The 57,671-nt window shown below is 37.6% G+C and carries 45 protein-coding genes (1 of these 45 running past the window's edge); 23 read left to right on the top strand and 22 right to left on the bottom strand.

What is annotated here, in order from left to right:
* Positions 1 to 564: 564 nt before the first annotated feature.
* The 4 genes from PVV66_RS04155 to PVV66_RS04170 all read right to left on the bottom strand — a co-directional run bounded on the left by PVV66_RS04155 (position 565) and on the right by PVV66_RS04170 (position 5,662).
* Positions 565 to 1,350, bottom strand: coding sequence for a DUF1499 domain-containing protein (locus PVV66_RS04155; RefSeq protein WP_273717654.1), 786 nt, complete (start codon positions 1,348 to 1,350; stop codon positions 565 to 567).
* A 1,015-nt stretch (positions 1,351 to 2,365) separates the two neighbouring features.
* Entirely contained in the window at positions 2,366 to 2,905 is a 540-nt protein-coding gene (locus PVV66_RS04160; RefSeq protein ID WP_273717653.1) for a hypothetical protein, read from the bottom strand.
* The gene (locus tag PVV66_RS04165) at positions 2,898 to 3,494 is read right to left on the bottom strand and encodes a DUF1214 domain-containing protein (RefSeq protein WP_273717652.1); all 597 of its coding nucleotides are present in this window, start codon (positions 3,492 to 3,494) and stop codon (positions 2,898 to 2,900) included. Before PVV66_RS04165 ends, PVV66_RS04160 begins: the two co-directional genes overlap by 8 nt.
* 17 nt (positions 3,495 to 3,511) lie before the next feature.
* Positions 3,512 to 5,662, bottom strand: coding sequence for a transglycosylase domain-containing protein (locus PVV66_RS04170; RefSeq protein WP_273717651.1), 2,151 nt, complete (start codon positions 5,660 to 5,662; stop codon positions 3,512 to 3,514).
* Positions 5,663 to 6,057: 395 nt separating this feature from the next.
* On the opposite strand from PVV66_RS04170, the gene PVV66_RS04175 reads away from it, so the two are divergent.
* From PVV66_RS04175 to PVV66_RS04230, 12 genes are all read left to right on the top strand, one after another.
* Entirely contained in the window at positions 6,058 to 6,294 is a 237-nt protein-coding gene (locus PVV66_RS04175; protein ID WP_273717650.1) for a hypothetical protein, read from the top strand.
* A 21-nt stretch (positions 6,295 to 6,315) separates the two neighbouring features.
* The gene (locus tag PVV66_RS04180) at positions 6,316 to 6,984 is read left to right on the top strand and encodes a response regulator transcription factor (RefSeq protein ID WP_273717649.1); all 669 of its coding nucleotides are present in this window, start codon (positions 6,316 to 6,318) and stop codon (positions 6,982 to 6,984) included.
* Positions 6,981 to 8,399 (top strand): ATP-binding protein, encoded by a 1,419-nt coding sequence (locus tag PVV66_RS04185; RefSeq protein ID WP_273717648.1) that lies wholly within the window; start codon positions 6,981 to 6,983, stop codon positions 8,397 to 8,399. The genes PVV66_RS04180 and PVV66_RS04185 overlap by 4 nt, the downstream gene beginning before the upstream one ends.
* Positions 8,400 to 8,684: 285 nt before the next feature.
* Positions 8,685 to 9,458: a tetratricopeptide repeat protein gene (locus tag PVV66_RS04190; protein ID WP_273717647.1), complete on the top strand. Its 774-nt coding sequence runs from the start codon at positions 8,685 to 8,687 to the stop codon at positions 9,456 to 9,458.
* A gap of 301 nt (positions 9,459 to 9,759) precedes the next feature.
* Complete coding sequence (gene ccmE, locus PVV66_RS04195; RefSeq protein WP_273717646.1) at positions 9,760 to 10,239, top strand: cytochrome c maturation protein CcmE; 480 nt, start codon at positions 9,760 to 9,762, stop codon at positions 10,237 to 10,239.
* A 7-nt stretch (positions 10,240 to 10,246) separates the two neighbouring features.
* A complete protein-coding gene (locus PVV66_RS04200) occupies positions 10,247 to 12,226 on the top strand; it encodes a heme lyase CcmF/NrfE family subunit (protein ID WP_273717645.1) in 1,980 nt (659 codons plus the stop codon).
* Position 12,227: 1 nt separating this feature from the next.
* Positions 12,228 to 12,683: a cytochrome c-type biogenesis protein gene (locus PVV66_RS04205; protein WP_273717644.1), complete on the top strand. Its 456-nt coding sequence runs from the start codon at positions 12,228 to 12,230 to the stop codon at positions 12,681 to 12,683.
* Positions 12,684 to 12,870: 187 nt separating this feature from the next.
* Positions 12,871 to 14,382 (top strand): Do family serine endopeptidase, encoded by a 1,512-nt coding sequence (locus tag PVV66_RS04210; protein WP_273717643.1) that lies wholly within the window; start codon positions 12,871 to 12,873, stop codon positions 14,380 to 14,382.
* Positions 14,383 to 14,463: 81 nt separating this feature from the next.
* Positions 14,464 to 15,150, top strand: a complete 687-nt coding sequence (locus tag PVV66_RS04215; protein WP_273717642.1) for a response regulator transcription factor — start codon at positions 14,464 to 14,466, stop codon at positions 15,148 to 15,150.
* On the top strand, positions 15,147 to 16,529 hold the full coding sequence (locus tag PVV66_RS04220; RefSeq protein ID WP_273717641.1) for a HAMP domain-containing sensor histidine kinase: 1,383 nt from the start codon (positions 15,147 to 15,149) through the stop codon (positions 16,527 to 16,529). The genes PVV66_RS04215 and PVV66_RS04220 overlap by 4 nt, the downstream gene beginning before the upstream one ends.
* Before the next feature lie 98 nt (positions 16,530 to 16,627).
* Positions 16,628 to 19,552, top strand: coding sequence for a bifunctional [glutamine synthetase] adenylyltransferase/[glutamine synthetase]-adenylyl-L-tyrosine phosphorylase (locus PVV66_RS04225; protein WP_273717640.1), 2,925 nt, complete (start codon positions 16,628 to 16,630; stop codon positions 19,550 to 19,552).
* A gap of 781 nt (positions 19,553 to 20,333) precedes the next feature.
* Positions 20,334 to 21,158 carry an outer membrane protein gene (locus tag PVV66_RS04230; RefSeq protein WP_273717639.1) on the top strand — a complete coding sequence of 275 codons (825 nt, stop codon included), beginning with the start codon at positions 20,334 to 20,336 and terminating at the stop codon, positions 21,156 to 21,158.
* Between the two features lie 1,413 nt (positions 21,159 to 22,571).
* Here PVV66_RS04230 and PVV66_RS04235 read toward each other — a convergent pair.
* From PVV66_RS04235 to PVV66_RS04255, 5 genes are all read right to left on the bottom strand, one after another.
* Positions 22,572 to 23,462 carry a metallophosphoesterase gene (locus PVV66_RS04235; protein WP_273717638.1) on the bottom strand — a complete coding sequence of 297 codons (891 nt, stop codon included), beginning with the start codon at positions 23,460 to 23,462 and terminating at the stop codon, positions 22,572 to 22,574.
* Between the two features lie 785 nt (positions 23,463 to 24,247).
* A complete protein-coding gene (locus PVV66_RS04240) occupies positions 24,248 to 26,344 on the bottom strand; it encodes a glutamine amidotransferase (RefSeq protein WP_273717637.1) in 2,097 nt (698 codons plus the stop codon).
* Positions 26,341 to 29,139, bottom strand: a complete 2,799-nt coding sequence (locus PVV66_RS04245) for a DUF4159 domain-containing protein (protein ID WP_273717636.1) — start codon at positions 29,137 to 29,139, stop codon at positions 26,341 to 26,343. Before PVV66_RS04245 ends, PVV66_RS04240 begins: the two co-directional genes overlap by 4 nt.
* Positions 29,136 to 30,047 carry a DUF58 domain-containing protein gene (locus PVV66_RS04250; RefSeq protein ID WP_273717635.1) on the bottom strand — a complete coding sequence of 304 codons (912 nt, stop codon included), beginning with the start codon at positions 30,045 to 30,047 and terminating at the stop codon, positions 29,136 to 29,138. The genes PVV66_RS04245 and PVV66_RS04250 overlap by 4 nt, the downstream gene beginning before the upstream one ends.
* Positions 30,048 to 31,079 carry a MoxR family ATPase gene (locus PVV66_RS04255; RefSeq protein ID WP_273717634.1) on the bottom strand — a complete coding sequence of 344 codons (1,032 nt, stop codon included), beginning with the start codon at positions 31,077 to 31,079 and terminating at the stop codon, positions 30,048 to 30,050. It abuts the gene before it with no gap.
* 248 nt (positions 31,080 to 31,327) lie between these two features.
* Between PVV66_RS04255 and PVV66_RS04260 the strand changes: the two genes are divergently transcribed.
* Positions 31,328 to 32,581 (top strand): CCA tRNA nucleotidyltransferase, encoded by a 1,254-nt coding sequence (locus PVV66_RS04260; protein WP_273717633.1) that lies wholly within the window; start codon positions 31,328 to 31,330, stop codon positions 32,579 to 32,581.
* Positions 32,582 to 33,319: 738 nt separating this feature from the next.
* Here PVV66_RS04260 and PVV66_RS04265 read toward each other — a convergent pair.
* Positions 33,320 to 33,796, bottom strand: a complete 477-nt coding sequence (locus PVV66_RS04265; protein WP_273717696.1) for a tRNA (cytidine(34)-2'-O)-methyltransferase — start codon at positions 33,794 to 33,796, stop codon at positions 33,320 to 33,322.
* 590 nt (positions 33,797 to 34,386) lie between these two features.
* On the opposite strand from PVV66_RS04265, the gene petA reads away from it, so the two are divergent.
* The 4 genes from petA to PVV66_RS04285 all read left to right on the top strand — a co-directional run bounded on the left by petA (position 34,387) and on the right by PVV66_RS04285 (position 37,625).
* A complete protein-coding gene (petA, locus tag PVV66_RS04270) occupies positions 34,387 to 34,935 on the top strand; it encodes a ubiquinol-cytochrome c reductase iron-sulfur subunit (protein ID WP_273717632.1) in 549 nt (182 codons plus the stop codon).
* A gap of 4 nt (positions 34,936 to 34,939) precedes the next feature.
* A complete protein-coding gene (locus PVV66_RS04275) occupies positions 34,940 to 36,196 on the top strand; it encodes a cytochrome b N-terminal domain-containing protein (RefSeq protein WP_273717631.1) in 1,257 nt (418 codons plus the stop codon).
* A complete protein-coding gene (locus PVV66_RS04280; RefSeq protein WP_273717630.1) occupies positions 36,190 to 37,074 on the top strand; it encodes a cytochrome c1 in 885 nt (294 codons plus the stop codon). The genes PVV66_RS04275 and PVV66_RS04280 overlap by 7 nt, the downstream gene beginning before the upstream one ends.
* Positions 37,075 to 37,184: 110 nt before the next feature.
* Positions 37,185 to 37,625, top strand: a complete 441-nt coding sequence (locus tag PVV66_RS04285; protein ID WP_273717629.1) for a PRC-barrel domain-containing protein — start codon at positions 37,185 to 37,187, stop codon at positions 37,623 to 37,625.
* Positions 37,626 to 37,777: 152 nt separating this feature from the next.
* Here the strand turns inward: PVV66_RS04285 and ychF are convergent, their stop codons facing one another.
* Positions 37,778 to 38,881, bottom strand: coding sequence for a redox-regulated ATPase YchF (ychF, locus tag PVV66_RS04290; protein ID WP_273717628.1), 1,104 nt, complete (start codon positions 38,879 to 38,881; stop codon positions 37,778 to 37,780).
* A 253-nt stretch (positions 38,882 to 39,134) separates the two neighbouring features.
* Here ychF and PVV66_RS04295 point away from each other — a divergent pair, with 253 nt between their 5' ends.
* Entirely contained in the window at positions 39,135 to 39,875 is a 741-nt protein-coding gene (locus PVV66_RS04295) for a L,D-transpeptidase (protein WP_273717627.1), read from the top strand.
* 405 nt (positions 39,876 to 40,280) lie between these two features.
* On the opposite strand, the gene pth is transcribed toward PVV66_RS04295, so the two are convergent.
* Together pth and PVV66_RS04305 are read right to left on the bottom strand one after the other, a co-directional pair.
* Complete coding sequence (pth, locus tag PVV66_RS04300; protein ID WP_273717626.1) at positions 40,281 to 40,862, bottom strand: aminoacyl-tRNA hydrolase; 582 nt, start codon at positions 40,860 to 40,862, stop codon at positions 40,281 to 40,283.
* A gap of 75 nt (positions 40,863 to 40,937) precedes the next feature.
* On the bottom strand, positions 40,938 to 41,567 hold the full coding sequence (locus PVV66_RS04305; protein WP_273717625.1) for a 50S ribosomal protein L25/general stress protein Ctc: 630 nt from the start codon (positions 41,565 to 41,567) through the stop codon (positions 40,938 to 40,940).
* 287 nt (positions 41,568 to 41,854) lie between these two features.
* Here PVV66_RS04305 and PVV66_RS04310 point away from each other — a divergent pair, with 287 nt between their 5' ends.
* Positions 41,855 to 43,354 carry an ATP-binding protein gene (locus PVV66_RS04310; protein ID WP_273717624.1) on the top strand — a complete coding sequence of 500 codons (1,500 nt, stop codon included), beginning with the start codon at positions 41,855 to 41,857 and terminating at the stop codon, positions 43,352 to 43,354.
* Here PVV66_RS04310 and PVV66_RS04315 read toward each other — a convergent pair.
* The 4 genes from PVV66_RS04315 to lgt form a co-directional block, all read right to left on the bottom strand.
* A complete protein-coding gene (locus PVV66_RS04315; protein WP_273717623.1) occupies positions 43,351 to 44,283 on the bottom strand; it encodes a ribose-phosphate pyrophosphokinase in 933 nt (310 codons plus the stop codon). The genes PVV66_RS04310 and PVV66_RS04315 overlap by 4 nt on opposite strands.
* 761 nt (positions 44,284 to 45,044) lie before the next feature.
* The gene (pgeF, locus tag PVV66_RS04320; protein ID WP_273717622.1) at positions 45,045 to 45,827 is read right to left on the bottom strand and encodes a peptidoglycan editing factor PgeF; all 783 of its coding nucleotides are present in this window, start codon (positions 45,825 to 45,827) and stop codon (positions 45,045 to 45,047) included.
* A 102-nt stretch (positions 45,828 to 45,929) separates the two neighbouring features.
* The gene (locus PVV66_RS04325; protein WP_273717621.1) at positions 45,930 to 47,009 is read right to left on the bottom strand and encodes a class I SAM-dependent methyltransferase; all 1,080 of its coding nucleotides are present in this window, start codon (positions 47,007 to 47,009) and stop codon (positions 45,930 to 45,932) included.
* Positions 46,984 to 47,862, bottom strand: coding sequence for a prolipoprotein diacylglyceryl transferase (lgt, locus tag PVV66_RS04330; RefSeq protein ID WP_273717620.1), 879 nt, complete (start codon positions 47,860 to 47,862; stop codon positions 46,984 to 46,986). Before lgt ends, PVV66_RS04325 begins: the two co-directional genes overlap by 26 nt.
* Before the next feature lie 304 nt (positions 47,863 to 48,166).
* On the opposite strand from lgt, the gene PVV66_RS04335 reads away from it, so the two are divergent.
* Complete coding sequence (locus PVV66_RS04335; RefSeq protein WP_273717619.1) at positions 48,167 to 48,445, top strand: accessory factor UbiK family protein; 279 nt, start codon at positions 48,167 to 48,169, stop codon at positions 48,443 to 48,445.
* A 378-nt stretch (positions 48,446 to 48,823) separates the two neighbouring features.
* Positions 48,824 to 49,324 (top strand): YbjN domain-containing protein, encoded by a 501-nt coding sequence (locus PVV66_RS04340; protein WP_273717618.1) that lies wholly within the window; start codon positions 48,824 to 48,826, stop codon positions 49,322 to 49,324.
* Between the two features lie 46 nt (positions 49,325 to 49,370).
* Here the strand turns inward: PVV66_RS04340 and PVV66_RS04345 are convergent, their stop codons facing one another.
* The gene (locus tag PVV66_RS04345; protein ID WP_273717617.1) at positions 49,371 to 50,711 is read right to left on the bottom strand and encodes an ATP-binding protein; all 1,341 of its coding nucleotides are present in this window, start codon (positions 50,709 to 50,711) and stop codon (positions 49,371 to 49,373) included.
* Between the two features lie 12 nt (positions 50,712 to 50,723).
* Complete coding sequence (locus PVV66_RS04350) at positions 50,724 to 51,428, bottom strand: response regulator (RefSeq protein ID WP_273717616.1); 705 nt, start codon at positions 51,426 to 51,428, stop codon at positions 50,724 to 50,726.
* 154 nt (positions 51,429 to 51,582) lie between these two features.
* Between PVV66_RS04350 and PVV66_RS04355 the strand changes: the two genes are divergently transcribed.
* A complete protein-coding gene (locus PVV66_RS04355) occupies positions 51,583 to 52,251 on the top strand; it encodes an MBL fold metallo-hydrolase (protein ID WP_273717615.1) in 669 nt (222 codons plus the stop codon).
* 47 nt (positions 52,252 to 52,298) lie between these two features.
* On the opposite strand, the gene PVV66_RS04360 is transcribed toward PVV66_RS04355, so the two are convergent.
* From PVV66_RS04360 to PVV66_RS04370, 3 genes are all read right to left on the bottom strand, one after another.
* Entirely contained in the window at positions 52,299 to 53,021 is a 723-nt protein-coding gene (locus tag PVV66_RS04360) for a BA14K family protein (RefSeq protein ID WP_273717614.1), read from the bottom strand.
* A 1,273-nt stretch (positions 53,022 to 54,294) separates the two neighbouring features.
* Positions 54,295 to 56,430: an excinuclease ABC subunit UvrB gene (uvrB, locus tag PVV66_RS04365; protein WP_273717613.1), complete on the bottom strand. Its 2,136-nt coding sequence runs from the start codon at positions 56,428 to 56,430 to the stop codon at positions 54,295 to 54,297.
* A gap of 306 nt (positions 56,431 to 56,736) precedes the next feature.
* Positions 56,737 to 57,036 carry an SH3 domain-containing protein gene (locus tag PVV66_RS04370; RefSeq protein ID WP_273717612.1) on the bottom strand — a complete coding sequence of 100 codons (300 nt, stop codon included), beginning with the start codon at positions 57,034 to 57,036 and terminating at the stop codon, positions 56,737 to 56,739.
* A 334-nt stretch (positions 57,037 to 57,370) separates the two neighbouring features.
* Between PVV66_RS04370 and greA the strand changes: the two genes are divergently transcribed.
* On the top strand, positions 57,371 to 57,671 hold the 5' portion of the coding sequence (gene greA / locus PVV66_RS04375; protein WP_005773808.1) for a transcription elongation factor GreA. 173 nt of this gene lie beyond the right edge of the window; only the first 301 of its 474 coding nucleotides appear in the window; its start codon is at positions 57,371 to 57,373; the stop codon falls past the right edge of the window.

Here is a 57,671-nt window from a genome sequence, read left to right on the forward strand (position 1 = left end):
TTATTATTTATAATAAGTTTAATTTTTATAATATTTTTTATGATTATATTTTATAAATTTAATTTATTTAATAGCGTATTAAATATATGAATTAAATTATAGTAATATTTTAATTTTTAAAATATATTAAAGATCGTCTTTTAAAAAATGTTTACTGATTGCAGTGAGACAGAGTCTTTAATATAAGCATTATCATCAAGAGTTCTGTTTTTTATTTTTTAAGCTTTTTAATTGCTTCACGAGTGTATCGTCTTTAGATTATTATCTTTTATGTAAAGATTGTCATATTGTTATCGTTCCATAAAAAGTTCTCACAATTATGAGTTGCTTATGATCATTCCTTTGGGGTGAATTTCACTTTCAGTATAAAAAATAAAACTGTAGAAAATTTTTATGGTATGTAAATTCTGGTACAACATTTAATCACGTCTCACGTGTTAAGAAGCTGTTAACTGGGGGAATGGTTAGTTTATAGTTTTTGAAAAGTGATTGTTTGCTTATGTATCATGTTTATTGAAAAATAGGCAATTTTTATGAAATAAAGTGCCTTATCGCTCTTGATCATTATCCATCATCTTGTGAGAGAGGAAGGGAAGCAATTTCTGTATCAAGAGCGTCCATAAAATCGATAATAAAAGCAGCATTGGTCCCCAAATCTCTTGGCAAATAACGAGAAGCAGAACGCATATCAACAAAGGTGGTATTGCCTTCATCAGTTAAACGAATGACAATGTCTGAAATAAAACCAAGGTACAAAGTTTTAGCTCTTGTTTCAATATAAATCTCATTGTCTTCGCCTTTGAATTCTCGTTGTGCGACAATAGGCCAATCATAGGATTCTAAAACATTGAGAACGGATTCGCGAATACGGTTAGGTGAGCCATCATAACGGCGCCCCGACATTTCTGGCCATTGTGAGTTCTGTAATATTGCTTGTTCAGTTAAGGTACTTTTAAGTGGCAAAGCATCATTGGGACGTATTGTGCGAAAAAAAGCCGGTGGTCTTTGTGTATCGGTAGAAACATCATAAAGAGCAGGTAAGGTAAACCAAAGTCCAAAAAAGAGCATCAATGGTGTCGCAGTTATGAGTGAATAAACGATCCCCTTTAAAGCTTTCATTCCCCCTAGGGCTCCATAGACCCACAAACTATGAAGTGCTTTAATCGCGAGAAAAAGAGAAATAATCACACAGCAAGTAGAGATTCCTATCAAAATTATAAAGTCGCTTACGTTAAGCACGGAAAAACGTTGTAAGATGATCGAAAATAATAAAATAAAAAACGCTAATCCACCAAAGCGAGGGGACCATACCGCTGCTCTTGAAATTAATCGAACATATTTCTTCTTCATGAAGTTTTTCCCCTCAGCTGTAAATTATAAGCAAAGTTTTTTCAAATTATCTATCTTACAAAAAGCTTTTGCTTATAAGACAAAAGTAAAGCACTTATTTTTGAGGTCAAGGATGCGAGATGTCTCATCAATTTCTAGCGATTATTTTAGCGCTTCATTGAAGGTAATAAGTATTTCTTCAGCACTTTATGATGTCATTGATCGAACTTTATAAGAATGTTCGTAAATACGTAAAAATAAGATCAACGAACAAGTTTTTCCGTTTTTATCAGCATATAGAACTTTCCTCTTTTTCCTCTCATTGCGGAAAATTTTTTCTGTAAGATAAGCCTATCGAATAATGGAACACTATTAGGGTACAAATTCACGGCACTTGTTTTTAAGAGACATCTCTCAACGCTTGTCACACTCATTGCGCGACAGTGTCTATGAAGGGTAATAACGATAAAGCGATTAAGCATCCCCACTTTTACGTTTATGAAGAAGAAAACCAGCATTATCATTCTATTTGTTCGCTCCAATGTTGCGATAACTTTTGAGCAGACCGTTTATAAGAGACATTTTTAGTTTTTTCTCGTACAGTTTTTATTTACACGCCAATCTCGCTTTTGACGTGCAAAAGACATGGTTTTGATTGATTCAATATGGGTTAAGTTTGGAATGAGAGAATCCTGCGATATTCGGAGCACTCATTCAACAGTTAAAGAAATAAATTATCATTATAAATAAAAGTATTTTGCAAGTATAATATGAATATGTAAAACAGAGATTTTATCTTATATTACTAATTAATAGGCTACTTTTTCTTTATACATGTGGTTTGTATTTTAATAGAGGATTATGTGAGAGGATTAAAAATATTTTTCTATCTCAATAAAAAATTTAAGCATCTAAAATCAGACAAACCGGAATTCGAGTATTCGCTGAATAGAGGAAAAAGATAACTGTTTTGATAGATCTTGTTTCGTTTTTATTAAAAAGAAGGTCGTTGTACAAATGAGAAGTGAGAATATTTTTATTCATAAAATATGCGGCAGGTCGCTGATGAAAGAAAAGCTTCACTTTCTTTTTTTGCAAGGGAAGAAGGGGAAAAAATACGTAAAATAACAAAACCTTCATTCAAATTTTTAGCAATCAAAACTGAATTGGCATTTTTTTGAGGCTTTGACTTTTTGAGTTCTATGATTTGTATTGGTTTTCCAATGATAAGATCGAGTGTAGCATCAGGGGCTGTTCGGTCATTAAGGCTATAGAAAATAATTCCATTGTGTGTATAGGCTGCCAGTGACCAAAATTGTCGTGTTTTTAAAGCTTTTAAATGAACAGGTCCATTTTCAAGATTAAATCTGCAGACTTTAAGAAGAAAGAGTGGATCAGCAGATTGTTGAATAGGATTATCGGGAGGTAAATCAACAAATTGATAAGGGGCTCCAGATTTTTTAAGGCTTGTCCATATATTATTTTGTGCCCAAGTGGGGATCATAAAGAGAACGCAAATATGAACAATAATAGCGCCAATGATTGCAAGAAGTGCGGTATGAATAAATCTAATCACAATTTATTTGTCCTGATGGGATTTGTTCTATAGAGGGCATTGTAAGCTTTTGTAATGCCGTTGCTGAGATGATTGAGGTATCGTATAGGGTGAGAATAAGCCCGAATTCTTTTTGGCTCACTGTTGCAAGCCAATTTCCGGCTTGCGGTGTGGATGAAATATTGATGCGCAAGGAGCCATCATGTTCATAAGTAATAGCATTTGTGTGGAGTTCAAAAGGTATATCTTCCGATGAAGTATAGGGTTTAAGGGATTTATCTGCGGTATAAAGGGTAAAAAGACGGGTTTCAGGGATGCTGCCTTTGAGCAAATAATGACAGAGAGGGTGGAGTGGACGCCCTTGGTTATCTTGCCAAATCTGGAACCTAATACCTTCAGTGCGTCCAAGTGAAACGATGCCTTGTTTGGCAGTGCGGGCACGGGTATAAGGATCCATATTGGTGGTTCCTACTTGTGGGTAAGCACTCCATTTTCCAATTGTAAAGCGTCCAAAATGAGGAAAGGAATTGAGCACATAATCGACACTCAATGTTCCCCATAAAACCGAAAAAGCGAAGATAAAAAAGAAAATGGTAATATTAAAAAGCATCCGTGAATATCTTGAATTCAAAATGTTGAATCTCCCGTTGTTTTCATTTTAAAAAAAATTGCAGATTGTTTTTTTAGATCTTTGTTAATCAATCGCACGATATGCAATGTTTCAGGAGAAAGTGTAGAGGGTATTGGGGGGGAAAATTCAGAATTAGCATGGGAGGAAAGTGTTGGTGGCTGATAAGGAAGGAGGGAATCTTTTACACCGTAGAGCTGTTTGAGCATGATATTTTGGTGTGCTGCGAGCATGATGCGATGCCATATCATGGCAGGAACACCACCCCCAAAAGCACGATTCATTGGTGAAAAGTTATCATTTCCCATCCATACCGCTCCAGTATAATTGCCCGTAAAGCCAACAAACCAAGCATCACGATAGGATTGTGATGTTCCAGTTTTTCCAGCAACAAGAGTCATGGGTAGAGCAGCACGCTTACCGGATCCTCGTGTTGTGACACCCACCATCATTTGGTTCATATAAGCTGCTGATTGTTCACTGAGTACTCGATGGAGCTTATTACCGTTATGCTCGAAATCCCACACTACATGACCATCGATTGTTCTGATTTGTGTGAACCCATGACGATTACCAGCGATCCCGCCATTCGCAAAGACATTAAAGCCAGTTGCTTGATCCATGGGGGTCATGTTGGAAGTTCCAAGGACCATCGTTTTATGTGATAAAATATGTGCGTTAATTTCCATACTCTTGATGAGGTCTATGATGGGTTTTGTATCGCGGTTAAGATATTGATAGGTGAGATAAACAGGGACTGTATTAATGGAAAAGGCTAAAGCCGTTGCTAAATCAATTTTTCCCAGATAACGACCAGAATTATTTTTTGGTGTCCAACCGCCCCAATTGATGGGGGCATCTAAAACAATTGTTGAAGGTGAAAGACCGTGTTCCAGGGCGGTTGCGTAAACATAAGGTTTGAATGAAGAACCAGTTTGTCGTCCACCTTGGGTCGCTCTGTTAAATTGGCTTTTTTTATAGTCCAGTCCTCCAACAATTGCACATACGGCGCCATTATTATCGAGTACAACGGTGGCGGCTTGTGTTACGCGATATTGTTGACCATATTGATGTAAATGATATGCAATTGATTCTTCTGCTATTTTTTGAAGTGCTGGATCAATGGTTGTTTGAATGACTAAACTATGGCTTGGAAGTTGATCACGCATTTTTTTGACTTCTTCGAATGCCCAATCAAGAAAATAATCAGGCTGATTATTGTCTATTTGGGGAAGTGCCCTAGCAGGGTGGCGATGTGCGTTGATAATCTGGCTCTTTGTCATAAAGCCGCTGTTAACAAGATTAGAAAGGACGACATTGGCACGTGTTTGAGCCGCAAAAAGATGGCTATGAGGGGCGTATTTTGTTGGAGCTTTAAAGAGCCCTGCGAGCATAGCCGATTCACTCAAAGATACATGACGTATATTTTTTCCAAAATAAAATTTTGCCGCGGCTGCAATACCAAAATTATTTCCTCCCATATAGGCACGATCAAGATAAAGTTGCAAAATCTGTTTTTTGCTAAAGTTTGCCTCTAACCAAAGAGCAAGATAAGCTTCTTTGATTTTACGTGTTATGGTTCTCTCGTTTGTTAAGAATAAATTTTTAGCCAATTGTTGTGTGAGAGTTGAACCACCTTGCACCACACCTTTAGCTTGCATATTTTGTGAAAGTGCCCGTGTAAGCCCCTGAAAATCAATACCCCAATGATCGAAAAAACGACGGTCTTCTGTAGCGAGAACCGCTTTAATAACGGTGTCAGGCATTTCTTCAACGGGGACAGAAATCGCCGGCAGTGCACCACGGTGACCAATGGAATTTCCATAGCGATCTAGAAAAAGAATGGAAAAATTTTTAGGAGAAGCCCAATCTGTTTTGGTTAGTTCAAAAACAGAAATGCCCAAAATGGTAAAAAGAGTAAAGCCCATCAACCCTAATGTTAGTATTTCATCGAGAACTTCAACGATAAAGCGTTTCCATCCTTGAAGATGAAAATTTTGTGAGATGATTTTTGCCTTTTTCCAGAAAAAACTGTTAGCAGAACGAATGCGATAAAGCGCTGTATCTAATCGTGCATCTAATTCGATGAGAGCAGGGCTGTGAAATGGCTTATGCTGTTGTCCTTTCTTTTTTTTAAAAAAATTAAACATTTAAAAAGAGCCTATGGCAAAGCAATACAACCAAACAAATCTATAAAAATTATATGGAGTAGAAGTATTTTTTTTCTATAGAGCTACAGAGAAAGAGTTTATTTGAAAATTATTCATTTCCCGTAAAACAGTGTATTAAGCTTGTATTATTTTATCCAATAAACTTTATGCTCATTATTAAAAATATTTTATTTTGAATTTTTAAAAATTTGGATTAATATTAGTATGTTATTCTGTAAATTTAATTAATATTAGTATGTTGTTCTGTAAGACGGAGGATAAATTATTTTTCATTTGTCGCTTTTAAATTGACTTGTGATTTTTAAATTGCCCACCAAAAAACATTATTTCTTTTATCTTATCAGAAGATAAGAAGAGAGGTTATTGAAATATCTATGATGAAAAAAGTTTTTTTGTTCGTGTTAATAACTGCTTTTTTAGGAGCCGATTCTGTTATGGCTGCCGGTTGCGTTGAGGCGGGTAAGAAGGTTGCAACTCAAGAGAAAGGAGTTCTCGTTCGTTCAGAACTGGTTGTTCATGATGGAAAGAATATGTGTGCAATTGTGCTTGTTGTACCAGCCCGTAATGGTGAGAAATTGCGCCGTGTTGAGTTTTTCGTTCCTACTGATTAATCTTTGACAGATGGTGTTGTGATGCGTATTTTAATCGTTGAAGATGATCGGAATCTTCACCATCAATTAGCAGAAGCTGTAAGACATGCAGGATATGTTTCCGATAGTGCTTTTGATGGTGAGGAGGCTTATTTTTTAGGCAGCACAGAGTCTTATGACGCGGTGATACTTGATATAGGTTTACCGCAGACTGATGGTATTCGTGTTGTTGAAAAATGGCGTCAAGAAGGGCGCACCATGCCTGTTTTAATGTTAACGGCACGAGATCGCTGGTCTGATAAGGTACACGGTATTGATGCAGGGGCTGACGATTATGTTGTGAAGCCATTTCATTTGGAGGAAGTGATAGCGCGCTTGCGGGCGCTAATTCGTCGTACGACAGGACATGCGACAAGTACCTTATGTTACGGAAATGTTTTGTTGGATACGAAGACATCTCGTGTTTTTTTGGATGGTCAATTGATTAAACTAACATCTTATGAATTCAGACTTCTCTCATATCTCATGCATCATTGTGACAGGGTCATTTCAAGAACGGAGCTTACTGAGCATCTTTATGATCAGGATTTTGATAAGGACTCGAATACGGTGGAAGTTTTTGTAGGGCGGTTACGCAAGAAGCTTGGCGTGGATTTGATTGAGACTATTCGAGGAATGGGGTATCGCGTGAGAGCGGGAGGTGATGAATGAATGTTTTCAAAGAGGATCATTGGTTTCAGAGGCTCTTTTTTGTAATTACGCGATCTCTCAGTTTACGTGTTATGATCTTATCAACACTATGGGTTGTTATTTCTCTTTTATCGATTTCTACAGTGAGTATTTTATTTTATAAGCGTTCAACTGAAGAGAGCCTAGAGCGTATTCTTTCTGCTCAACTCTACAGTTTGATTGCAACAGTGACGGTAGCACCAGAAGGCACTTTGAGAGAAGGGGCTGGGATTGATGATATTCGTTATGCTGATCCAACAACGGGATGGTATTGGGAAGTTATTGCCATATCTCATAATTTAAAAGGAAGATTGACCTCCCCCTCATTGGGATCAGGAGAGATATTTACACCCAGCGATGTCGATATACCTTTTGACAATAAATTCTTTCGCTCTTATCGGATAAAGGGAAACAATGGTCAAAAGCTACAAGTGATTGAGAGTGATGTTGTTCTTGATAATAAAAATCATATTGCACGTTTTCGGCTTGTTGGGAATATTGATGAAGCGCATGCTCAAGTAAAGGGATTTAAGCGAACTTTGCAAATTTTTCTTTGGAGTTTGGGTATCGGGAGTGTTCTTATTAATATGGCTATTATTTTCTTTAGTTTTCAACCATTTAAGCTTATTCGACGCGCATTGAATGATATTCGAAAAGGAAGAGTTCACTATGTGAATACCGATCTAGTCAGCGAAGTCATGCCGCTTGCCCAAGAGATGAATGCTCTCATTAAGAATAATCAGCGTATTATTGAGCGATTTCGCACGCAGGTTGGTAATCTCGCGCATTCATTGAAGACACCTCTGTCCGTGATTATGAATGAGACAGATAAGATGCGCGGAGAAAAGGCTTGTTTGTTGAGAGAGCAAACGCAAATAATGCAAGCTCAAATCAATCATTATCTTCAGCGGGCGCGGATTGCAGCACAATGCGATAGTGTTGTCTATCATACATCTGTCCGCAGTATGGTTGATCGTTTAGTGCGGGTTATGAAAAAGCTTAATCCTGAAAAACAAATTGAATTTATTATGGATGTTGATGATATTGTTTTTTCTGGAGAGAAGGAAGATTTAGAAGAAATTATAGGGAATTTGATTGAGAATGCTACTCAGTGGTCTCGTGTAAAGGTGTTGATCTCTTGTTGTTTAGAAGCAAACGTTGAAGAAGAAAAATACTTTAGTATCCTTGTCGAAGATGATGGTCCTGGTTTAACAGAAGATAAAATTGATGAAGCGTTAAAAAGAGGGTGGCGGTTTGATGAAAGTAAGCCGGGGACAGGTTTAGGGTTAGCAATTGTTTCAGATATGGTGAATGAATATGGTGGCAATCTCTTTTTATCGCGTTCTGTCTTGGGGGGGCTGTGTACAAAAGTCTTATTACCCAAAATGGGAGAATAACATATTTTCTCCTTAAGCAGGAAATGTCTATAAACTTTGTAAAGAAATCTTTAGAAAATACAAAAAAGTAGGGAGGCTTTTCAGAAGATCCGTATTTATAATCAAAATAGAAAATAAAATCTTGTTTTTGTTTTCTTGGTAGAGGTGAGCCATATAAGAGAAATGAACAATAGATTTTACGATATTCTTCATAAAAAGATAAATTTTTATCCTTTCACATCACTCTTCTCATGAAGAGAGCAAAAGATAAGCGCGTTATCTTCGTTCGTATTGGAAAAAAACGATATGCTCTTACTCATTTTTGCAGCATTTTTTCTCACTTTTCTGGCAATTATTCTTTTTCTTTCACTACATTTTGACGATGGGGTCAAGAAAAATTGGCAAGTTCAAACCATGAATGGTTATAGAAGTCATATGCATACGGTTGATTCTCATAAGTTTTATAGGCATTATAAAAAAAGAAATATTCTTAAAGCTTTAAGTGTTTTGTTTGTTCTGCTTATGACTTGGAGTATCTATGGGCTGACAGGCAATCCAGAAGTGAAAAGTTATTTTTTTAGCGAATTAATGGATAAGAATCCTAAAATTCTAAGTCAGCAAGAAAAGCTTGTTCGTCTACAAGTGCTTTTTTTCCGCTCCCCTCATGATGGCAAGTTAGCAGATGCGTTAGCGGTAGGGTATCTCGAAGAAAGCCATTTTCAAGAAGCTGTGAATACTTATTTAGATGCACTTCGTTTGAATGGAGAAACAGCTCCAAGGCTTGTAGGATATGGTTTAGCATTGGTTGGTTCTGAAGGGGGAGTGATAACGCAAGAGGCACAAAATGCTTTTCAAAAAGCAGCAGATTTAGCGCCAACAGATTTTTATCCGCGTCTATTGTTGGCCGATGCATTTCATCAAGCCGGAAAAACGGCGCAGGCAGTGCAGTTTTTACAAAGCTTTCTTGATACAATGCCTGAAAGTTTTGTAGGACGCTCACGGGTTGAAAAAATGATGTTTCAGTTACTTGGCACAGCAAGTGAACAGACAAAGAAAAGTGATCGTCGCCAATTGAGATAGAGAAATAAAAAGAGAAAAGCTATTTAGAACGACAAGAGCAGTAAACATCTAGAAGTGGAAGGTACATGTGGAGGGGGTGAATAACAGAAATGAAAAATGTCAAGAACACGGCACAAGTCGTTATAGATTAAATAAAAATTGGTGTAAAAATCAAAAAAGGAAGAAAAGTATTGATAAGCTTGTTTGCAAAGGTGAGGTATTTGATAAAAAGTTGCACCTCTATAGAAGATGTGCAAAGCTCTTAAAAAAATAAAATATGGATACTTATAGAACGTGTTGAAAATTTTTTCGTAGAGTGTCTATGAACAATCAATCTTTAAAGAATTCTGCTTCGTTGAAGCTTATTTTAAAGCAGCGAAAAAAAAAGCGCTTACTGATCATCTTATTGTGTTGTTTGGTTATGGCAATTGCAGCAAGTCTCATTGTGTATGCAATGCGTCATGCGGTCAGTTTTTTTAGAATGCCCTCTGATATTACAAGAGAAGATATTTTAACTGGACGCTCTTTGCGTTTGGGCGGCTTTGTTGAAAAGGGGACCGTTCAATATACGGGAGAGAGAGGCGTTATTTTTTTTGTAACGGATAACACAAAACATGAAAAAGTGGTTTTCAATGGTGCCTTACCGGATCTTTTTCGTGAAGGTCAGGGGGTGATTGTAGAAGGGCATTTCGACAAACAGGGTTTTTTTATAGGGACGCGTGTTTTAGCAAAACATGATGAAACTTATATGCCTAAAGAAACCGCTGATCGCTTGAAAAAACATTACAGTATGGAGAAATAATTCGATTGTGCTTGTTGAACTGGGTCATATTTTTTTAGCCGCAGCATTTGCCGTAAGCTTATTAGAAGCTTTTTTGCCTGCTTTAGGTTTTTGGAGGCAAGAGCGTTTGTTAATGCAAACAGCTATTCCCCTAACATATATCACTTTCACATTATTGCTCTTATCTTTTTTAGTGATGATTTACACTCATGTTGTATCTGATTTTTCTGTTTTAAATGTTGTTGAGAATTCTCATTCAGAAAAACCGATGCTTTATAAAATCACCGGTGTTTGGGGCAACCACGAAGGCTCTATGTTGTTATGGGTTTTAAGTCTCACTTTTTTTAGTGCATTGATGGCTTTCTTTAGCCAATATGTGCCGGAAGATTTCAAGACACTTGTTTTAATTTGCCAAAGTTGGATTACAAGCGCTTTTCTTTTATTTATTCTTTTTGTATCCAACCCATTTTTACGTGTGAATCCACCAGCATTACAGGGAAATGATCTCAATCCTCTTTTACAAGATATCGCATTAGCGATTCATCCCCCCCTTCTTTATTTAGGTTATGTTGGTTTTTCACTTTGCTTTTCTTTTGCTGTTGCAGCATTGATTATGGGGCATATTGATAAGATTTGGGCGCATTGGGTCCGTCCTTGGCTTTTACTTTCTTGGTGTTTTTTGACATTGGGGATTATGGTTGGCTCCTATTGGGCTTATTATGAGCTAGGGTGGGGAGGGTATTGGTTTTGGGATCCTGTTGAAAATGTTTCGTTTATGCCTTGGCTTTCAGGAACGGCTCTTTTACATTCTGCTCTTGTTCTCGAAAAACGAGGAATATTGAAAAGTTGGACTTTGTTTTTAGCATTGCTTACTTTTTCCCTTTCTCTTATGGGAACGTTTCTTGTTCGTTCGGGACTTTTAGTTTCTGTTCATAGTTTTGCTGTTGATCCAGCACGGGGACAAGCAATTCTTGCACTTTTATTTTTCTTTACGGGAGCGGCTTTTCTTCTTTTTGCTTTGCGCATCCCTCTTGTAAAAACAGAAAGATTTTTTCAACCAATTTCGCGCGAAGGGTTTATTGTTTTAAATAATTTGTTACTGACAACAATAACAGCCACAGTATTGATTGGTACACTCTATCCTTATTTTATTGAGATGTTAACAGGGCAAAAAATTTCTGTAGGGGCTGCTTTTTTTAACCTTACCTGCGGACCACTCATGCTTTTGCTGTTGTTGTTTGTTCCGTTTGGATCAATGATGGCGTGGAAACGCGGTGATTTTCTCGCAGTTTTTGAACGGTTGTGGTTTGTTTTTGTCTTGGTTGCTACCATCTGTTTTATACTATTTTATGCGACATCTGTGCGTGATATTCTTGCAGTTTTAGGCATTGGGCTTTCAGCGTTTGTTTTTTTAGGCAGTTTAGCGGACCTGTGGGGAAAAAGTGGATATGGCAAGAGAGCTTTTTCAGTACGCGTTAAGAGATTTTTTGGATTGCCGTGGTCTGTTTTTGGTGCAGCAATGGCACATATGGGACTAGGCGTTACATTATTTGGTATTGTCTGTGTGGCAAGTTTTAGTCAAGAACGTATTTTAACCATGAACATAGGAGAGTGGGTGACGATAGCGGATAAAATGCTTCATTTTGATACCGTGCATGATCGTTTTGGTTCGAATTATTCGGCAAGGGAGTTTTGTTTTAAAATATATGAAAATAAAAAAATCGTGGGTCATGTAACAGCTTCAAAGAGATTTTACTCAAGCCAAAATACTTTGACAACGGAAGTTGGTCTTCAAAATTATGGCTTATCGCAGCTCTATATTGTGCCGGGACATCTCGATAATCGTGGTCTTGTTGTGCACATGTGGTGGAAGCCTTATATCATATGCATTTGGTTAGGGGCATTCATGATGGCTATGGGAGGATGTCTTTCTCTTCTGGGGTACTGGTTTAGTACTGGCATGTACAAGAGGGTTCTGCTTGCTTTAAATTTTTGGAGAAGACATTGAGATGAAAAAAATTCTTTGGATTTTATTTTTTTTAATCGCAATGTTTCCTTTTCGATTAGCTATAGCAGTAGAGCCAGATGAGATTTTAAAGGATACAATTCTTGAAAGGCGCGCGCGCGGTATTTCATCGCATTTACGTTGTCCGGTTTGTCAAAATCAATCAATTGATGATTCAGATACTTCTCTAGCACGTGATTTAAGGCTTTTAATTCGGGAAAAACTAAAAATGGGCTATAGTAATCAGCAAGTGATTGACTTTCTTGTTGAGCGATATGGTGAATTCATTCTCTTAAAACCACCATTTAATAAAACAACTTGGTTTTTATGGTTTTCGCCTTTGATTATTATCATCATTGGTGCAAGTGTCATATTTTTCCAGTTAAAAGGGTATAAGCGTGGGAAAATAATGATTGTAAATGCAATTAAGAAAAAACAGTCAAAAACGCCATTACATTAAAAAGGATATTATATAAGAGGAAAAGCTTAGCTCATTTGCAATGAGCATTCAACCTTATTGTAATTATATTGAAGGATACTGAAATCTTACAAAACTTTAACAATTTAGACAGAAAACGGTAAGGTCTGGTATTTTATAAGTGATCAGATTGGGATAGAAAGTATGATTGAATAGGAGCATAGAGTAAATGTTAAAAAAAACTTTCTTTAAAACATTTGTCGCAGTAAGTTTTTCTGCAGTATTGGAGAGTGCACTGTTTTTTAGTGGATGTACATCAAGCTTATGGACGACAAAGGCTCATGCAAGTTCTGTATTTACTTCGTTAATGCAACAACAAGGATTTGCAGATATCGTTGCTCAAGTAAAACCAGCGGTTGTTGCAGTACAAGTAAAGAGCAATAAAAAGAAAGAAGATTGGTTCTTTAGTAACTTTTTTAGTGGTCCAGGGATTGATCAATTACCAGATCAACATCCTTTGAAAAGGCTTTTTAAAGAGTTTTATGATTTTGATAAGCCTAAAAATAAATTTCCCAATCATTCACAGAGACTCCGTCCTATAGCTTTTGGATCGGGTTTTTTTATTTCGTCTGATGGTTACATTGTGACCAATGATCATGTAATTTCTGATGGGACAAGTTATACAGTTGTTCTTGATGATGGTACAGAATTGAACGCAAAGCTTATTGGGAAAGATCCCAAAACTGACCTTGCTGTCCTAAAAGTAAATGATAAAAGAAAATTTTCCTATGTTGATTTTGGTGATGATTCAAAGCTTCGCGTTGGAGATTGGGTTGTTGCTATTGGTAATCCATTCGGTCTTGGTGGAACTGTGACAGCAGGTATTGTTTCGGCACGTGGACGTGATATTGGCACGGGTGTTTATGATGATTTTATTCAGATTGATGCTGCTGTTAATAGAGGAAATTCTGGAGGTCCAACTTTTGATTTGAATGGTAAGGTTGTTGGCGTTAATACGGCGATTTTTTCTCCTTCAGGAGGCAATGTTGGGATTGCTTTTGCTATTCCGGCAGGGACAGTGAAACAGGTTGTGCAACAACTTATCGAAAAAGGTTCAGTTCAACGTGGTTGGCTTGGGGTTATGATTCAGCCAGTAACGAAGGAAATTTCTGATTCGATAGGTTTGAAAGAAGCGAAAGGTGCTTTGGTTACTGATCCATTAAAAGGGCCAGCAGCAAAGGCTGGTATCAAGGCAGGTGATGTCGTTATTTCAGTGAATGATGAAAAAATTAATGATTCTCGTGACTTGGCAAAGCGTATTGCAAATATGAGTCCGGAAGAAACCGTGACTTTAGGGATTTGGAGATCCGGTAAGGAGGAAAATATCAAAGTTAAACTTGCTGCAATGCCTGAAGATGCAGGTAAGAAAGAAAGTTCAAAATATTTAAATGAACGTGGAGATTCAGATGAAACATTGGAAGATTATGGGTTAATTGTTGCTCCTTCTGACGATGATTTAGGATTGGTTGTAACAGATGTGGATTCGGATTCAGATGCTGCAGATAAGGGAATCCGCCCAGGTGATGTCATTGTGACAGTGAATAATAAATCTGTTAAAAAAACTTCTGATATTACTGATGCAATCAAGGATGCCCAAAAGCTAGGGCGAAAAGCTATACTCTTACAGATCCGAACAAATGATCAAAATCGTTTTGTCGCTCTTCCAATTTTCAAAAAATAGCACTTTATGATGAGTGGGACAGAGATTTTGTAGATTTCTGTCCTACAATGTAATTTTATAAAAATAACGGAGATGCGTTTTATGAAAATACTCGTTATCGAAGATGATCGTGAGACAGGACGTTATCTCGAAAAGGCTTTTTTGGAGGTAGGGCATTCCGTTGATGTTGCCTATGATGGTGATACTGGATACGCTTTAGCGATCACAGAAAGTTATGATGTTATGGTTGTTGATCGAATGCTTTTACATCGTGATGGGCTTTCTATTATTTCGGAATTGCGTGCTAAAGGCAATGAAACACCCGTTCTTATCCTTTCAGCTTTAGGGCAAGTTAATGATCGTGTGACGGGTTTGCGTGCAGGGGCAGATGATTATTTGACAAAGCCTTATGCTTTTTCTGAACTTCTTGCGCGTGTTGAAGTATTACAACGGCGGAAGAATCCTAAAGAAGCAGAAACTGTTTATTGCGTAAGCAATCTTGAGCTTGATCGGTTAGCACATACGGTAAAACGGGGGGATAGAAACATTCTATTGCAACCACGAGAGTTTCGTTTACTTGAATATTTAATGCGCTATGCGGGGCAGGTGGTTACACGCACTATGCTTTTGGAAAATGTTTGGGATTATCATTTTGATCCACAAACAAATGTCATTGATGTCCATATTTCTCGTTTGAGAGCCAAAATTGAAAAAGATTTTGATGTTCCGCTTCTTCATACTGTGCGAGGCGCTGGATATATGCTGAAAGCACCAGATAACAAAGCATGAATCGTTTGATTAATATAATGCGCACGACAGCGCTAAGGCTTTCAGCGCTTTACATTTTATTGTTTGGATTGGTGGCAACAGGTCTTTCTATTTATATGACGGCATTTTCTGCTTCGTTGTTAACAGAGCAAACTGAACAGGCTTTACATGAAGAATTAAAGTATATTGAAAATGCTTATAATTATGGAGGGCTCCCTTTATTAATACGCACGATAGATTATCGTTCAAGACAACCAGGGGCATTTCTTTATCTTGTCACAGATCCTATGGGGCGTATTTTAGCAGGCAATGTAGCACGTATTGAATTAGGTCTTTTGAATCAGAGTGGTTTTATTTCTACCTCCTTTTTGTATTCACGTTTTGGAGAACATGGCAGAACAAGTGAACATCGCGCTTTGGCGGTCGTTTTTGATTTGCCTAATGCTATGAAGATTCTTATAGGACGCGATTTGGATGAGCCCGAACGTTTTGCGGCGGTTATTCGTAAAGCTGTGATCATTGCACTTGCTGCAATGGTGGGAGGCGCTTTACTCATATGGTTTTTTGTTGGCAGGAGAGCTTTACAAAGGATTGATCAGGTCACGGCAGCATCACGGCGCTTGATGGAAGGTGATTTCAGTGGGCGTTTACCTGTTTCAGGGGTAGGGGATGAGTTTGATCGATTGTCAACGAATCTTAATGTTATGTTAGACCGCATTGAAGAGTTAAATATTGGTTTACGTCAAGTATCAGATAATATTGCTCATGATCTGAAAACACCGTTAACGCGTCTTAGAAATCGTGCTGAAGAGGCGCTTTCGGCAAACAAGACAAAGTTTGAATATCGTCAGGTCCTTGAGAGTGTTATTGCTGAATCAGATCAACTTATTCGTACGTTTAATGCGATTTTAATGATTTCACGCATCGAAGCGAGCAGTGCTATTGAGCATCTTGAGATGATGAATATGAAACTGATCCTTGAAGATGCTGTTGAGCTTTACGAGCCTTTTGCTGAAGAGTCAGGTGTTTTACTTCAGTTAGGAGATATATTTGATAAAGAGCTTAAATTGAATCGTGAGCTTGTCGCGCAAACAATTTTTAATCTTATCGATAATGCGATTAAATATGCATCTAAAGATGGGGAAAAAGCGAAGGTTTGCTTATCAATGGAATATCGTGATGAACATTTATTAGTTGTTGTAAGCGATAATGGTCCAGGAATAGCAGAGGATAAACGTGAAAAAGTAACAGAACGATTTGTTCGTCTTGAAGAAAGCCGTACACAACCTGGTTTTGGGATTGGTTTAAGTATAGCAAAAGCAGTTATGAAGCTGCACGGGGGTGAATTGTTACTTGAAAATGCAAATCCAGGGCTTAGGGTTGTTTTGTTATTTCCTTAAAGATATTTTCTTCAGTTTTTTCTTTTCATACGGAATGACTATTTTACAAGTATAATGCAATGGATAAGGAAGGCAAAATGCTTTTCAAGGGAGATGAGATGAAACAAGCTTTTTTAAAAACACAGCTTCTCTCTTTATGCCCTCTCCATGAAAGTGGTTCCCAATGGTTAAAAGACATGGAAGAACAAGCAAGGAAAGAAGGTTTAGAACCGCTTGTTTCCATCATTTCAGAAAATGGAACGCAAATTGATTTTATCCGTGCGGTTATGACTTTATCTCCTTTTTTGCGTGAGGTTTTAATTGCCAACCCATCATATCTTAGTCCTTTATTGCATGTTGATATAGAAACAAGGCTGAGCGAAATTATCGATGATATTACGGTTATTGATAAGGATAAATCTATAAATGAAACTTCATTGATGGCTGCTTTAAGGCGCAAAAAACGAGAAGTGCATGTCCTCATTGCTTTAGCTGATTTGAGTGGTGTTTTTACTTACGAAGTTTCATGTGCTTGGTTGACACGTTTGGGTGAAGCTGCACTAGGTGTAGCATTGCGTTTTCTATTAAGAGAAGCACATGATCATGGTAAGATCAATTTGCTGAGCCGTGAGAATCCAGAAAAAGACTGTGGTTTAATCATTTTAGGGATGGGAAAATTAGGAGCAGGAGAACTTAATTATTCTTCTGATATTGATCTTATTGTTTTTATTGATGAAACGTCCCCTCATATTGGTAATCTTTCTGAAAGTGTCGACGTATTTTCTAAAATGGTACGTCGATTAATCCGTATCATTCAAGAGCGCACTGCGGAAGGATATGTTTTTCGTCTTGATTTTCGTCTTCGTCCAGATCCAGGATCAACACCTTTGGCCTTACCGGTCAGGACTGCCTTGCGTTATTATGAAGGGCGTGGACAAAATTGGGAACGAGCCGCTATGATTAAAGCACGTCCAGTTGCTGGCGATAAGAGAGCAGGTTTTAACTTTCTGAAAGAACTTTTTCCCTATGTGTGGCGAAAATATTTAGATTATGCTGCGATTGCTGATATTCATTCGATCAAACGTCAAATTCATGCGCATGAAAGTTACGGTCAAATTGCAGCTTATGGACATAATATAAAGTTAGGTCGTGGTGGTATTCGTGAAATTGAGTTTTTTGTTCAGACACAACAACTTATTGCTGGTGGGCGTTTTCCTCAATTACGTGGACGCCAGACAGTTGCAATGTTAGCGGAACTTCACACGCTTGGTTGGATTAGTGGGGAAACAAGAGATAATCTTATAAAAAGTTATGCTTTTCTAAGAAATGTGGAACATCGTATTCAGATGCTTGCGGATGAACAAACGCATCTTCTTCCCAATGATATTTCTCAATTCACGAGCGTTGCTTATTTAATGGGCTATCACGACAGACGCGGTTTTATCCGTGATTTATTAAAAACACTTCATGTTGTTGAAAAACACTATGCAGCACTGTTTGAGAATGAACAAGAACTTGGTTTAGAAATTGGCAATTTAGTTTTTACAGGAGAAGAAGATGATCCGGAGACGTTAATAACATTAAGCCGTTTAGGTTTTGAAAGAGCGAGTGATATTTGTCGGATTATGCGCACCCTCCATTTTGGTCGTTATAAAGCAACGCAATCTGCTGAAGCGCGAGAGAGATTAACAGAATTAACACCAGCTCTTTTGAAAGCTTTTGGCGCAACAAAACGTGCTGATGAGGCGATGTTGCGTTTTGATAGTTTTTTACAGGGCTTACCCTCAGGAATTCAGCTTTTTAGTCTTTTGCAGTCTAATCCCTCTCTTTTAGATATGCTTGTCCTTATTATGGGGGCTGCGCCACGTCTTGCGGAAATTATTACACGCAGATCTCATGTTTTTGATGGAATGTTAGACCCAAATATTCTTTCAGAATTACCGACAAGAACCTATTTAGAAAAACAGCTTGAATATTTTCTTGAAGATGTTCTTTCTTATGAGGAAATTCTCGACCATTTAAGGATTTTTGCAGATGAACAACGTTTTTTGATTGGTATTCGAATTTTGAATGGTACAATTACAGGGGAAAGAGCAGGTTTTGCTTTTACTGCGCTTGCTGATCTGATGATTACAAAAACATTTTCTGCCGTTCAAGAGGAATTTTCTCGTCTTCATGGCCGTATTAAAGGGGGACGCGTTGGCATATTGGGAATGGGGAAGCTTGGAAGTCGTGAATTAACAGCGGGTTCGGATGTTGATATCATTTTACTTTATGAACACGATGATGATGCAGAAATATCTGATGGAGAAAAGCCTCTTTACATCTCTCAATATTATACGCGTTTAGCACAGCGCCTCGTTTCTGCTTTATCCACACTTACAAGCCAAGGTGTTCTTTATGCCGTTGATTTAAGGTTACGGCCTTTAGGCAATAAAGGACCTGTTGCTGTTTCTTTTCCATTTTTTAAAAAATATTATCGTCAAGAAGCATGGATATGGGAATATCTTGCTTTAACAAGGGCTCGAGGCATTACAGGAGATCCAGATTTTTTACAAAAGCTAGAAAATGAAGTGTGTGCAATTATTGCTATTTCTCGTAATAAGAACGAAGTCGCAAAAGAAGTATGTGAAATGCGCTCTTTGATTGCAAAAGAAAAGCCGCCAAAAAATCAATGGGATTTGAAAACGATGTCTGGTGGCATTATGGATTTGGAGTTTATCGCTCAATTTGCTCTTATTACGCATGTCATTGAGTTTCAAATTGGAGCGACGACCGCGGATATTTTAGACCACTTACCGAACAGTTTTCTTAATCAGTCATGTATTGCTGATTTACATTATGCCTATGGTCTCTATACAAATTTGAGTCAAATTATACGGCTTTGTTTAAATGATCTCCTTGATCCCAATGATATGCCTCCTGGATTAAGTGACCTTTTGCTAAATAGTGTTGGGGAACCTGATTTGCTTCGTGTTGAACAATTAATTGCAGAAACTGGGCAATTGGTTTGTTCAGTTTTTACAAAAATTATGAAATATTAATATATTTTATAATAATTTTATGAAAGCATTGAATGTGATTATTAGATAAAACATAAATAGATATTATAGAATAATAAAAACTGTTCATTCCATTTTTATATCTTAGTTTTAATATTTTATTATATACTTGACAGTTTTAGAGAGTGAAAATTTTTCTCTATTGATTTCTCAAGTGTGATGAAAGAATTTCATTTGTTAAATGAGCTTGTTTTTCGGCATCATTCTTTATAAAAAAGCAATCTAGTGACGACCTTTTAGTGAATGATACTCTATGGTCTTAGCTCATGGGTATGATAAAAGCATATGGCTCATTTATTAAGCAGCAGTCTATCAGATACACTGATGAATTGAGAAATCTTCAACACAAGAATATGGGAAAGAGTGTTTTTTATCACGCAGCTTTAGATAAAAACTTATAGAGGGAGTGGCTATATATGATTTCTTATAACACTAATATTACGAAGATATTTTAATTAGATAAGACAAAAACTTTTGTTGATTATCTCTCTCATTTTTTCAAAAAATTGATATTATAATTATTTATACAATGCTCGCTAATAATAAAAAATATGAAAATATAAAAGATAATATAGAGTAATAATTAATGTAAAATTAATAATATTTAAAAGTTTTATAATATATTTATTAATAAACTATTTTTATTTTTTAATGTAAACTTTAATTTTTTATAACTGTGTCATTTTTGTTATAGATTTTTTGCAAAAAGTGTGAAACGATTTACTATTATTTATGTATCACATTAGCTTTTAGGGGAGCAATTATGATTACAAAGTATTTAGTCTCAACATCTATCTTTTCTTTAATTTCAATTTCTGTATTACAGGCAGGAGATGTCGTTGTTCGTGAGCAGCCTGTTTCTGTTATTACAGCACCTGCTTTTTCTTGGACAGGGTTTTATCTTGGAGGACAGATTGGCAATTTTTCAGGTAAAACAACTGCAAGTTATTTAAAGGCTGCTGGAAAATGGGAGCGAGTTCCAAAAGAAAATTTACCTAAACTTTCTGGTTTTATAGGGGGGATTTATGCAGGTTCCAATATTGATATCGATAATGGTCTTATTATAGGTATTGATACGGATATTATGTGGTCTGATAAAAAGAATGCGAAGGATATTCCTATACCCCAAAAAAAACAAACTGGAGAAACATCAAAATCTTCAGAAAGAACAAGTCTAACAAGAGATTCTCATGAGGAGGAATCTCCAGCGTTGCTTATTGAGGCTATACGTCATACTTTAAAACAAAAATGGTCTGGTGCTACGCGGGTGAAAGTTGGTTTTGCGATTGAGCGTATGATGCCCTATGTTTCTGGAGGGGTTGCTTATACGCAGCTTCAGAATATTTTTGCGTCAATAGCTGATAGCAAAAGTAGAGCAATTGATCTTTCTGATTTATTGCATGATGAGAAAAAGACCATGATTGGTTATACCCTTGGAGGGGGTGTTGATTTTGCAATGACTGATAATGTCATTGTGCGTGCAGAATATCGTTATTCAGATTTTGGCAAGAAGAAGTTCGTACAGGATAAATATGAAATAGGCTACAAGACAAATGATTTCCGCGTGGGTGTAGCTTATAAATTTTAATTTTTTGCAGAATTAAACGGTTTAAAAGTCTCATTTTCAAATGAGGCTTTTATTTTTTAATAGGTACAGGAAAATATTCCTGCACTCAGAAGGAATGCTGTTTTATTTGAACAATAGTTTGATTTATAAAGATAATTCACTATTTATGTGGAATGAGAATTACGAATATCATAAGATTTTCTCATTTCAAATCTATTCTATGTTGAAACAATCAAAACCATGTCTTTTGCACGTCAAAAGTCGGGAGAGCCGTGAGGATAAAAAACATTAAAGAAAGAAAAAATGCCTCTAATGAACCGTCTTAAGTACCGAGAGCCATTGCAATATTGGGGGAAAAGAGTGTAATGGTAGCGATTTTCTCCCTCATAAACGTAAAAACATAGTGTTCAATGGATTTTACCATTAATCCATTCATGGGTTGCCGTCGTGAAATGAGCTTAAGTAGCAAAGATGCTTATTTAAAACAAACGTGTAAATTGGCAACCCAATGGCATTCTATCGTATTTGAAAAGCCTCTCATACAATCGACTTTTCTATTTTACGCTATCATAAAATATTTTATTTAATAACAAAAAATTTCTTTTAAAGCGCGTTAAAATTACATCAGCATCATAACTCAATAATAATGAAAATTCATATTATAATTTTTTATTATTATTGGATATTTTATGCTTTATTATAAATAATAATACAGAGTAATACAATAATTATAAAATACTTTATAGGAAAAATAGATAGAAAATTAATAATTTATCGTGACATAAAAAACATTATTATCTATGTCTATTATTGAAATAGAGTCTATTATTTTTCATAAATTCTTCAAATTTACGATAATAACTGTCGAGTATAAAAGTAGGGGATCATTTCAAATTTATTTATCATAAATCAATCAACATCATTTGTTTATGAATTACAAGGGGATGGATTATTGAAATTATATGTTTTAGTTATTATTGGGCTTTTTATCGTCATTGATATTGAGGTATAGAAGCTAAATAAGCTTCTCTATTATCCTATAAAATATCATTAAGTGGTATGAGGATTTTGCGTATGAGATGCTTTGGTGGGAGGGGTAAAGCAAGGTTTGTAGAAATTTGTGAAGTAAATCGCATACACAATCGGCAGAGGAAACCCGTACGAAAAGAATCCGGATTATTGATAGATCAGATAGGATAGAAATTTTCGTCCTTGAGAATGGGAAGGACGTAAACCAATGAATTTGTAAAGTTAGTCACATCAGTGGGCAAGCCAATGGAGCTTTTCTGAGAGAAATTGATTTATCGACAAAAGAAGGGTAAACTTTGTCTTGTTAAGAAGAGAAGGGCAATAAAATTATGATTTACAAAGGGATATGAAGTAAAAATATTTTCGCTTTAGATTGTTTGGGTAACGTTGGAAGTGTTTAAGCATTTAAAGATTAATTGTTTCAGTACAGGCGATCTCGTTTTGGGGGTTGATAATGCTATAACGTTGCAACTGACAGTGCCATTGTTTTTGTAAGCGGTCAATGGAAAATAAATTAAAGCCTGCGGGTGGTTTTTTATCACCAAAAGCTTGTGATGCGGAAGGAACACCAACAATAGGGATTTTTTTAATTGGTCCTTCAATGTATTTTAAAGTGGGTAAATGAGTATGTCCGTGAAGAATAAGTTCGCAACCGTGACGTTTTATAACGTCTAGAAAACGTTTTATATCCCGTAATTTTTTATGCCAAGACGTTGCCTTGGGAAAAGGAGGATGATGGATCATGACGACACGAAAAAGGTTGCGCTGTGCTGCTTCATTTAAAAGGTGCGGTAACGTTTGCGCTTGCATTTTACCAAAATAACCAGAAGCTTGAAAAGGAGGTGTCGCAATGGCTGAAGAAGCAGCTATGATGGCGACATCTTCGCGAATGCGCATATAAGGAAAAGGAAAGGCGCTTTTTTGAGGCACATCACCTGTGATCCAAGGTTTAAAGAGAGTACATGCTTTTTGCAAGGCTCCACGGACATAGGCATCATGATTGCCAAATGTCAAAGAAATATCTTGAGGTTGTCCCAAGTTAAGGAGCCAACGACGGGCTTGTTCAAATTCCTTATCGAGAGCAAGGTTCACAAGATCACCAGAGATCACAAGATGATCAGGCTTTTTTTTGTTCAAGGCATCTATTAAAGTTTCAAGAACATTTGTTGCCATTTGACTCTTACGTTTTTTTTGCCAATTCAGATAACCGGTAAGACGCTTTCCAGAAAGTTCAAAAAGGGAAGGTTTTGGGAGAGGGGAAAGATGTACATCCGATATATGGGCAAGATAAAACATAAAAGCTCGTAGAGTATTAAAGGCGATTTAAAGAATAAACATAAGGTAAGTTAGTGCTTAAAGGCAAGAAGGATTGTAAAATGAAAAGTTGAAAATATGAGAAAATTTTGAGGAGAATTGGTGTTGTATTATCTTTTTTATGAAAAAGGACAGCGTAATACAACAGATCATTCCTAGCAACCGATATGTCTTTTGTATGATGGGATAAACTTTAAAATGATGGTCATAAAGTTTCAAGATTTTTAAACGGCTTTTATACGACCACACATTATCATAAAAAATCTTATCACTCAGTGTAACATGCAAAAGAATGTATTGTATTTATCAGAAATTTTTATGGTTTTGCACTGCCATATATCACTTTTATGGGAGATGTTTTTACGCAAAACAAAAACACCTCACGAGGAATATTCCCAAAAGAATATCTCAAACAAAATATCATTTTTACCTTTATACAAGGAGCTAACTAAAACCATTATACGATTCGATCCCAATTTTATAAAAATCCTTGCCTTAAGAGGATTCATAAGAGACATCTCATTCTCTTTTTCAATGGTTTTTATCTATATGGCGCCCCTTCTAATGATATGCAAGAGAATGATTTTAATTGATTTAATATGGAAAGGATTACAAATAAGGAAAATCCTCCTGAGAATAATAACGCAATATGAAAAAATGATAAATTACTCATTATAAGTTAATGTTTTGTCTAATTGTAAAAAACAAGTCAATATATAAAAATATAAGCTTAATTTTAAAACTACTCTACGAAATTTCAGGACTCTTTAACGACCTTCACGATACCACATGCTGCTTAACAATAAAAGGCAAATAAGCAGTGCCAAAAAACCAGAAAATACCGAAAAATAAAAGGTATTGATTAAACGAGTTTCTGTCGCTTCTTTCAAAATAATTGAATGTGCTGGGGAAGATGACAAGTTTATTTTTGATTGAATCAGCTGGAAAGGAGGAAGATGAATGTTTACTTTTCCTTCAGAGTGTAACCGTCCAATGTAGCCACCAGAGTGCTTAATAATGGGGGCTAATTTTTCTTGTGTTGAAATTAAGTCAAACAATTCAAGATTATCGAGCATTCCTACAGAAGACAGTATTGTTAGATCGCCATTTTTGATAGTAAAAATCCCAGTTTCATCAGTGGCTACAGTTGCGGTGAAGAGACCTTCTTTCTCTTTAGTAAGGATGATCTTTTGTTTTTTTCCAGAAGGAAAAGTTATTTCAGCGGGTTCTGGATGATCTTTGAGAGTTTGGCGGCGAATTGTTAAATGATGATGGCTGCTGGTCGCGCTTAATTTTTCTTCCTCAAGTTCCGGTTCTTTCATGAGCCAATGGGCAATTCGACGATAAAGAGCCGCATAAGGACCACCACCTTCAAAACCTCGTGCCCAAAGCCAACTTTCATCGGAAAGCAACATGCCTACACGCCCTTTATCAACATGGGAAAGAAGTAAAAGTGGTTGTTCATCGGCGCCTTTCATGAGAGCAATTCCGTTGTTACTATTTTGAATAGCAATTTGTCGCAGCCATCGCCCCCATTGAGAAGCTGGAAGGTTAAGCGTTGCAAGATCCCTTGTTACAGGATGGCGCTCACCCTCTCTGGTTAATGCGGGACGAAAAGGTTTTTCAAGAATAGCTCCATTAGGCAATGCCGGTAGAACGCTTATTAAAGGTGTTTTCGCAAGTGAGTTTTTTTGGGTGAATTCAGGTCCTGTTACCATCAGCAATGCACCACCCTTTTGTACGTATTGGGCGATATAATCATAATAGATTAAAGGCAGAACAGAAGAGTGTTGGTAACCATCAAGGATGATGAGATCAAAGTTATTAATCTCTTCAACAAAGAGTTTTCTTGTGGGAAAGACCACTAAGGATAATTGGCTTAAAGGCGTATTATCTGCTTTGGTGGGGGGACGCAAAATCGTAAAGTGAACAAGATCAATATTGGAGTCACCTTTTAAAAGATCACGCCATGTCCGTTCTCCATTATAAGGGGCCCCTGAAATAAGAAGAACGCGCAAATTTTCTCTGATTCCTTCAATGGTTGTTATGGCGCGGTTGTTTTCAAAGCTTAGTTCACCTTTGTAAGGTTCAGTTGTTGCTTGGATAATATTTTTTTCAGCATGGGGAAGGGTAATTTCAGTTTCAAAAATAATACCAGGCGTTACAGAATAATGGCCAACTTCTTGCCCATTAACGCTAAGTGTAATATTGGCTTTCTGGGGTATTGTTTCTTGGGGGGCTCCTTGATCTTCTACCAAAATGGAGAGCTTTTGTGGTTTATTGACAAGAGCAAAGCGTGGAGGAGAAATAAACTTGATTTGACGATCAAATTCATCCGAACGCCCTGTGATCAAAGCATTCAGAGGTGCTTCATGATGAAGATCTGATAGGTCTGGAATGTCATGCACTTGTCCATCAGTGATAAAAATGGTTCCTGCATAACGAGAGGGCGGTACATCAGAAAGTGCTTGTGTTAAAGCATCAAACAACTTCGTTGAGGGAGCATATTGATTATCAGCAAGTTTTCCAGCTTCAATAAAACGTGGTTCAAATTGTGGATAATGCGCCAATGTTTTGATTAATTGCGCGCGCGCTTCATCACTGTCGTTTATCCGTGCTCCAAAAGTTTGGCTTTTGCTGCGATCAATAACAATACCTACTGTGCTTTTCAGGGGTTCGCGCTGTTCTTTGATAATCATTGGATTGAGCAAAGCAAGAATGAGAGCGCTCAATGTCATCAGACGAAATAAAGACCCTTGACGCCGTGTAACGAGACCAACAACGACAAAAAGAATGGATATTCCGCTTAACAGTAGAATCCAAAAGAGCGGTAAAAAAGGCTGAAAAGTGAACAGTGGTATCATTGCCTTCTTTCTCTTTTAAAGCGTTCTAAGAGCGCTGGAACATGAACTTGGTCCGCTTTATAGTTTCCAGTAAGCACATAAAGGACAATATTGAGTCCTGCACGAAATGCCCATAGACGTTGCATTGGATCATTGGGAACAAGGGGATATTTCCATGACCCTTTTTCATCGAGTGCCCAAGCACCAGCAAAGTTATTTGCGGTGATAAGCAGGGAACTTACATTATCGCCGCTAGCAAGGGAATTTTTATTTTTTTTGTTCGTTGATGAGGATTCAACCCATAAAGGTGAACCACGGTAGAGACCAGGAAAATCTGGCATAATATAAAAAGAACGCGCAACAACATGATCTGTTGATGCGGGCTCAATAGAGGGAATGTTTAATCCTTTTAAGATGGTTCGTAATCTTTGCGTTTCTGGAGTAGTATCTCCTTCAAGATTAAGATTGCTCTTTATCTGATCCCGCGTGTCAAATAAAATGGTTCCCCCATGCTTCATAAAGTTATTTATTTTTTCAAGGGTTTTGGGGGTTAGTATAGGGCTCTTAACATCAATGGGCCAGTAAATAAGAGGATAAAAGGAGAGTTCATCTTTATCGAGATCAAGTGCTGTAACAGAGCCGGGAGTAAGCATTGTGCGCTCTGCGATAAATTGGCTTAAGGCTTCTAGACCACTTTTACTTGTTGTATCAATTTCATGATTGTTAGTTATAACGTAGGCAAGATGTGTTGCACCAGCGGCCTCTACACTATCATGATGGTTTTCTGTCGTTTGTGCATGAAGCCTTGGATCATATGAAAACAGGGCAATTAGAATGATAAGAGGGAGGAGAAACATATTACGCCGTTTATTAAAAGAAAAAATACCTCCCATCCATAAAATGAGAAAATTATCAAAGGCAAATAATAAGAGGGCAAATCCTAAAAGAGGACCGATAAGATTTTTTTCTTTTGTATTATAAGATAAAGGGCTCTTATGAAGAGAAGTTGGCAATGATGATTGTTTTATCAAGCGTGATGTATCAGTTAAGAGATTGAGTGCATAAAAATCGTTTTTGACCCCATAAAGTCCTGGAGGCGTATGATAGGAAGGATGGGGTGGATTTTGAGCGTCAAAGACCAGTGGAACAACATCAGAGGGTGGTATTTGTAATCGTCCGTCAGCGGCTATAGTTCGCCAAGGATTTTGTACCGTTGTTCTTTTTTCTCTGTGTGTTAGATTTGCGTTTTCGTAAGCCCCGAATGTGATTAATTTTTGCAACATTTGTGCAAAAAAGCCAGAAAGAGGAAGATTAGACCATGTAGGGTCAGGGGCAATATGAATGAGAATGAGGGTTCCTTTACCACGTTTTGCTGCGGTAATAAGAGGAGTTCCATCCGAAAGGCTAAGCCACGTTTTTTCAAAAAGATCTGGGTTTGGTTCTGCGAGGATTTGGCGCGAGACAGTGACGTCTTCTGGAAAAGGAAGATCAAAGAAAAAACTATTTTTTGCAAAAGGGGCAAGCTTTTGTGGTTTCGTCCAAGACATAATACTTCCAAGGGAACGTTGCCCATGACGCAGCGGTACTGGAAGGAGACTGTCGTAATGTTCTGCACTACTGAGTTTTTCTCCTGCAAAGCGGATGAGTGTTCCCCCTTTATTCACAAAATCAGAAAGCTTTTTTTCTGCTTTTTCAGGGATATTAACCATGTCACCCATAATGAAAACAGATGGATTTTGTTTAAGCAAATGATCAATATCCGTTGAAAGTTCTCTTCCAGTGGAAGTTATAAGCTGTGTATGATCTCGTAATGCTTTGATAATATAATAAAATGGAGAAAGTAAAGGCTGTGCCATTTCATTGGTATCGGGGGAGAGAAGAGCAACACGGCTCACTCTGTTATGGCTGTCTACTAAAAAAGTTGCAGCAGCATGGTTTTGGTTATTGATTTTTATCCAAGCGATATCATTGCGTAGTTCAAGGGGGACATCAAAAGGAACAAGTGCTGTTGTTTCACCTTCAGAGAATTTTTTTGTAAATTGACCGAGAAGTTGATTGTTTGAATCGTAAAGACTCAGCGTAGCGGGTGTTGTGCCGTGTGTTGTTGAGCGAATAATACGCGCGACCATATTTCCATCGTTATTTTCTATGGATGTTATGCCGGTTAAATCGGAAATATCAGCCAAATACCATAAGAAGTTTTTAGGTTTTAATTCTTCAAGCAGAGCAAAAGTTTGCTTATCTTCATTTGTTTGTAATCCATCACTTAAATAAGCAATATCAAGAAGTTTTCCTTTGTTTATTTTACTAAGTTTTTTTAAGGAATGCACACGGTTGACAGGCCACGGACGCGGTTGCAAATGCATTAAATGCTTCTTTATAATCTTTGCTGGTTGGGATTCTACATTGGAGATATCATTTTCAGCCGTTGCAACAAGATAAATATTTTTTTGCTGTTTTTCTGCTTGTGCAAGGAGTTTTTCAGCAATAGAGATGCGTTTTTTCCATTCTTTTACAGATGCCCAACCATTATCAATAATGAGTGCAAGGGAGTGAGATCCAGAAAAGCTAATTGGTTTTTGATTCAAAGTGGGGCGGGCTAGAGCTATGATAACAAGTGCAGCTATGGTTAAACGCAACAAGAGTAACCACCACGGGGTATGTTTTGCTTCTTTCTGCTGATGAGTTGGTTTGGGTAAAAAACGGAAAGGCGGAAAGAGCTCTTGACGCGGAGATGGAGGGGTTATCCGCAACAGCCACCAAATGATCGGTAGAAACAAGAGCCCTAGTAACAGAAAGGGAGCAGCAAAACTCAAAGTGCCCTCCTTTTTTGCAATGAAGAGTCACTCATTGTATTTGAAAGATGCAAAATGGTTTCTGTTAAAGGTTGATCCGTTGTACTCACGTGATAAGACCACCCTTGGCGTGCGCAAAAATTGACCAATTCTTTTCGCCGTGCTTGATATAGCTTACAATAGCTCTTACGAAGATTTTCGGCTTTTCCAAAAATGTGTTTTTCTTTCGTTTCAGGATCAAAAAATTCTGTATGACCTGTGTAGGGAAAACTTTCTTCTGCAGGATCAGCGATTTCAATTAAATGAGCTGTCACTTGTTTTGTCAATAAAACGTTTAAATGTTGGATGATTTTTTCAGGATGATCGAGAAAATCACTCATTATAATGGCATGTGAAAAGCGTGTAATCGTTGAGAAATCCGGAAATGAATTTTTATCTGAATAATCTTCTAAAGCAAAGGCTATTCGTTCCACGACATTGGATGTCATTGTGGGAGGCATTAAGTTGGGAATAGCAATATGTTCACCGCTGCGTGCAAGAAGTGATGCCAAGGCAAGGGTCAGAATGATGGCATGATTGCCTTTAGAGATTTTAGAAAAGCGTGAACAGTAATGCATCGATGCGCTCTGATCAGGCCAAAGCCAAACGGTTTGTGTCATTTGCCATTCGTGCTCGCGTAGATACGTATTTTCATCACGCGCTGAGCGGCGCCAATCAATGCGGGTAATGGATTCGCCTTCCATATAGGGACGAAATTGCCAAAAATTTTCTCCATTACCGCGTTTGCGTTGCTCATGCCAGCCGGTTATCAGTGTATTGGCAATATGACGTGCTTGTAAAAGGAAATATGGCATTTTGCCAGTATCCTTATACAGCTCTTTTGCCAGCGACAATCGAGGCTTTTGTAAAACTTTTTTGCCAAGTGCCATTCAAAGAGCATCTTTCACAAGGTTATTGATAATATCTTTTACGGTTATATCTTCAGCACGAGCAGAAAAATTAAGGGCCATGCGGTGTTGTAATACGGGATAGGCTAATGCTTCAACATCATCAAGTGAGGGGGCTAAACGCCCATAATAAAGAGCACGAGCGCGAACACAAAGTGAAAGGGCTTGTGATGCGCGCGGTCCAGGTCCCCAAGAAACATAAGTATTGGCAAGGCTGTTGTCTTTATCAGGGCGGGCTGAGCGGACAATTTTTAAAATAGCTTCGATCACGTTTTCTGAAAGAGGCATTTTGCGAACGATATTTTGAATTTTTTGCAATTTTTGGGCGGATAAAATTGCTTTTGCATTTGATTTTTTTTCTTGTGTTGTTTCTAAAATGATCCGTCGCTCTGTTGTAAGATCAGGATAGTCAATATCAATTTGCATCAAAAAGCGATCTAGTTGAGCCTCGGGAAGTGGATAGGTCCCTTCTTGTTCGAGAGGATTTTGCGTTGCAAGAACGTGAAAAGGTTGAGGCAAATCATAACGAGTACCTGCAACGGTTACGTGATATTCCTGCATAGCCTGTAAAAGAGCTGACTGCGTGCGTGGAGAGGCACGATTGATTTCATCGGCCATGAGAAGTTGCGTAAAAATGGGACCTTGAACGTAGCGAAAAGAACGTTTTCCCTCTTTATCTGAATCCATAATTTCAGAACCGATAATGTCCGATGGCATTAAGTCTGGGGTAAATTGGATACGTTTTTCATCAAGCCCTAAAACGGTTCCCAATGTTTCCACAAGACGTGTTTTTGCAAGCCCTGGAGCGCCGACAAGAAGAGCATGACCACCAGCAAAAATAGCCGTTAAAGCATATTCAATGACATGACTTTGCCCAAAAATAACTTTGTCAATTTCTTGTTGTATAATATCTAATTCTTTGTGTGCTGCATCAATATCCTCAATAATGACTTGGGCTTCATGCTTGGTATTAACCTTTTTCACAGAATTAGATGCTGGATCATGGTGACTCATATTTTTTCCTTAAGGCGTTTGTCGCAAAAATAGTAATTTTCTCTGCATGATAATGGACATTTTATTGTTTGTAACAGAAAATGAGAAGAAAAGAAGCATCATAAGGCGTTTTTTTCATAAGTCGTATATAGAAGAGAAAAATTTCTTTGAAAGAAAGAGGCATGTTTTATAAGGGATGTCTTAAAAATTTTGTTTTATGAAGAGAGTTTCTGAAAGCAATGAAGACAACTTTTTTGAAAGGTTAAAGGGTGAATATAAGGCAGAACTTCAAACAGGTTGCGTGGTTACAACAAAGGGATATCCAAACACTTCTTCGTGTTTTATCTTTAGAGGGGGAAGAGGCGCGTATCGTGGGGGGAGCGGTGCGCAATCAACTATTAGGGCAGCCTATTAGTGATATTGATATTGCGACAACTTGCTTACCGCAACAGATTATCACGCGTGTAGAAGAAGCAGGATTTAAAGCTATTCCTACAGGGATTGCGTTTGGTACAATCACAGTGGTTGCGCATTCATGTGCTTATGAGGTCACAACACTTCGCAGTGATATTGAAACAGATGGTCGTCATGCAAAAGTGGCATTTGGTCGTGATTGGAAAAAAGATGCTGAACGGCGTGATTTTACGATAAATGCCCTTTATTGTGATGCTGCTGGCAACCTTTATGATGATGTAGGAGGCTTGAGCGATATTGCGAGCCGAACGGTTCGTTTTATTGGTGTTGCAGAAAATCGTATTAGCGAAGATTATTTGCGTATTTTACGATTTTTTCGCTTTTTTGCGTGGTATGGAGCGGGACGACCTGATGGGCAAGGATTGAAGGCATGTGTTCGTTTAAAGCACGGTTTAAAAAAACTTTCTTCTGAGCGTATTTGGGCAGAAATGAAAAAGCTTCTTTTGGCTTTAGACCCAACACGTGCTCTTTTATGGATGCGACAAAGCAGAATTTTGTCACTCATTTTTCCTGAAACAGAAAAATGGGGCATTGATGCAATTCACGCATTGGTGAAAACAGAACAGACACTTGGTTGGAAAGTTGATCCATTTTTACGGCTGGAAAGTCTTCTTCCTCCTGATCCTATACGTCTTCATAAAATGGCACAGCGCTTGCGTTTTTCTCATAAGGAAACCACACGATTAAAGGAATGGGCAGAATTAGAAATAATAAAACAAAACTGTCCTGATCATTTTGTGCAAAAACTGATTTATTTTCATGGACGACAGCCGGTTTTAGATCAATTATCCTTATCTATCGCTGCATCACATGTCGCGACCCTAGAAAAAGGGGATTCTTTGCAAAAAACAGAAGATTATCTCAAACTTTATCAGCTTGTTCAAAAATGGCAGATTCCAACTTTTCCTATTAATGGTAACGACTTAATAAAAAAAGGTTTTTCAAAAGGTATTCTTTTAGGAAAAAAACTTAAAGAACTAGAAATGATATGGGTTGAAAGTGGATTTTTAATGGATCGTTATGCATTATTAGAAAAAATTGATTTATAATATGGCTGTTTATAAATGCACGGCTGTTTTTATTTTTTAAGTTAAGACACTTAATTTATAATAATTTGTCATTATTCATGTGAAATTAAGAGTACCGAATATTGTAAGATTATTTCAAATCTGTTCATATTACATCAATCAAAATTATTACCTTATACGTCACAAGCAAGGGAGGTCGTGTGAGGAAAAATGATTATAGGGAGGAAGAATGCCTCTTATGAACCATATTAAAGTAAGGGGGAAATTTTTTGAACAGACAAAGAGAATAATAATAACGGTTTATTCTTTGTATGAGCATAAAGAGGGAAATGTTCCATGGTTTTTACTATGAGAGGGATTTAATCATTCACAGGTGGTGATATGAAATGGATGTAATCAGCACTAAGAAACGTTTATTTTAATCAAGTGTATGAATGAGCAATACAATGGCGTTTACTGCTTTGTGATAAAGTGACCTTAATTAAAGAGTTCTTTTTATTTTTCTTTTAGTCATCTTATTTTATAGCTGTTTATTTTATCAGCCCTTGATTATTGGAAATGGCGGGCATTATACGCTTTAACTGTATTTATAGGATAGCTTATGCATTGTTAGAGGCTTTATTCAAAAAGTATCGTTGAAAAGTATCTGCTTTTAAGATTTATAAAATTCTTGAAAGATGAGTTTTTTCTCCTTATTTGAGAACCAGAGTTCATACATTTTGATTATTCTATTAAAGCTTTGATAGAATTGTTGTGTTTTTATAGATTACAGTTTCTTTCATGATAACCAATTTGGCGCAGGGCTTCCCCTGTTGTTATGGCTACACTCATGGCAAGATTGAGAGAGCGGGCCTGTGGTTGCATGGGAATTTTCAATGTGTAATCGGCAGATTCATGAACATAATCGGGAGCTCCAGCTGATTCACGACCAAAAAGTAAAACATCATTTTTTTGATAGCATATCTGCGTGTAGCATGTTTTTGCTTTTGTACTTAAAAGCAACAGACGGCGGTTAAAGTGTTTCATGGAGCTTATAAAATGTTGCCAATCAATGTGTCGTTCTAAGGAAGCATATTCGAGATAATCCAATCCTGCACGTTTGAGATTACGATCTGACAGATTAAAGCCTGCGGGTTCAATAATGTGCACATGTAAACCAAAACAAGCACTAAGACGTAAAATTGTTCCAGTATTACCAGCAATATCAGGTTGGAAAAGAGCTATATGAAGTGTCATGTTCTCTGTAATATGATTTTTTTCAACTTTGTAAAGAAGTGCCGTCATTTATTCGAAAAAATTTTTTGAGAAATATATGTTTTTACATTTAGTTTGTATGACCTTTAAGTTTAAGGGAAAAAGTTACGGATAAAGATTTGTTTGAGATAAGAGAAAATCTCTTGATTGATGATTTCCTTTGATTGAGCAATACATGAAATGAATTGGCTTATTATGGTGAAAAGTAGGATATTTAATGAGGTTGGATCATTCATTTTGACTGAGATGTGACCATAACAAGAAAGTTTTTTCTTTAAAGAGTGTTTATTTACATGTTCTATCCATTTTTATCAGGCAAGAGAAGGGTTTTGATTGATTGAATAGGAACAGAGATTTGAAATACAAGACACTTACGGTATTTTGGTTTCTTATTCACTCTGTAAAACGATTAATTATCATTAAACTAGATTTTTGTATCAATCATACAAATGGTATAAGTTTTCTACAAAGATATTTTATGGGTTAAGACAATGGATTGATCCGTCATTGTACAAGGGGTGAGGGTATGATAAAAGGACGTTTTTGAAAAGTGTCTCTTTGAAGTTAAGGTAATGGGTAAGCAGACGAGGCGGGATTTTCTGTTTTTGGTAACAGCTGTTGCAGGAGCAGTTGGCATGGGAGTTGTTACGTGGCCTTTTATCCGTCAGTTGCGCCCAGATGAGGCTGTTTTGGCATCTTCTTCTGTTGAGGTTGACCTTTCTGGTATTGAAGAGGGGATGTCGGTAACGGTAAAGTGGCGAGGACAGCCTGTTGTTATTCGAAACCGTACGGCAAAAGAAATTGCTGATGCGCGCGCTGTGAGTTTGAGTCTTCTAAAAGATCGTCAAGCGCGCAATCCTAATCTTGAAGGTGAAAAAGAAGCGACAGATTTTGCACGTTCAGCAGGCAAAGGGCGTGAAAATTGGCTTATTGTCATTAATCTTTGTACGCATTTAGGCTGTGTAACGCTTGGGCAATCAGGTAAGTTTGGAGGGTGGTTGTGTCCGTGTCATGGATCTGTTTATGACACCGCTGGAAGAGTGCGCTCAGGTCCAGCGAACTATAATTTAGCTATTCCACCTTACCAATTTCTCTCTGATACTTTGCTCAAAATAGGATAAGGTTATGACAAGGTTTCCTCCTTATTGTCCTAAAAGCGCTCTTGCCCGTTGGTTTGATAAGCGTTTTCCTCTTCCTCGTTTTTTTTATAATGCATTTGTGATTTTTCCTGTTCCGCGTAATCTTAATTACTTTTATACATTTGGCGGCATTTTGACCATTATGCTTTTATCACAGCTCTTGACGGGTCTTGTCTTGGCGATGCATTATGTTCCAGATGTTCATTTGGCTTTTGAAACGGGTGAACGATTTCGGCGTGAGGGGCAGTTTGGATGGCTTTTTCGTCCATGGCATAGTGTAGGCTCTTCATTTTTTTTTATTGCCGTTTATATCCATTTGGCGCGCGGACTTTATTATGGTTCTTATAAAAATATGCGAGAGATGGTATGGGTTACAGGGATTTTTATTTATATCATCATGATGGCAATTGCTTTTTTTGGTTATGTGCTTGTTTGGGGGATGATGTCTATTTCAGCCGCTTCAGTGATTGCAGGACTTTTAAAAACGATACCTTTGGTGGGGACATGGTTGCATGAGACACTTCTTGGTGGTTATGGCGTAGAGCAACCAACATTGAATCGTTTTTATGTTTTCCATTATGTTTTATCATTTGTTTTGCTTCTTTTTGTGGGGCTTCATATTTGGGCGATCCACTGTGTGGGGCAAGGAAATCCAACGGGTCTTGCGATACAATCAGAGAAAGAAACGATACCGTTTTCGCCTTATGCGTTTATCAAAGATATTTTTGCCATTACTGTTTTTCTGATCTTTTTTTCTTGGTTTTTGTTTTATATGCCCGATTATATGGGGCAAGCCGAAAATTATAGCGTAGCTGATCCTTTAAAGGCGCCGCTTCGTGTGGTTCCAGAATGGTATTTCTTGCCTTTTTATGCGATGCTGCGTGCTATAACTTTTGATATTGGTATTTTTTCTTCAACTTTTGTGGGCTTTGTTCTCTTCGTCAGTTCGATTCTCGTGTTAATGTTTGTTCCATGGTTAGATCGTTCTAAAATATGTTCGGCAAGATATCGCCCTGTTTATAAAATTTTCTTTTGGGCGTTTGTTATTGATGTCATTTTTCTTGGTTGGCTGGGGTCAAGAGAAATAAGTGACAGAATTCTTTTATGGACGCAATTGGCTACGGTTTATTATTTTATATTCTTTTTGGTTATTTTGCCGATTTTGCCTAGATTTGAAAAAAGTCGTTCTCTTCCTTCTTCAATTATGCAAGATCTGAAACAGAAAAAAACGAGACTATGGTAAATGTTCTTATTGGACTGATTGTTATGATTGCTATGAGCTTTTCTGCTCAGAGTTTGGCGAGTGATATCTCTGATCAAGGGGAGGAATTTATTTCTTTCCCTTTACGGATTCCTAAAAAACAAGAATGGAGTTTTTCAGGGCCATTTGGGTTTTATGATAAGGCGCAATTGCAGCGTGGGTTAAAGGTTTATAAACAAGTTTGTTCCAGCTGCCATGGGTTAAAATATGTGGCTTTTCGCCATTTAAAAGCTCTCGGGTATGATCAAGAACAGATTAAAGCTTTGGCAGCACAATATGAAGTGCGCGATGGTCCTAATCGAGAAGGAAAAAATTTTAAACGTCCTGGGGTCGCAACGGATTATTTTCCTTCTCCCTTTACGCAGGAAGAAGAAGCAAGATTTGCTTTAAATGGTGCCTATCCCCCAGATTTATCATTGATGGCGCGTGCACGTGGTGCCTCTTTGCCGTTTCCTGCTTTAATTACTGATGTCTTGACTCATTATGATACAGCGGGTCCAGATTATATTACAGCTCTTTTAACAGGATATCAGGAAGCGCCAAAGGAGTTAGAAATTGTGGATGGTTATTGGTATAATCCTTATTTTATTGCCAGTAATTCTTTAACCATGGCGCCTCCTTTGAGTGATGGTGTCGTTACTTATGAAGATGGTACCCCTCAAACTGTTGAACATTACGCGCGTGATGTTTCTGCTTTTTTGATGTGGGCTGCTGATCCTCATATGGAAATTCGTAAAAAAACAGGTTTTCGTGTTATTTTATTTTTAATCATTTTTGCAGGGCTTGTTTATATTGTAAAAAATCATATTTGGTTTGGTTTAGAGGAAGAAACAAAAGAGGAAGTAAAGAGAAAAGGATAAAGTGACTGCTTTTGAAAGAGTAGAGAGTATAAAAAGCATAAGGAACAATTCTGTTTATGATGCATTGAGGTTTTGTAAAGTAAAAGAAAAGTAAAAACGGAGATGTTAAAATGAAAAAAATTGCATTTACTACTCTTATGTCAATTTTGATGGCTTCTAGTACTTATGCTCAGTCTTTTGAAGTTCCTTCTAAATCTGAAATAATTTCCTCGACGGGTATTGTACAGGTAGGGATCGATAAGTCTGTACGTTATGTGACACCTTTAGCAACGGATTTTGTTGCTTCCAGCCTTATAGGCGCTGATGTCTATAATATAGAAGATGAAAATATTGGTGAAGTAAAAGATATTATTCTACGTGAAAATAATATTGCAGGGTTTGTGATTGCTGTTGGCGGTTTCCTTGGCATAGGGGAGAGTTATGTGGTCGTTTCTCCAGAAACAATCCAGATGACAAATGATTATGGTAAGTGGAAACTTATTACAAATGCGACAAAAGATTCTTTAAAGGACGCACCAACATTTAGATACGAAGGGCATTGGGCACGCTAATTTTATATTTCCATTCTTTAATGGATAAAGAAGTTGCTACCATATTATTATGGTAGCAACAGTTTTTTCTTCAGGAGAACTTTGGGAGTTTTTGTAATAATCTTCCATGGATTCAAAATTTTCAAGATAAAATACTAAAGGAGAATGAAGATTTAAGTATTATGTTTAAATAACATGATATCGCCATCTTGCACAATGTATTCTTTTCCTTCATCGCGTGCTTTGCCTGCTTCTTTGGCACCGCTTTCTCCTCCCAGAGCAATATAATCATTGTAGCTAATGGTTTGGGCACGAATGAAGCCGCGCTCAAAATCTGAGTGAATAACGCCAGCGGCTTGGGGAGCTTTTGTACCACGCGTAATTGTCCATGCTCGTGTTTCCTTAGGTCCGCAGGTGAAGTAAGTAATAAGATCAAGTAAATGGTACCCAGCGCGAATAAGGCGATTTAAACTTGGTTCAAAGAGTCCTAGAGCATTGAGATATTCTGATGCTTCAGCTTCACTCAATTGTGTGATTTCCGCTTCGATAGAAGCAGAAATGATAATGCTTTGCGCATTTTGCTCTGTTGCCATTTTTTCAACTGTTTGGGTAAAGCTATTTCCATGAGCAGTATCATTTTCGCTCACGTTGCAAACATAAAGCACAGGCTTGGAAGTGAGAAGATTCAAATTCTTCAGAATGTGGTGTTCATCTAAAGAGATATCTTTGAGTAATAACCGGACAGGATTTCCCTGTTGTAGGATATTTAATGCTTTTTCCATAACGGGTAGAATTGTGAGAGCTTCTTTGTCTTTTCCAGTTGCTCGTTTACGGATTTGTACGATTCGTCTCTCAAGACTTTCTAGATCTGCCAGCATGAGTTCAGTTTCAACTGTTGTCGCATCAGAAATAGGATCAATACGTCCTTCTACGTGGGTAATATCTTCATTTTGAAAACAGCGTAAAACGTGGATAATGGCATCGACTTCGCGAATATTGGCTAAAAATTTGTTCCCTAAACCTTCGCCTTTTGAAGCACCTCGGACAAGCCCCGCAATATCAACGAAATTAATGCGTGTAGGAATAATTTCTTTTGAACCTGCAATCGATGCAATTTTTTCCATTCGTAAATCTGGGACAGCAACTTCACCGGTATTAGGTTCAATGGTACAAAAAGGATAATTGGCAGCCTGTGCAGTAGCTGTTTTTGTTAATGCATTAAAAAGAGTTGATTTCCCAACATTAGGTAATCCGACAATACCACATTTAAAGCCCATGAGAGTCTTTCTTTTCTGTTGATTTTCTGGACAAGATAAAACTTCTTTTTTATAGCATATTTTCAGAGGAGTTATAGTCTTTGTATTACGATAAGTGAGAAAAAAGTCTACAGCAACGAATAATCTGCTTTTTTACCTTTTAAATTTCTCCTTATTTTAATCATTAAGAAAACTTCGAGTTAATGTTAATAGTGTGCTAAGTTTTTTATGGTACGCAAATCTGTATAAATAATTAATCGGAGAACATAGAAGAGTGTTATCGCGTTGTGCCTTTTTAATTGCAGCACTTTTAGCTTTGGCTGGATGTGCTACACATCAGTCAGATATGTCATCAGCTTCTTTTCAACAAGCTCGATACATTCCACCAGAAATACAGGCTTTGTACGGTCCTGTAACGAATGAAACTTATCCGTTACCTGCTGTTGATCTTGCGACAATTGACCCAAAGTTTTGGCGACAAGAAGTGATTTATTATACATCTTATCCACCTGGAACGTTGGTTATCGATACGCAAGAATGTTTTCTTTACCTTATTGGTGAAAATGGAAAGGCTTTACGCTATGGAATTGGCGTCGGTAAGGAAGGCCTAGCATTTGAAGGTGAAGGGGTTGTACAGCGCAAGCGTCGGTGGCCAAATTGGGTTCCTACTGCCGCCATGATGGCTCGAGAACCAGAACGTTATGGTCATTTGGGGAAAGGAATGTCACCAGGACCCGATAATCCATTGGGCGCACGAGCACTTTATCTTTTCAAAAATGGGAAAGATACACTTTTCCGTATTCATGGCTCACATGAATCTTGGTCAATTGGTCGTGCTATTTCAAGCGGGTGTATCCGTTTGCTCAATCAAGATATTATTGATCTTTATGATCGTGTTCCTGTTGGTTCACGCGTCGTGGTATTGCAAAACAATAGGAGTGTGTCTACAGTTTACAGCCAACAATCAAATGACTACGATCCGCTACAGTCAACCATTCAACCAAATGATTTTTAATTTTAGGGAGAAGATTGGAAAGAGCTATTTGAGTATTTTGGTTTGCTATCCAATCTTCTCTTTCTCCAAAAAGAGTGTGTAGACCTCTCTTTTTCAAAAGGTATGTACAAATATCATTATTCTATTTGCCAGCTTTTCATGTTGCCCCAACAGGATTTTCCGTTGAGAAGATTTATAAAAAGCATTTTTCTTTCTTTTTTTGAGAGTTTTTATCCGTATAACTGATCAACTTTTGAGGTGTAGGACAATGGTTTTGATAGTTTCATTATCAATAGTTTTGAAATGAATCTTATGATATTGGGCGTTTTTATTCAGCTTACAAAACAATTAATTTTTATAAATCAACATGTTATATAAAGTCTCTATAGAGAAGGGTTGATTTTTTCCGATAAGAAAAATAAGCGATTAGGGTAAGTTCTTGTTTTTTATCGTTTGTGAAACTTCATTCATAAAGAGAGATTTGTCACCTTTTAGGAGGAGAGCAATATTTTTTGCAAGTGCATCTAAGAGAGGGGGTAACCATTCTTGATCAGATTTGGTAAAATTTCCAAGAACATGCTGATGAACAAGTTCTTTGCTTCCAGGATGACCAATCCCTATGCGTATACGACAATAGTCAGTACCACAATGGGCATCAATAGACTTAATGCCATTATGCCCATTATTTCCTCCACCAATTTTTATACGAACTTTTCCAGGTGACAGGTCTAACTCATCATAAATGATGATCAAATTCTTCAGATCTAATTTATAAAATCGCAAAGCTTCACCAATAGCTTGACCAGAAAGATTCATGAAAGTTTGTGGTTTTATAAGAAGAATTTTCTCATTATTTATGAAACCATTGGAGATTTCTGCTTGAAACTTCTTCGACCATGAAGAAAAAGAGAAGGACTGATAAATGGCATCAATAGCCATAAAACCGATATTATGGCGGTTATTTTGATATTGTAAACCAGGATTGCCAAGACCAGCAATAAGCCACATGTGTATCTTCAGTCAAAATATGAGTAAGGTAATGTCTCATAAATTAAGGCGGAAAGGATTCCCGCCTTTTGAGTTTTATGAAGTTTGCGTGTTCTCTTCATCATTTTCTTGTTCAGAAGTTTCATCGCTGACATCCATACCAGCAGGAGCTGCAATGGTTGCAATGGTAAAATCTCGATCTTGAATGATGGGAGTCACATCTTTTGGCAGTTGCACTGCTGAAATGTGAATAGAATCACCAATAGAGTAGCTGGAGAGATCAATTTCAATAGCTTCAGGAATAGCACTTGCTGGAGCAGTACATTCAATTTCGTGCCGGACAATATTGAGAACACCACCCTTTTTAAGTCCAGGTGCTGTATCTTCATTGAGGAAGTGGACAGGAATATTCACTTCTACAACGGATTTTGCTGAAATGCGTAAGAAATCGACATGCAAGGGAAAGTCACGCACAGGATCTAATTGATAATCTTTTGGCAAGACCATAATTTTTTGCTTGTCGAGAACAATCGTTGCAATGGTGGTACGAAAGCCACCGGCGTGGATTTTGTAGAAAATTTCTTTATAGGGAACTGTTATTGCCAAAGGAGGTTGTTTTTCACCATAAATGACAGCAGGAATAAGACCGTTGCGGCGAAGTTCACGGGAGGACCCCTTACCAACCCGCTCGCGTTTTTCGGCCTTAAGAGTGTAACTTTTACTCATAATTTAAGTCCTTTTTACATGATTGGAGATCCTTCAAAAACAATAACAGTTTTTGCATGGATATGAAGATATGCGCTGATAAGCAGCGATTGCTCCATTCTACGTTGCCTCCAAGGGTGTCTACGTAGAAGCTTGTTCTATAATTCAAACTATTCATAGATGCAAGAGTTGTGGGAAAAATCGATGATTTCTACCGTTAAAAAGGAGGAAATGTTACAAATTGCGGGTGCGTATGGAGAATCAACCAATAGGCGCTGATATGTTTAAAATCAAACACTGGAGATGTTATGAAGGTTGAGATTGCCTTGGGTGAGATATCAGAGAGTCGTGCTTTGCATAAATCGATGCCAGCATTTCTTGATTTGGAAGAATTATTGGCGACACGTCTTCTTGTACAAGGTAATTCCGGTTCAGGGAAATCACATCTTTTACGCCGTCTTTTAGAGCAAAGTGCTCAGTGGGTGCAGCACTGTGTAATTGATCCAGAAGGCGATTTTGTAACTTTGGCAGATAAATTTGGTCATGTGATTGTAGAGGCTCAACGCAGCGAATTAGAGTTGACGCGTATTGCTCATCGCATTCGGCAACATCGGGTTTCGGTGGTATTTAATCTTGAAGGGTTGGATACTGAACAACAGATGCGTGCTGTGGGGGCTTTCCTTGGAGCACTGTTTGATGTGGAACGTGATTATTGGTATCCTATGCTTATCGTTGTTGATGAAGCACAATTGTTTGCTCCAACTGCGGCAGGAGAAGTTTCCGATGAAGCGCGTAAAATTTCTCTGAGCGCTATGACTAATCTTATGTGTCGAGGACGCAAACGTGGTCTTGCTGGTGTTATTGCGACACAACGTTTGGCTAAGCTTGCCAAAAATGTTGCTGCTGAAGCTTCAAACTTTTTAATAGGGCGGACTTTTTTAGATATTGATATGATGCGTGCGGCTGATCTTTTGGGAATGGAGCGTCGTCAAGCGGAAATGTTTAGAGATCTTGAGCGGGGACATTTTATCGCTTTAGGCCCTGCTTTATCACGACGTCCCTTACCAATTATCATTGGTTCTGTTGAAACTTTAGCACGCTCTTCTAGCCCTAAATTAATGCCACTTCCAACAGAGCGGGATGATGTACAAGAACTCGTTTTTACGGCATCACCAGAGGAAATTTTAACGCCATTTAAACAAATACGAGAGTCGGTGAGAGAAAAGTCAATGCACGAGATGTTAGAGGAGGTAGTGCATAAAAAACAAGAGGTATTGGAAGAACCCCTAAGTTTATTTCCTGAACTTTCTAATGTTGAGCTTGATCGTCAAGCAGAACAAGTTATTCGGGAAATTCTTGAGGATCCTGAGGCTTTTTATCGTTCAACAGCGGTGCTTTATCAAGATTTTTCGGTTCGTTGCCGTATCCATGGTATGTCACAGGTTCCTTTTAATCTTTCACAATTTCGGCGTAAATTGGCGATCGCTCAAGCTTTTGTCGACGAACAAACAGTTGTTAGTGAGCACTGGAAACATATTTTGCAGATATCAGAAAGTTTGGAAGATGATGTTCAAGGAGTCTTCTTGAATGTGGCACAGGCCGCATTGAGCGGAAAGCCATGCCCATCCGATGCATTTTTAGCCCGTCTTTATGGGACTCATTCTTTAAGTCGTGCACGCCGGCTTTTAAGCTATTTTGAAGAGCGCGGACTCATTGTTATTCATACGCATTTTAGTGGTCAACGCATTGTTGCATTTCCCAATCTTGGTGTCGAAACGGCACCCGGGGATCCCAAAGAACCACTTTAACCAAATAAGCTTGAGACAGATTGTTCTGCGGCTGTTCTAGCGATTGCTTCTCCAATGAGATCGGCAATGGGTAAAACGCGAATATTATGCGCCTTCTCAATGGCTTCTGTTGGCATAATTGAATCTGTAATAACTAATTCTTTCATCTCTGAGTTAGTAATACGTTCAATAGCATTTCCAGAAAGAACACCGTGTGTGATGTAAGCTGTGACACTATTGGCACCGTGTTTCAGCAGAGCACTGGCTGCATTGCATAAAGTTCCACCGGAATCAACAATATCATCCAGCAAAAGACAATCTTTTCCAGAGACATCACCAATAATATTCATAACTTCTGATTCACCGGGACGTTCACGACGTTTATCTACAATAGCAAGCAAACTGTTCAAACGCTTGGCGAGTGAGCGTGCGCGGACCACACCGCCCACATCAGGTGAAACAACAATAACATTTTCAAGAGAATAATGCACTTTGACATCGCGAGAAATGACAGGGACAGCATAGAGATTATCCGTAGGGATATCAAAGAAACCTTGAATTTGTCCTGCATGAAGATCCAATGTTAAAACGCGATGGGCGCCTGCTTCAGTAATCAGGTTGGCAACAAGTTTTGCAGAAATGGGAGTCCGTGGTCCAGGCTTTCTATCCTGGCGAGCGTAGCCAAAATAAGGTATCACCGCTGTAATACGACGCGCAGAAGAACGACGAAGGGCATCAATCATGATGAGTAATTCCATCAAATGATCATTTGCGGGATAAGATGTAGATTGCAAAACAAAAACATCTTGTCCACGGACATTTTCATGCAATTCTACGAAAATTTCTTGATCAGCAAAGCGCTTTACAGTTGCCTTGCCTAAGGGTATGTTCAGATAATTTGTAACATCTTCAGCTAGGCGTGGATTAGAATTTCCGCAGAAAAGTTTCATAGTAGAACCTCTGAATAATCATGGTAGGAATGCGACACGGTTTTTAATTTCTTTTTATTAAATTGCAAGAGAACAATTACGAAAGCCTTACAATTTTATCGGTTATTGTTAAAGTGCTATGCGGTATGTTTTCTCTTTTTCCAACATTTTTGTTCCTTTTAGAGTTAATTATTGAAATTGTTAAGAAAAAACAAAGGATGCGGTTTATTTGTATGGGGGGATCTGTGATAGAGAAATTCATTTGATTTGTTGTGATCACTATAAGTAAGATGGCTTAAAGAGCTTTGTTACAAAATTCCATTTAAATAGGTATGCTCTTTTATTTTAAAAATGAAATAGTTCATAACATGATAAAAAATATTTCATAATTTAGAAATATTTTTATCACTATGAGCCTTTATATATTACTTGTTCTAAGGTTTCTTTTGCTGATCGTGATGCGTGTCATGTTTTTTATTTTTTTGGTATTTCTAGGTGTTTTCTAAAATCGATATGTCATTGTTTTTAGATAGAGTGAAGATATTTTTAATCATCCAGATTAGCTTTTTCTTCAATGACTTGATTTTGAAAACAGCTTCAATGATATTTTATGTTTAAATAATTACGTGTTAAAGGTCATTATAAGAAAACGTTAAAAAGAAGAGTTTGTTTTGTGAAGCCAATAAGAATTTTTATGAAAAAAGCATAGTAGAAAAAAGCTTACTTATGTTATTGGCATTATTTTGTTTGCGGTTTTGATCTTTTTGTGAGGCAAGAAATATTTATTTCAACATAATAGCAGAAATTTGCCGCCTATAATCAGGTTCGTTGCGGTGTATTGCACGTCGATAAGAAAAGAAATTCTGTTCATCTTGATAGGTACAAAGCTCTACACAAGAAGCATTAACGCCGGCTTCTTTGAGTTGATTTATAATAAATGCCCATAGATTAAAATGAAAGTGATTGACTTTTTCTGTTTTTAAAAAATATTTTTGAAATTTGCTATGACACTCAATAAATTGGTTGTAGAATTCACCTGTTACTTCATAGTGACAAGGACCAATGCAAGGTCCAAGGGCTGCTATTATTGATTGTCTTTTGGCTCCCTGCTTTTCCATAACAGCAATTGTTTTCTCGATAATTCCATTTAAGCTTCCGCGCCAGCCAGCATGCGTTGCGGCGATGACGCCAGCTTGTGGGTCCGCAAATAGAACGGGTCCGCAATCTGCTGTAAGAATGCCGATTACAAGATCTTTTGTAGTCGTAACGAGAGCATCGGCTTTAGGAGGGGAGCCGATAAAAGCTTTATCAACGACAACGACTTCACAAGAGTGTATTTGATTGACAGTGACTAAATTTTGTACCTCAACATCAAAATAATGAGCGACCAAAGTGCGGTTTTGTGTAATATGTTCAGGGTGATCATTTGAGCTTTGTCCAACATGAAGGCTTTGGTAAAGGCTTTTTGAAATACCACCTTGACGTGTAAAAAATCCATGTTTTATCCCATGGGTGTGTAAAGGGGAAAGATTTTTGGCAAGGATAGGGTGAGGGATAGGTTTCATAAAAGTTCCTTATGGGGATTATTTGAAGTAGGGATGGAGATGTTTGTATTTGTCAATGAAGATTTCGGAGGATGATGTGCTTATTAACAAAATTACCGATCATCAAAATTGGGGAGGTATGGGTATATTTTTATCACTGAAATGTAAAACTTTAAATAGTTTGCCCATTTGATCTGGGCTAGCAAGCCGTTCGATATCTTGGCGGATTTTGTCTTGCAAGGAAGCACTTTTGCCTTCTCCAAGTTGTTGTGCACGTTCTAGCAGCCCCATTTTTAAAAGAAATTCTCCTTGCTCGAAGATTTCAGCAAAACAGCCCTGTTCAAGGGCTATATTTTTTAAAAAAGAAAAATCAACATGGGATGTTAAATCATGTTCACCAGGAGCCTCAAAAACATCACGAAATCTATGTTTTGAGAGTGCTTGCAAGGTATCGCCAAAGGCAAGATTACAAGCACCATAATCGATAAGCAAAGCAGAACCTGTTACTTGCACTAAATGGTGGCTGATTTGTTGCATGAATTGATGTCGCAAGGGGGCATGTTCAAAAATTGTTCCGTTAGGGACTTTAGAACAATAGGTTTCTAGACAAGAAGAGGGAAGTTTATGCGGGGCAGCAATAAAGATGAAATCTCCATCTTGATTGACTGTAATGCAGCGTTCTTTCCATTCTCCATTGACTTTAATATATTGGTTGATGGGGAGTGTATCGAGGAATTCATTGGCAATGAGGAAGAGAGGTTTTGGAGGAATTTGATTAAAATTTTCAATGCTATGGATTTTTTTTTGATAAGAGCAAAGGCGCTTTTTTTGTTCTTTTGCGAGTTTTTTACTTATTTCAATCAGAAAAATTTCAGCAGCATTAAATGCTGTTGTAGAAAGCTTTTGGATGGTTCGCAAAATATCATCCATCAAAGTTCCACGTCCTGGACCTATATCAGCAAGAATAAAGGGATGAGGACAACCTTGGGCTTTCCAGCTCGCAAGAGTCCAAATGCCAATTATCTCTCCAAATAATTGGCTTATTTCAGGAGCTGTAATGAAATCACCAGCACGTCCAAAAGGTGTTTGTGTTTGATAATAACCAAATTGAGGATCGGTCAGTGCCAACGTCATATATTGGCTGACAGTAATTGGCCCATGAGATACGATGATTTCTTTAATTTTTTCTTTGAGGGATGCCATTTTCGGTAGATTTGTCTTTAAATGCTTGAAGGAGGAGATAAAAACCTAAAAGAAGCATGGGAAGAGATAAAGCCATGCCATAGGTAAAGCCTGTAGAATGAAAAAGAGTAGAAAACCATTCTGGATCTTCTTGAGGAGCGCGGTAAACTTCTGAGATACTGCGTGCGATTGCATAACCTATAATAAATATTCCTGACACAGTCCCGCGGCGTTTGAATGCTTTGAAGGCAAAAATCACAATGAAGAGAATCATGAAGAGAATAAATCCTTCCATGAATGCTTCGTAAAGTTGGCTTGGATGGCGCGGTAAATAGTAAGGATCTAGGGGAAAACAAACTGCCCAAGGTTGTGTGGTAACGTTGCCCCATAATTCTTGATTGATGAAATTGCAGATTCGTACAATGCCGATACCAATAGGAGCTCCTGCAGCAATGATATCAAACATGGCTTGTATGTTGATATGATTTTTACGGGCAAACCAGATCATTGCAATGATAATGCCAATGAGTCCGCCATGAAAGGACATTCCCCCATCCCATACGGCGATGATGGCACTTGGATGGCTAAAATAGTAAATGGGGTCCCATACAAGGACTTGTCCTAAACGACCACCGACAACAACACTTATGGCAGACCAGACAACAAAATCTCCGATCTTCTCTTTATCCATAGGAGGGTGGTTTCTATGCCATAAAGATGGTTTTTTTAATAATTTTTGCGCATACCACCAAGCAAAAAGAATACCCACAACGTAACCAAGTCCATACCAATGAAGTGTTATGGGGCCTAGCTGGATAATGACAGGATCAAGAAAAGACGGAAAAGCAATGGCTGGACAGACAAGATTGTTCATGAATTAAGCACTTTACATTATATGATATGGATATGAAGTGACACTGATGATCAGAAATGACAGATGAATGCACAACGGTCAAGTCAGGAAGGAGGCAAGTTAAAAAGGGGAATAAATTTCCACGAGTTTATCGTGGTAAAAAATTATGGTGATAAAAGGAATATAAAAAATTTTAAACAAAATCGTCATGAAAAATCGGTACAATAAGACAAAAATAGAGTAAAAGGAACAAATTACAGTATCTAAATGTTATAAGAATACGCTATAATGCGTGCCTCAATATTAAAATTTAAGGAAAAATGTTATGCGTAATGGATCAAACCGTATTCTTGATGAATTAGCAAAATTAGCAACAGATGCCGCTGACGTCGTGCAAGGTATACGACGTGAAGCTGGAACAGCTTTTCGTGTGCAGGCTGAAAAGATAGCCAACAAACTTGATCTTGTTTCACGTGAAGAATTTGAGACCTTTAAGGAGATGGTGCTGAAAGTCCATGCTGATAATGCTGATTTGAAAAGGCGTCTTGATGATTTAGAAAAAGATGATTTAGAAAAAAAGCAGACACGAAAAAAAGTAAAATAGTTTTTCTAAAAAAAGAATCTTCAAAAAAATATCCCCAATTTTTCAATATGATGCGTGAAACTAAAAAATGCTTAATCTTGAGTCTGTTAGAGGGGAGCATTTGTCTATTTTTAATTTTTTTTGGGGGTAAAATACATTTTTTTGAATCAGGGGGGCTGGCGCTATGAAATTGTATCAATACACTGAAAAGACTTGATGATTCGTTTGATGATTATCAGGTTGCCCTAAAGAGCGCGATTGTGTTCTGGGGGGGTGTGTAGTATCGATGTTTTTAATGTGTATTTGTTTGGTGTAAAGGTTCTGATTGTAACAAAATATTGTTACAATTTAAGCCGTTTATATTCTGTTGACAATGTTTTAAGATGATTGAGGATTGTGATGAGGCTTGCATTTTGCGCCACAGAAAGAAAAGAGCATCCTGTTGATTTTATCGAACAGATTGCCTGTGAATATGATTGGTCGTTTGAGCGGGATGCACAAGATGAAATTAGCGTTTGTGTGGAAGGAAAACGGGCAAATTATCGTCTTGCTTTTTCGTGGATGGAAGAGCATGAAGCACTTCATTTGGCTTGTTCATTTGATCTTTCTATTGAAAATGCTCGAACAGCTGAAATACAACGCTTATTGCTAGCGATTAATGAAAAGTTGTTGTTGGGACATTTTGATTACTGGCAAAGAAATAATTCTGTTATTTATCGGCAAGGTCTTCTTTTGGCTGGCGGAGTGCATCCATCTCATATACAGGTTGAAACATTGTTGATACACGCACTTAAAGCCTGTGAAAGCCATTATGTTGCCTTTCAGATGGTGGCTTTATCGGGGGAAAGCGCTTACAAGGCATTGCAATACACTTTGTTTGAAACTGTAGGGAATGCTTAAAATATCAAGCCTGTTATTTTTTATAGACGGTTTGCTGAAAGATTGCTCATAGGGGGATATCAAGAATAGCGCGTACTCCCCCAAGAGGACTCTCATCGAGTTGTATATTGCCACCATGGCTGCGTGCTATGTCTTGGGCAATAGAAAGACCAAGTCCTGTTCCACTTGCATCTTGATTACGAGCTTTATCAAGTCTAAAGAATGGTTTAAAAACTTCTGTACGCATATCTTTATGAATTCCAGGTCCATCATCGTCGATGATCAATATAAAAGATTCCTGTTGAGAGTTGGCTGTTAGTTTAATGGTCATGCCGTAACAAAATGCATTTGAGACAAGATTGCTGACCAAGCGTGTGAAAGCATGGGGGCGTACTTGTATTTGTGTAGGGCCTTCAATGGTATAAGAAAATTGACGTTTGTGAAGATGGGCATCAGCGGAGAATTTTTGCATAAGAGCATTTAAATCAAAGGTCTTGACACTTTCACTTCCTTCACCACGGGCAAAAGCAAGATAATCTTCTAACATATTTTGCATATCACTGACATCCTGCTCAAGCGGTTTAATATCAAAATCAGTATTTGCTAATGCTAGCTGAAGTTTAAAACGTGTAAGAATAGTTCTTAAATCATGGCTTACACCTGAGAGCATCATAGTGCGTTGTTCTATTTGCCGCTCAATACGTTCGCGCATGCGTAAAAAAGCAATGCCAGCACGACGAACTTCATCGGCTCCTTGTGGTTGAAATCCTTTTGGTAAAGGACGACCACGTCCAAAACTTTCAGCCGCTTCAGCCAATTGTTGAATGGGGTTGATTTGGTTGCGCAAGAAATAAATTGCTATCAGCAATAAAACAAGGGCTGTTCCTACCATCCAGCTTAAAAAAATAGCGGTGTTGGAAGCATAAGCTTGACTGCGTGGAGCAAAGACGCGCAAGATGTTGTGACCAAGATGGATACGGATTTCAACAAGATCAGAATCCCCTACGGTATCAATCCAGAAGGGGCGATTAATTTGGCGGGTGATTTCTTCACTGAGAAAATAATCAAGAATTGCAAAAAATGGCTTAGGTCCTGGAAGGGGTAAGGGGGCAGGAGAGAGAATAGAAATATTTAATCCCATACGTTGTTGTGCAATACGCTTGATATCTTCATAATTATCTTGTTGTGGATATGTTTCAATAATATCAATAATGGCTGAAATATCATGTACGACAGCTGTTGAAAGACGCTCAGTTACCATTTGCCAATGACGTTCCATAAAGACGTAAGCAATGACCGTTTGCAGAAGTACCATGGGAGCGATAATAATGATCAAAGAGCGAGCATAAAGCCGTTTAGGCATCTTTTTCGTTAACCATCGAAAAAAAAATCTTAAAGGTTTGATCATTTTTGCGTGTGCCTATTCAATTGAGAGTTTATACCCTATTCCTCGCACGGTTTGGAGCCATATGGGCAGTGCTGGATTTTTTTCGATTTTACGACGAAGGCGGTTGATTTGTACATCAATAGCACGTTCACCGATCGTGTTGTCATCCATTGCAAATTGATGGCGCGGAATGATGCTCCCTGCATTTTCGGCAAAAATGACCATCATTTTTTGTTCTTTATCGGTTAACTTAATAATTTCTCCTCCCCTTTTGAGTTCGCGCCGTGAAATCGAAAATATATAAGGTCCAAAAACGATTTGCTCAATTTTGGGTTGGCTAAGGGGAAAACCACGTCGTAAAATGGCGTTGATGCGAAGGAGAAGTTCACGAGGATCAAATGGCTTAGCCAGATAATCATCTGCGCCTGCTTCTAATCCACGGATACGACTGTCTGTTTCTGATAAAGCTGTTAGCATGAGGATAGGAACCTCTTTTGTTTGGCGGAGTGAATGGGTAAGGTTGATACCGTTTTCGCCAGGCATCATGACATCAATGATAAGAAGATCAAAGTCTAAACGTGCCAACAGTCGTCTTGCTTCATTAGCATTGGCTGAAACTGAAACACGAAATCCATTGTTAATGAGAAACTGAAATAAAAGATTGCGAATACGTGTATCATCATCAATCACAAGAAGGTGAGGGGCATCGTCACACAAAACTTGAACGTGATTGGTCATTCTTCAAAACCTTTAAATTATTTCTTCAAAAAATTTAACTTTACATAAGTTGCACAAAGCTGTCGAGCAGGCTATCCTATAGAAAAAAGGGAATGTTCCTTGTAAGCTTGAAGAAGGTAAGCTTCAAAAAGATTTACTTTAAATAAAGGATTTCATGAGTCATTTTAGTGCACATATTATTCCGGTTACGCCTTTTCAGCAAAATTGCACTCTGCTTTTTGATAAAGAACAAAAAGTAGGGGTTTTAGTGGATCCTGGTGGAGATTGGCTTCTAATTCAAGAAGTCATTAAAAAGGAGGGTATTACCGTTGAAGCGATTTGGATAACACATGGTCATTTTGATCATGTGGGAGCTGCAATGCAAGCTAAAGAAGCCCTTAATGTTAAAATTATCGGTTCACACTGCGATGATAAGCCTGTGATGGATGCTGTGGTTGAGAGTGCAAGAAGCTATGGTATCACGGATGCCTCTGTGTGTATTCCTGATCAATGGTTAGAAGATGGCGATAGTGTCCGTTTTGCTGAACATGTGTTCAGGGTTTTTCATACACCAGGGCATTCTCCTGGTCATGTTATTTATTTTAATGAAAAAGAACGTTTCGCTTTACTGGGTGATGTTCTCTTTCGTGGTTCTATCGGACGTACAGATTTTCCTTTTTGTTCTCATGAAAAATTGATAACATCACTTCGAGAAAAAGTTTTGCCTTTAGGGGATGATGTTCGTTTTATCTGTGGGCATGGTCCTGGAAGTCATATAGGCTACGAGCGTCAGTGGAATCCTTTTCTTCAAGATCTCAGTACATACCCCCCCAAAACGCTTTAAAGCGTTTTGAGGGGCCACTTAAATTTTTCTAAGCCAAAGCAAAGATGTTAGTTCAATGGGGCATAACAAAAGTGGTCTTGTCCATCATAGCCTCGAAAAGTACCTGTTTGGGGATTAAATGAACGGTACTTTTTCTTGCAATATTGAAGCCAGCTACGAGTCCATGGTCGCTGGAACGGCTGATAGGTAGCTGTTGACTGAGATTCATAAATGATTTCGGTTTGTGGAACTTGTTGATACAGCACTTGCGGAACTTCTTGATATACGACTTGTCCTTGTGGTACAGGTTGATAGATAATTTGTGGCGGTTCTGGTTTTTTTAAAACATTGCCAAGAATTGCTCCTGCCGCGAGACCAAGAATACCTGCTGCTAAAGCATCCCCTGAGTTATCGCGCGTCACATGATGCTCATATATATGATGATGTGTTGTCTTTTCGCGTTCAATGTAACGATATGTTTTGTGTTCAACATAATGACGATCATATTCTCGCCTTTTATGGTCAACATGATGGTAGGGATAAGTATGAGAAGAGTGATATCTTTCAAAATTAGAACGGCTGTTAGAATGATAAGAAGGAAAATAGGAATTCATTCCGTTTCTCATATCCCCCATTTGCTCATCCATACTTTTTCTCATATCATTTATTTGCTTCTCAATATGATTTTCACTATGCATCCATTTCATATCCGCAAGCACTGTACTGAGTGGCATCAAAATGGTTGCGACTGATACCACTGATAACACCGCTAATTTACTCGATCTTCTCATAGCGACACTCCTTAACTTAAATTCATATTTTTCTCACATCATACATGTGACAAACTGAATATAATCTGAACGACTTTTGATTTTATTTTGAAAAAACGAATAAAGAGCTATTTGGTTGACAAAAAATGATAAAATAAACAGGAAATAAAGATCACCTTTCATAAAATAAAGACATCTATTGATGTTAATTGACAAAAATTATTTTATAAAATCTCATTTTTTACAAGAGTAACAAAGCTTTTTATTCAATAGTAGTTCTTGCATCAATGGATTCCACATAACTTTAAAAAATAAAAATATGAATAAAAAATATTATTAATTTTATCATAGACATATACTTTTATAACAAGGAGATATGTTGTATTTTTTGAGCGCATAGATCATGATTCACTTTTCGATAAGTTAAGTTTTTTCAGTAGATTTGGAAGAAAAATGAGTGAGCAATGCGCTTTTCTTCAAGAGATTTGCAATTTTTTGCAGAAAAGAAGCAAATGGTTATGATAAAGATTTTTACAATTAAATTTTCGTACCTATTTCATCGTGGTGCTGTTTCTATGTTTTCTAAAGCTTTTTGTTGTTTTCAATCTCATTTCAGCATATTTTCTCGTGTATGCAGCATCATCTTTACACTTATAAAAATACAAGAGTGATGACATCATTATATTTATGAACTCTTCATTTTGCGATCGGTCTTGGCATTGAGATAGTTTAGAAGAGATGAGAGTTTTTTTTAATGAGTTTTATTTAAGCGGGTCATTTTTATCAGGTGTAAGACGAACGTTTTGTTTTATCATGAACAGGTTTGAAATAAGAAAATCTCACGGCGCTTTTGCTTCTTATACAATATGAAAAACGATAAATTACATTTATAAATCAATTTTTGTGGTCATAAAAAATATTCTCTTTAATTTATTATTATTGATTGAGAATTTAGAAGTATTGTTAGAAAATCTTATAGCTTTTCAGTATCATATATTTAAATAAGAAAAAATTGTCTAAAAAGACTCATATTTGAAGTTTTTTAAAGTATCCTTTTTTCATTACATGAGACATTTCTATTGAAGTATAGAGCATGTTTTGTTTGTGCGTATTTCGTGTGGAATTTCAGAAATTCAAGGTTTATTTGAGAGGCTTTAAGATTTTTAGATTATTTTTTTGCAAAATTTTTCTTTTTTTGATTTTTAAAAACGTTGGTATCTATGGATAAACCTTCGTGATCAAGATTTATGTCATTTAAGAGTTAATGTGCTCATGAGTAGGCTGTTTGCTATGGCTATTTTAAGGGGTCATCCGCGATTGCGAGTTCTATTTTCTGGAGTCGTTTTATTTCATCACGAAGTCGCGCTGCTTCTTCAAAATTAAGATCCGCTGCTGCTTTACGCATTGATTTTTCCAGAGATTGAATATGGCTTGCTAAATTTTTACGATCCACATTATTTTGCGTGATAAAATTAGAAATATTTGTAAGAGTTTGATGGTTTTCACTTCCTGCATTGAGAATATCGTTGATATTTTTTTTGATACTGGTTGGTGTGATATGATGCTCTTTATTGTAGGTTATCTGTTTTTGTCGACGTCTTTGTGTTTCTTGTAAGGCACGTTCTATAGAGCCCGTAATTGTATCCGCATAAAGAATAACACGACCATCTACATTGCGTGCGGCGCGACCGATGGTTTGTACGAGTGAGGTTTCTGAGCGCAAAAAACCCTCTTTATCGGCATCTAGTATGGCAACAAAACCGCATTCTGGAATATCCAAACCTTCTCGAAGGAGGTTGATCCCAATGAGGACATCAAAGGTGCCAAGTCGCAGATCACGAAGAATTTCAATCCGCTCTAATGTATCAATATCAGAATGCATATAGCGTACGCGAATACCTTGTTCGTGGAGATATTCCGTTAAATCTTCGGCCATACGCTTGGTGAGGACAGTGACCAATGTACGGTAGCCTTTTTGAATAGTTTTACGAATTTCATTGACAACATCATCAACTTGAGTGCGTGCTGGACGAACTTCTGTTTCTGGATCAACAAGCCCTGTTGGGCGAATAATTTGTTCAGCAAAAATACCATGGGATTGTTCTATTTCCCAGTGTCCTGGTGTTGCGGAGACAGCAATTGTTTGTGGGCGCATAGCGTCCCATTCTTCAAAGCGCAAAGGACGGTTGTCCATACAGGAAGGGAGGCGAAAACCATATTCTGCTAGAGTGGCTTTTCTGCGAAAGTCACCGCGATACATGCCACCAATTTGGGGAATCGTTACATGGCTTTCATCGATAAAAACAAGAGCATTGAGTGGAATATATTCGAATAAGGTTGGTGGTGGTTCACCAGGATTTCGTCCTGTTAAATAACGTGAATAATTTTCAATTCCCGGACATGAACCCGTTGTTTCTAACATTTCTAAATCAAAAATTGTACGCTGTTCTAAGCGTTGTGCTTCTAAAAGCCGTCCAGCAGCATTCAATTCATCAAGACGTTGAACCAGTTCCATTTTGATGGCTTTCATTGCTTGATTTAAGGTTGGACGCGGTATTACGTAGTGTGAATTGGCATAAATTTTAATAGATTGAAGATCCTCTGTTTTTTGTCCCGTTAGAGGATCAAATTCCGTAATTGTTTCTACTTCATCGCCAAAGAGCGAGATACGCCAAGCACGATCTTCAAGGTGGACTGGAAAAACTTCAATGGTATCTCCTCGCACACGAAAAGAACCACGAGTGAAATTGATATCTTGTCGATAATACTGTTGAGAAACTAAATCAGCCAAGAATTTTCGTTGATTGAGTTTGTCCCCTTTTTGTATTTGTAAAGTCATGGCCGTATAGGTTTCTACCGAGCCAATCCCGTAGATACAGGAGACAGATGCAACAATAATGACGTCATCACGCTCTAAGACAGCACGTGTTGCAGCATGGCGCATACGGTCGATTTGTTCATTAGTAGAGGATTCTTTTTCAATATAAGTGTCAGAGCGTGCAACATAGGCTTCTGGTTGATAATAGTCATAATAAGAAACAAAATATTCGACAGCATTGTGAGGAAAAAAGTTTTTAAATTCCCCATAAAGCTGGGCGGCTAAAGTTTTATTGGGGGCTAAAATGAGAGCTGGACGTTGTGTTTTTTCAATGACTTTCGCCATTGTATAGGTTTTGCCTGAGCCAGTAACCCCCAAAAGCACTTGTGTACGTTCATCCTTTTCAATTCCCTCAACCAGAGTTTTAATGGCTTGAGGCTGATCTCCCGCCGGTTTAAAGGATGTTGCGAGTTGAAACGGAATACCACCTTCAGATTTTTCAGGAGGAATAGGGCGGTGAGGTGTCCATAATGCACCATTTTTAAAAAGAGGATTACCTGAAGCAATGAGAGCAGAAAGAGCTTCTACGGTTGCAGTAACACCATTTTTCATTGTTGTATCCTTTGATAGAAAAGTGCTGGTGATTTTAAAGGAAATACTAATTTTTACAATTTCATTACGATAACAGCAAAACGTTATTAAACAGGTTTATTTTGGTTTACTGGTACTTTCATGAGGATATTGATCAAGTTTTTTCTATGTGACTAATTCTTCGAAATGTTTCTTTGGAGGGGGCATATTTGTGGTTGTTCGTGAACACTATTGCATTCTTGCCATGATGATCTTCAAGAGGGCAATAATAAGTTATCATGGCTGTTATGAAGAATAATCATATGGGGTCTGTTTTGGAACTAAAGACTATGGTTTTGGAACTAAAGACATTGTGTATATGTGATAAAGATCATTTCCATCTTTAAATGAAAGATAACGAGATGACACCCAACCTATTTGAGTGTTATATCGGATATGGCACCAATTTCCTTCACAATTTTTAACAAAAACCAGCTCTCCAGCAGAGATTAAGCCACAAATTGCATATTGAGTGCTGGGGCCTGTTCTAAAATTAAGATTTGTTGTCACAAAGGCATCTGCTGCCTTAGACATTGTTGTGGCTAAAAAGAAAGGGCCCAACATAAAAAAAATGACGAAAATTTTCATTTTTCTGCAAAAAAATTCTTTAGCAATGATCCTTCTCTCTTCGTATCCCATACGATTTCTTTTGCTAGACTATGATAAAATAAAAAAAATTACAATTCTTTCTTCTTTATGAGATTTTAAGGAGGAGAATGAAGTTTAACGTTTTAAACACCAAAATGAGATGTTTTAAACACTATTAATGCATGTTTTGTTCCCTTTATTTATTTTTATATGGAAAACAGAGATACTGTACTATATAATGGAAAAGATCGTAGTTTTCGGATTCCAAAAGTAATTTTGGAAGCCGTTTTTTGTATTTTTATTAAACCTTCCGTGTAATAGAAAGGGACGGATTATGGAAAAAGTTCCGATGACTACAGCTGGCTTTGAAAGTCTTAAAGAAGAGTTGCGTTGGCGTCAACAACAGGAACGTCCACGCATTATTGAAGCAATTTCTGAAGCGCGTGCACATGGTGATTTGTCAGAAAACGCTGAGTATCATGCTGCTAAAGAAGCACAAAGTCATAATGAGGGGCGTATAAATGAGCTTGAAGATTATATCGCGCGGGCAGAAGTTATAGATGTCTCTCGTCTTTCAGGTGACAAAATCAAATTTGGAGCGACCATTAAACTCTTGGATGAGGATACTGAAGAAA

The organism is Bartonella sp. AU16XJBT (assembly GCF_028618665.1).
GTDB lineage: Bacteria > Pseudomonadota > Alphaproteobacteria > Rhizobiales > Rhizobiaceae > Bartonella.

Coding starts and splice junctions, on each gene's coding strand:
- PVV66_RS04155 (WP_273717654.1), bottom strand. CDS start 1,350: ATGAAGAAGAAATATGTTCGATTAATTTCAAGAGCAGCGGTATGGTCC.
- PVV66_RS04165 (WP_273717652.1), bottom strand. CDS start 3,494: ATGCTTTTTAATATTACCATTTTCTTTTTTATCTTCGCTTTTTCGGTT.
- PVV66_RS04170 (WP_273717651.1), bottom strand. CDS start 5,662: ATGTTTAATTTTTTTAAAAAAAAGAAAGGACAACAGCATAAGCCATTT.
- PVV66_RS04175 (WP_273717650.1), top strand. CDS start 6,058: ATGATGAAAAAAGTTTTTTTGTTCGTGTTAATAACTGCTTTTTTAGGA.
- PVV66_RS04180 (WP_273717649.1), top strand. CDS start 6,316: ATGCGTATTTTAATCGTTGAAGATGATCGGAATCTTCACCATCAATTA.
- PVV66_RS04185 (WP_273717648.1), top strand. CDS start 6,981: ATGAATGTTTTCAAAGAGGATCATTGGTTTCAGAGGCTCTTTTTTGTA.
- PVV66_RS04190 (WP_273717647.1), top strand. CDS start 8,685: ATGCTCTTACTCATTTTTGCAGCATTTTTTCTCACTTTTCTGGCAATT.
- ccmE (WP_273717646.1), top strand. CDS start 9,760: ATGAACAATCAATCTTTAAAGAATTCTGCTTCGTTGAAGCTTATTTTA.
- PVV66_RS04205 (WP_273717644.1), top strand. CDS start 12,228: ATGAAAAAAATTCTTTGGATTTTATTTTTTTTAATCGCAATGTTTCCT.
- PVV66_RS04210 (WP_273717643.1), top strand. CDS start 12,871: ATGTTAAAAAAAACTTTCTTTAAAACATTTGTCGCAGTAAGTTTTTCT.
- PVV66_RS04215 (WP_273717642.1), top strand. CDS start 14,464: ATGAAAATACTCGTTATCGAAGATGATCGTGAGACAGGACGTTATCTC.
- PVV66_RS04220 (WP_273717641.1), top strand. CDS start 15,147: ATGAATCGTTTGATTAATATAATGCGCACGACAGCGCTAAGGCTTTCA.
- PVV66_RS04225 (WP_273717640.1), top strand. CDS start 16,628: ATGAAACAAGCTTTTTTAAAAACACAGCTTCTCTCTTTATGCCCTCTC.
- PVV66_RS04230 (WP_273717639.1), top strand. CDS start 20,334: ATGATTACAAAGTATTTAGTCTCAACATCTATCTTTTCTTTAATTTCA.
- PVV66_RS04235 (WP_273717638.1), bottom strand. CDS start 23,462: ATGTTTTATCTTGCCCATATATCGGATGTACATCTTTCCCCTCTCCCA.
- PVV66_RS04240 (WP_273717637.1), bottom strand. CDS start 26,344: ATGATACCACTGTTCACTTTTCAGCCTTTTTTACCGCTCTTTTGGATT.
- PVV66_RS04250 (WP_273717635.1), bottom strand. CDS start 30,047: ATGGCACTTGGCAAAAAAGTTTTACAAAAGCCTCGATTGTCGCTGGCA.
- PVV66_RS04255 (WP_273717634.1), bottom strand. CDS start 31,079: ATGAGTCACCATGATCCAGCATCTAATTCTGTGAAAAAGGTTAATACC.
- PVV66_RS04265 (WP_273717696.1), bottom strand. CDS start 33,796: ATGACACTTCATATAGCTCTTTTCCAACCTGATATTGCTGGTAATACT.
- petA (WP_273717632.1), top strand. CDS start 34,387: ATGGGTAAGCAGACGAGGCGGGATTTTCTGTTTTTGGTAACAGCTGTT.
- PVV66_RS04275 (WP_273717631.1), top strand. CDS start 34,940: ATGACAAGGTTTCCTCCTTATTGTCCTAAAAGCGCTCTTGCCCGTTGG.
- PVV66_RS04280 (WP_273717630.1), top strand. CDS start 36,190: ATGGTAAATGTTCTTATTGGACTGATTGTTATGATTGCTATGAGCTTT.
- PVV66_RS04285 (WP_273717629.1), top strand. CDS start 37,185: ATGAAAAAAATTGCATTTACTACTCTTATGTCAATTTTGATGGCTTCT.
- ychF (WP_273717628.1), bottom strand. CDS start 38,881: ATGGGCTTTAAATGTGGTATTGTCGGATTACCTAATGTTGGGAAATCA.
- pth (WP_273717626.1), bottom strand. CDS start 40,862: ATGTGGCTTATTGCTGGTCTTGGCAATCCTGGTTTACAATATCAAAAT.
- PVV66_RS04305 (WP_273717625.1), bottom strand. CDS start 41,567: ATGAGTAAAAGTTACACTCTTAAGGCCGAAAAACGCGAGCGGGTTGGT.
- PVV66_RS04310 (WP_273717624.1), top strand. CDS start 41,855: ATGAAGGTTGAGATTGCCTTGGGTGAGATATCAGAGAGTCGTGCTTTG.
- PVV66_RS04315 (WP_273717623.1), bottom strand. CDS start 44,283: ATGAAACTTTTCTGCGGAAATTCTAATCCACGCCTAGCTGAAGATGTT.
- pgeF (WP_273717622.1), bottom strand. CDS start 45,827: ATGAAACCTATCCCTCACCCTATCCTTGCCAAAAATCTTTCCCCTTTA.
- PVV66_RS04325 (WP_273717621.1), bottom strand. CDS start 47,009: ATGGCATCCCTCAAAGAAAAAATTAAAGAAATCATCGTATCTCATGGG.
- lgt (WP_273717620.1), bottom strand. CDS start 47,862: ATGAACAATCTTGTCTGTCCAGCCATTGCTTTTCCGTCTTTTCTTGAT.
- PVV66_RS04335 (WP_273717619.1), top strand. CDS start 48,167: ATGCGTAATGGATCAAACCGTATTCTTGATGAATTAGCAAAATTAGCA.
- PVV66_RS04340 (WP_273717618.1), top strand. CDS start 48,824: ATGAGGCTTGCATTTTGCGCCACAGAAAGAAAAGAGCATCCTGTTGAT.
- PVV66_RS04345 (WP_273717617.1), bottom strand. CDS start 50,711: ATGATCAAACCTTTAAGATTTTTTTTTCGATGGTTAACGAAAAAGATG.
- PVV66_RS04350 (WP_273717616.1), bottom strand. CDS start 51,428: ATGACCAATCACGTTCAAGTTTTGTGTGACGATGCCCCTCACCTTCTT.
- PVV66_RS04355 (WP_273717615.1), top strand. CDS start 51,583: ATGAGTCATTTTAGTGCACATATTATTCCGGTTACGCCTTTTCAGCAA.
- PVV66_RS04360 (WP_273717614.1), bottom strand. CDS start 53,021: ATGAGAAGATCGAGTAAATTAGCGGTGTTATCAGTGGTATCAGTCGCA.
- uvrB (WP_273717613.1), bottom strand. CDS start 56,430: ATGAAAAATGGTGTTACTGCAACCGTAGAAGCTCTTTCTGCTCTCATT.
- PVV66_RS04370 (WP_273717612.1), bottom strand. CDS start 57,036: ATGAAAATTTTCGTCATTTTTTTTATGTTGGGCCCTTTCTTTTTAGCC.